We start from the raw sequence: 57,671 nt of genomic DNA on the forward strand, positions 1-57,671 counted from the left end.
TTTTTCGCGAGCAAGCCCGCTCCCACAGAAAAGCAGATCTGTTTTCGCTCTGGTCTTTGCTTTTAACACTCAAGCCGGCCGGGAGGCCGCTGTGCTTTTGCTTTTGATTTTGATCTGACTGCCCCAATAAGCCCGAGGCCGAACGCAGGTATTGCGGAGCGGCGGCCCGCGGAGCAATGCCGTTTGGTGGACTTTGCCGCTTTTGCAAAGTGACTCGCTGTAAGAGCGAAACCATACGCCGCCGTTACCCAAATAACGGATATGTACCCAATCACTGAGCTGGCTTGCAGGCCATAGCATCAGGTTTTTGCAGCCAACTCCCGCAGCACCTTGAGCAATGTGGTCTCACCCTTAACCACGTCCGCCTGCTCAAAGCAGATCCAACCTTCGTTAAACCCATCAATCATGCGCATGCGCGGCATTGGATTCTGCGCGCCTTGCTCACGAAACATCGGCTCCCACGCATCGCGAGGCACCACCTGTGCTGTCACACCACGACCAAGCACTTCGGTCAACGTGCGAGCGATGTCGTTCGGGCTGACCCATTGGCCTTCCAGCTCAACTACCCGACGCCCGCTCCAGTGTTGCTGCAACAATTGCGCAGCGAGGCGGCCGACGTCGGCGGTGGCGATCATCGGTACGGTCTTATCCAGCGGTTGCAGGAAGCTGTGGATCACTCCGTGTTCACGGGCCGTGATTACGTCGTAGGCGGTGTTTTCCATAAACCAGCCCGGACGCAAAAAGGTCACCGGCACGTTCAACGCGCTCAGCGCCTGTTCCATCAAGGTGCGTTGGGTCAGCAGATTCAGGTGCTCGGCCTGGGCGCCGATGGTCGACAGGCAAACAACTTTCTGCGGGGCCGCCGCTTCAATGGCCTGAGCGACGGCGGCAATCACCTTGCGCGCCTCGGGAAAACCCGGCTCCGGGTCGAAATCCGAAGGCGGCAGGATGAACACGCCGGTGGCACCCTTGAATGCTTCAGTGAGGGCCGCAGCGTCGTCCATATTGGCGATGGCGACCTCGCAACCAAGGGCGGCCCATACGGCGCCTTTGCCGGCATCGCGAATGACTGCGCGCACGGGTTGACGATCGTTGAGGAGAAAGCGCGCGAGGGCGCCGCCAACTTTGCCTGTGATTCCGGTGATGACATACATGGTGTTTACGCCTGTTGTTCCAATGTGTGGATCAAGCATAAACACCGCCCTGGATTGACAGAATAGCGATCCCGTCACTGCATCAGTGACTCAGAATCATGAATCACTCAGTGGTGGCAATCGGCGTTTTACCGGGGTTTTCTTGACGATGGCGGTGTTGGTTTCGGCGTAAGCGTTGAGCTTATCCAGCAGTGTGTCGAGTTGGTCCATGGTGCGCACATGCAGGCGTGCGATGAAGCAGTCATCGCCGGTCACCTTGTCGCACTCGGTGAACTCGGGGATCGCCTGGATCTGGCGCTCCACCTCCTGCAGTTTCCCGGGCAAAGGGCGAATGCGCACGATGGCTTGCAGCAGATAGCCAAAATGCTTGGGGTCAATGTCCACGGTGTAGTTCTTCAACACGCCACGCTCTTCCAGGCGCCGCAGCCGCTCGCCGACGCTGGGGGAGGACAGGCCGGTGATACCCGCCAAGGCCTTGAGGGACAGGCGCGAATCGTCCATCAGCGCGGCGATCAGTTGCTGGTCAATGCTGTCAATCATGGTCGCTCCGAAAGCGATTGCTCAGGTTTGCCTAATAAGAATAGGCGAAATGAAAGGTTCGCCTTATTTAGAATATGGAGTCGCTACAGGCCAGATTGCCATAATTGAGCCTCACTTGAGGAGCTCAATCATGGACAAATCCATACGTCGCGGTTCATGGGAAATGGTCGCCGCCATGCTCATATCCGGCACCATCGGCTGGTTCGTGCTGGTATCGGGGGTGCCGGTAGTCGAAGTGGTGTTCTGGCGCTGCGTGATCGGCGCGCTGACGTTGCTGGTGGTGTGCTGGCTGCTCGGCTATCTGCGCCTGGACTTGCTGGACTACCGCAAACTCGGGCTGGCGATGCTCAGCGGCGTGGCGATCGTGGGCAATTGGTTGCTGCTGTTCGAGTCCTACGCCAGGGCATCCATTTCCATCAGTACAGCGGTGTATAACGTGCAGCCGTTCATGCTGGTGATGCTGGCAGCAGTGTTCCTGGGCGAGAAAATCACCGTGCAGAAGCTCGCCTGGCTGAGCGTGGCGTTCGTGGGAATGCTGGCGATTGTCACTGCCCATGGCGATCAGTCAAATACCGGGGATGACTATCTGGTGGGCGTGGCATTGGCGCTGTGTGCGGCGTTTTTGTACGCGATTGCCGCGCTGATCATCAAGCGCTTGAAGGAGGTGCCGCCGCATTTGATGGCGTTGATCCAGGTGACCACGGGCGCCTTGCTGCTGGCACCGCTGATGCAGTGGCACAGCCTTTCGGCGTCGATGGATGCCTGGGCCGCATTGCTGACCCTGGGCGTGGTGCATACCGGCTTGATGTACGTATTGCTGTATGGCGCGATCCAGAAGTTACCGACGGCAATCACCGGCGCGCTGTCGTTTATCTACCCGATCGCAGCAATCTTCGTCGACTGGATTGCCTTTGGGCATCGGCTGGGCTGGATGCAATGGCTGGGCGTGGCGGCGATTTTGCTAGCGGCGGCGGGATTGCAGCGGGGTTGGTGGTGGCGTTCGAAAACAGTGATGAGCGTCACGCCGTAGCATGACGCTCACCGGCGACTCAATGTGCGCCGCGCGGGATGGTCTTGAGCAGGTCATCCGGGCTGATATAACCCACCACGCTGCCCGGTTGCGGCAGGCCGAGGATGTGGCCCTTGATCTTGCCGATCACGTGCATCTCGCAAGGCTTGCAGTCGAACTTCAGCGTCAGTACTTCGTCGCCGTGGATCAACTGCATCGGCGCGACCTTGGTCTTCACCCCCGTCACCCCCTTGGCCTGTTTGGGGCACAGGTTGAACGAGAACCGCAGGCAGTGCTTGGTGATCATCACCGGCACTTCGCCGGTTTCTTCGTGGGCTTCATACGCCGCATCGATCAGTTGCACACCGTGACGGTGATAGAAGTCGCGGGCCTTCTGGTTGTAGACGTTGGCCAGGAACGACAGGTGCGATTCCGGGTACACCGGCGGCGGCGTGGTTTCCGCCTTGCGGCCGCCCCGAGGATGGGCCTGGATACGCGCCTCGGTCAGCGCCTCGATCACTTCACGGCGCAGGGCCTTGAGCTGCGAATTCGGGATGAAGAAAGCCTGCGGCGCATCCAGCTCGATCGCGGTGGCGTGGTACTGGGTGGTGCCCAGTTGGCCCAGCAGGTCGCGCAGGGTTTCCAGGGCCTGTTCCGGCTTGTTGGCCACGCCAAACGGGCCGGGCAGGGCAACGCGGGCGCTGATGCCTTCTTCGCTGGTGACGGTCAGTTCCAGGCGATCTTCCTGCAGGCGAGCCGCCCACGACACGCCGATACGGCGCTCGGCGGAAGTCTTCAGCAAAGCCTGCTGCCAGTTATGGTCCAGGTTGCGGTTCAGCGGATGATTCGGGCGCAACTGATGCAGGCCAGCCGGCATCTCATTGGGCTCGACGCGGTAGCGGTAGCGCTTCTCGCCGTCTTCTTCGAACTCGCCTTTTGGCTCGGCGATGTTCGCGCGGAAACCCACCACTTCACGCTTGATCAGCACATTGAGACCGTCGCCGTTGGACAGCGGCTCATGGGTGATCACTTGCAAGTCACGCTTGCCGGCTTTTTCCACCACCCCCACCGGCAGGCCGGTAAAGGTCGGGGTGTCGAAGGCGCCGATGTCAACCTTGCGGTCGGTGACAAAGTAATCGGTGCTGCCACGGTGGAAGGTCTTTTCCGGGTCCGGCAGGAAGAAATGCGCAGTGCGACCGCTGGACGCGCGAGCCAGGTCCGGACGGTCTTCGAGGATCTCGTCGAGGCGCTGACGGTAATAGGCAGTGATGTTCTTCACATAACCCATGTCCTTGTAGCGGCCTTCGATCTTGAACGAACGCACGCCGGCATCCACCAGGGCGCGCAGGTTGGCGCTCTGGTTGTTGTCTTTCATCGACAACAGGTGCTTTTCAAAGGCAACCACACGGCCCTGGTCATCTTTCAAGGTGTAGGGCAGGCGGCAGGCCTGGGAGCAATCGCCGCGGTTGGCGCTGCGGCCATTCTGGGCGTGGGAGATGTTGCACTGGCCGGAGAAGGCCACGCACAAGGCACCGTGGATGAAGAACTCGATGGCGGCATCGGTTTCATCGGCAATCGCACGGATTTCCTGCAGGTTCAGCTCACGGGCCAACACCAGCTGCGAAAAACCGGCCTGGTCGAGGAACTTGGCCCGGCCCAGGGTGCGGATGTCGGTCTGGGTGCTGGCGTGCAGCTCGATGGGCGGGATATCCAGCTCCATCACCCCCAGGTCCTGGACGATCAGCGCGTCGACGCCGGCATCGTAGAGCTGGTGGATCAGCTTGCGCGCCGGCTCCAGCTCGTTGTCGTGCAGGATCGTGTTGATGGTGGTGAACACCCGCGCGTGGTAGCGCCGGGCGAACTCCACCAACTGCGCGATATCGCTCACGTCGTTGCAGGCGTTATGGCGCGCGCCGAAACTCGGGCCGCCGATGTACACGGCGTCGGCGCCATGCAGGATGGCCTCGCGGGCGATGGCAACATCGCGCGCAGGGCTGAGCAATTCCAGGTGATGCTTGGGCAAGGACATAGTTTTTTTAGTCAGGCTTGTCACGGAGGCGGGCATTGTAGCTGCGAAATGCCCGACCGGCACCCGCGAGTTGCCCGGTGGCAGATGCTTTGCGTGGGAAATTTCCTACATATTGGCAGGCGACTTCCTTCGCTGAAGGTTACGCCACCTCGCCATTATTAAGGCCTTCGAGTCTGCAAAACGGTTGATGACGATGGCCCCACCACGTGTCCTGGTTATGGAAAACCACAGTTCCCAGCGCAGCGCCCTGGTCAATATGTTGCGACGGCTCGGGGTGCGGGAGGTGTTGCAAGCCAGCAATAGCGAACAGGCAATAATCCAGATGCAGCGCACGGGCGGCGTGGATATCGTGCTTTGCAACCTGGGGGACAAGGGCTCCGAGCAGGTGGAATTTCTGCGCTATGCCAGCCAGATCGGCCTGGTGCAGGCCGTTGGATTGTCCAATGAGCTGCGCCCGGAGTTGCGCCGGGCCCTGGGGCATCTGGAGTTTTTATCGGGTGTGCAGCTGTTGGGTATCTTGAGCACGCCGTTGCAACTGCCGGCACTGGATCACTTGCTTAAACGCTATCGCGCGGCACCGCCGCCCGTACTCAACCCCGCGAGCCGGGTCCCATTGCCCAGCGAAGAAGAGATCCAACTGGGACTGGCCCTGGGCGAGTTCCGCGGCTGGTTCCAGCCCAAGCGGATGATGAACGATGGCAGCCTCGCAGGCGTCGAGGCGCTGGTACGCTGGGAACATCCGGCCCGGGGCTTGCTGCTGCCCAAGGATTTCCTCGCGGCAGTGCTGGCCTATGACCTGATTGATGAAATGTTCAAGCAACTGCTGGAGCAAGGTCTGAAATTGCTCGCCGTGCTGCATCGCCAGGGCGCCGTGCTGGAAATGTCGTTCAACCTGCATGCATCCCAACTGGCCCGCCACGGCCTGATCGAGCATATCCAGGGTGCCCTGCAACGCCACGGCCTGTGCGCTTCGGTGCTGGTGTTCGAGCTGGCCGAAAACGGCTTGCTGGACCTGCAGCCGCCGACCCAGGAAAACCTGCTGCGCCTGCGCTTGATGGGCTGCGGCTTGTCGATTGATGATTTCGGCGTGGGGTTTTCGTCACTCAAGCTGCTGTGCCAGTTGCCGTTCAACCAGATCAAGCTCGATGGCGACCTTATCCGCACCCTCAACGAACCACGCAGCCAGGCCATGGTCGGCAGCACCCTGGCGCTGGCCCGCTCGCTGGACATGAGCCTGGTGATCGAAGGCGTCAGCAACCGGCATATTCGCGACGCGCTGATCAGCCTGGGCTGCGAGGTGGGGCAGGGTTTTTTCCTGGCCCGGCCGATGACCGGCCACGACCTGCTGCATTGGCTGGCGCGGGAAGATGTGCAGCCGTTAAGTTCGCCGGTGGGCTAGGCGGCAAAACTTCAGAATTTTCCTACACTTCAGTCGTGTTCGTGTAACTTGAGCGAGGCGTCGGCTGGTCGCTTATCCATCGTTTTGCGTCACAGGTGCTTCTGTCACCGGAGCTTTCCGGCGCGCCTTACAGGAGGTTACATGTATACCGCTTTGGTTGTGGACGACCATCCCTTCATTCGCTCTTCCGTCAAAATGCTGCTCAGCCAGGTTCAGTTCGAAGTAGTCGCCGAGGCCGATAATGGCGCCGATGCGGTGCAACTGGCCCGGGAGCATGTGCCCGACCTGATCATTCTCGACATCGGCATGCCCAAGCTCGATGGCCTTGAAGTGCTCAACCGCATCGCATCCCTGCGCCTGCCGAGCAAAATCCTCGTGTTCACCTCTCAGTCGGCACTGTTCTATTCCATGCGCTGCATGAAAGCCGGTGCGGCCGGGTTCATTTCCAAGACGAACGACATGGAGGAGGTGACCAAGGCGATCAAGGCGGTGATGGACGGCTACACCTTCTTCCCCAACCTGGCCCACAGCTCGGTACGGCGCAGTGATCTGGAAGCCACTGATCATGATCTGATCCAGAACCTCTCTGACCGCGAATTGACCATCCTGCAACAACTGTCCCAGGGCTTGACCAACAAGGAAATTGGCGACGCCATGCTGATCAGCAACAAGACGGTCAGTACCTACAAGACGCGCCTGATCGAAAAACTCAACGTCAAATCGGTGGTGTATCTGGCCGATTTTGCCAAGCGCAACAACCTCATCTGAATGAACACACTTCTTCGACACGGCCTGCTGGGTTTCCTGTTGCTCTGCGGCCTGGGCAACGCCCTGGCGGCGCCGCAAATGCTCAAGCTGCACGGGCGTTCCGACGTCAGCGACTACAGTGTAGGCCTCGACGAGGCCGACTGGAGTTGGCTGCGCGGCAAAGGCACGCTGGTGCTCGGCTCGTCGGCGCCGGACTACTCGCCGTTCAGCATCACCAGCAATCGCCATGACTACGAAGGCATCACGGCCGACTACGCGCAGTTGATGGAGCAGTTACTGCACGTGAAAGTGCGGGTGCAACGGTATGCCTCACGCAATGGGGTGTTGGCTGCGCTCAAGGCGGGTGATGTCGATATGCTGGGCAGCTCCAACGGTTTTGAGGCAGCCGACCCGCAGCTTCAACTTTCCGACGCCTATGCCGAGGATCAGCCGACCCTGGTCAGCCGGGTCGGTGACAGCCAGAACCTCGACCCGGAACTGGCCGGCAAGCGTGTGGCGATGCTCTATCACTATCTGCCGCCCAAAGCGGTCGAAGACTTCTACCCCAAGGCCAGCTTGCAGCTTTACCCGTCCACCCTCAGCGCCATCGGCGCCGTGGCATTCGGCCAGGCCGACGTATACCTGGGCGATGCGATCAGCGCCAATTATCTGATCAACCGCAACTACCTGAACAACGTGCAACTGGCCGACTTCTCGCGCATGGAGGTCAGCAATTTTTCCTTTTCGGTCAAGCGCGACAACACGCGCCTGCTGCGGATTATCAATGCGTCACTGGCGGCGATCCCGGTCACCGAGCGCCAGACCATCCTGCGCCGCTGGAGCGCCGGGGGTGCAAGCATGCCAGGCCAGCATCCCCTGCATTTCAGTGTCAGTGAACAGCGCTGGCTGGACAAGAATCCCCGATTGCGCGTGGCGATTGATGAAGACTTCCTACCGATGTCGTTCTACAGCGCCGAAGGCGAATTCCGCGGCATCAGTGCCGACGTCCTGGCCAAGGTGGCCCTGCGCACGGGCTTGAAGTTCGATATCCAGCGGGTGAGTTCGGTGCGCGAGATGATCGACGCAATCACCAGCAACAAGGCCGACCTGCTCATCACCATCACCCCCAGCGAGGAGCGCGAAGCGGTCCTGCGCTTTACCCGTCCGTACCTGGCCACGCCCTTTGTCCTGGTCACTCGTACTGCACCGAGCAGCCCCAATACCTTGGACGATATGCACGGCAAGCGCCTGGCGGTGATCAGCGGTGATTCCAGCCGCGACATGCTGACCGAGCAATACCCGGACATCCGCCTGGTAGATGCCGACAGCGCCCATGACGCCATGGAGAAAGTCGCCAATGGCGAGGCCGATGCGGCAGTCAATTCGCTGATTACCGCGCGCTATATGATTTCCCGGCAATACCGTGACCGCTTGCGTATCACCAGCACCGTGGGTGTAACCAACTCGCGCATGGCCTTTGCCACGGCCCGCGGCTCGCTGGAATTGTTCTCGATCCTGGACAAGGCGCTGCTCAGCATCGCCCCCGAGGAAATGGACGAGTTGACCAATCGCTGGCGCAGCGAAGTGGTGGTAGGCGACAGCTACTGGCTGCGCAACCGCAGCGCAATTATCCAGGGCTTTGGGGTTGCCGCCGTGTTGCTGGTGACTGCCCTGGGCTGGATCGCCTACCTGCGGATGTTGATGCGCAAGCGCAAGCAGGCCGAGCAGGCGTTGAGCGATCAGGTTGAGTTCATGCGAGTCTTGATCAACGGCACGCCGCACCCGATCTATGTGCGTGATCGCCAGGGCAAGTTGCTGATCTGCAACAGTGGTTACCTGGAAGTGTTCCAGGTGGAACGCGAGCAGGTGATCGGCAAGACCGTACTGGACGGTGTGCTGGGCGACCCGGATGAGGCCGCCGCATATCACCGGGATTACCTGCAAGTGATGGAAAGCGGTGAGGCGCAGTTGCAGGATCGCAGCCTGATCATGCCCGATGGCCGCGTACTGACCATTTACCACTGGATGCTGCCATACCGTAGCAGCACCGGCGAAGTCAGCGGCATGATCGCCGGCTGGATTGATATCAGCGAGCGCCAGCGCCTGCTGGAGGACGTTCACGCCGCCAATCGCGCCAAGACCACCTTCCTGGCGACCATGAGCCATGAGATCCGCACACCGATGAACGCGGTGATCGGCATGCTCGAGCTGGCGACGAAAAAGGCTGACCAGGGCGTGATGGATCGCTTCGCGATTGATGTCGCATCCGGCGCAGCACGCGGCTTGCTGGACCTGATCGGCGACATCCTCGACATTGCCCGCATCGAGTCCGGGCGTCTGTCCCTGAACCCCGAGCGCGCTAACCTGCGGGAGCTGCTGGAGTCGGTGGTGCGCATTTTCGAAGGCCTGGCACGGCAGAAACAGCTGCAACTGCAACTCGACCTGGATGCCGGCGTCAACCGTGATGTGTTGATCGACCCGCTGCGCTTCAAGCAGATCGTGTCCAACCTGTTGAGCAACGCCATCAAGTTCACCGCCCAGGGCCATGTGCGCTTGAGCGTGCGAACGGAGGCGGGCAAGGAACAGCTGGGCGTAAGGCTGCAGGTGGAGGACTCGGGCATGGGCATTGGCGAAGAGGACCAGAAACGCCTGTTCAGCCCCTTTACCCAGGCCAGCAACAATGACCAGTCCGCACGTAGCGGCTCCGGCCTGGGTTTGGTCATCAGCCGCACACTCTGCGAAATGATGGGCGGGCGCCTGACCCTCAACAGCACCTTGGGCCAGGGCACGCGCATCGACGTGAGGCTGGACCTGACCACCCTTGAGCCGTTGGCAGACATTGCTCCGGTCGAGGACGAGCCGACAGTAATGAGCCACGCGTTGAACATTTTGGTGATCGATGATTACCCGGCCAACCGTCAGTTACTGACCCAGCAACTCAACTACCTGGGCCACCGGATCGAGGATGCCGAGGACGGTGCCCATGGCTTGCGGGCCTGGCGCAACGGGCAATTCGACGTGGTGATCACTGACTGCAATATGCCTCTGATGAACGGCTACGAACTGGCCCGGGCCATTCGTGCCGACGAGGCGGCCCGTGGATTGCCACCGAGCCTGATCCTTGGTTTTACCGCCAATGCACAGCCGGAAGAGAAGGGCCGGTGCCTGGCCGCCGGCATGGATGACTGCCTGTTCAAGCCCATCAGCCTCAAGGATTTGAGCGCGCGCCTGGCAGGCCTGGCAACGGAGCCGGGGAGTGGACACCCTGGATTTGCTGCAGATGACGATATTGACCTGACCAGCGTCGAGCACCTGGCCGGCGGCAACATTGCTTCGATCAAAAGCTTGTTGGGTGACCTTGCCGCCAGCAATGAGCAGGACATGGCGCGCCTGATGCAACTGTTCACCCGCCACGACCTGCAAGGCCTGGCGGACATCGCGCATCGGGTCAAAGGGGGCGCGCGGATCATCAAGGCCCGAGTACTGATCCGCTGCTGCGAAGACCTGGAAGCCGCCACCCGACAAGCAGACTCCATGCGACTGACCGAGACAGTGGATGCATTGCATCAACAGATGGAGCAACTCGGCGAACGGCTGGAGCGCTACCTCGCCTGAACCTCAGGCGAGTTGGCAATCTCTTTGCGTGGGAATTTTCCTACAAGTCTCAGGGCTAGATACTACGTCCCCAATCCCTGAAGCCTCCGATCATGGACCCGTCGCTCAACGCCGCTGGTTTGTTCCATTACTGGACGCATTCCGCACCAGGCAAACCATTCAGGCATTCGCGACGGCTTTTATCCTTTGATTTGGAGCTGTTCCATGAATCGCAAAGTCTTGGCGATCGCTGCACTGATTTCCACGGGTGCCGTCCAATTCGCTCACGCCTCTGATGGCACCATCAACTTCAACGGTGAACTGCGCAACCAGACCTGCACCATCGCCGTTGACGGCGTTGTCACCCCGGCCGTGGCCACAGTTACATTGCCAACCATTTCCACCGGTCTGCTGACCACCGTTGGCGAAGTCGCTGGCCAAACGGGTTTCAATATCCAGTTGACCAACTGTGTCGGCACCGCAACCACCGCAGCGGCATTCTTCGAAGCCGGTACCAGCGTCGATCCCGTCAGCTTCAACCTGCGCAATATGACCGGCACTGCCACCAACGTTCAACTGCAACTGGTGGACAACTCCAACGGTTCGGTGATCCGGGCCGGCAACACCAACCAGCGCACCAACACCTCCCGCAACACCATCGATGCCAGCGGCGCCGCCAACATGCCGTATGCCGTGCAGTACATCGCCCAGGGTGCCACCACCCCGGGCACGGTGATCGGCTCGGTCACGTACTCCATCGACTACCAATAAGCCTGGCCCTGACGCGCACCCGCGATACGACGCGGTGCGCGTCAGAACCACCGTAGAGGTGCGTGATGTCCTATTTGAAACTTCGCCGTCTCGGTGCCTTGGCACTGCTGGCAAGCCTGGCCTGTTCCCAGGCCACCGCTGGTGTGGTGATCACCGGTACTCGTCTGGTTTACCCCGCGAGCCAGAAGGAAATCACCGTTAAATTGAACAACAACGGCACCCGCCCGGTGCTGGTGCAGTCGTGGGTCGACAGTGGCGACCTGGAGTCCAGCCCGAGCCGCGCACGTGCGCCGTTTGTGCTGTCGCCACCGGTGTCGCGTATCGACCCGAGCAAGGGCCAGAGTCTGCGTCTGATGTATACCGGTACGGCGTTGCCCACCAACCAAGAGTCGGTGTTCTGGCTCAACGTTCTAGAGATCCCGCCGAAAGCCGAAGGCCCGGTGGACCTGAACGTATTGCAGATGGCCTTCCGTTCGCGGATCAAGATTTTTTATCGGCCAGACAACTTGCCAGGCAGCGCCGCCGAGGCCATCAGCCAGGTGCAATGGTCGCTGGAACAGCAAGGCAAGGGCTTTGCGCTGAAAGCCTACAACCCCAGCGCATTCCACGTCTCCCAGGTGGAGTTGAGCCTGGTGGCGGGCGGGCAACGCTACACCAGTGAAAACGGCATGGTCGGTCCAGGGGAGACCCGGATGTTCCCGCTACCGAACTTGAAGGCGCGGCCCGGGAGTGGGGCGGCGGTAGAGTTCAACGCCATCAACGACTACGGCGCGTTACTGCCAACCCGCCAGGCACTCAAACCCTGATCCCGATGTGAGCCTTTCTGCCCACGAGTGACTTATGACGACGTTCTCCAGCCCTGGTACTGACCTGCGGGCACGGCAGCGCTTTGCCTTGAATCCGTTGACAGTGCTTATTCTAAATGCCTTCGTTCTGGGGCCCGGCGCATTGCTGGCCCAGGATGCACATGCCGATGAAGAGGTACAGTTCAACGACGTATTCCTGCCCCAAGACTCCCGCAGTCTCGACCTGAGCCCTTACCAGAAAGGCAATCCGGTGCTGCCGGGCGAATACCGCGCTGACGTTGCAGTCAACGGTCGCCTGGTGACCCGTCAAGACATCCGTATTGAAGCCGAAACCGATGGCAGCAGCCCGGTGGTGTGTGTCAATAAAGCAGTATTGGAGATGATCGGCGTCGACCTGCGCCGCCTGACACCAGAGGCCACTGTTGAGCTGGAAAGCGGTAAGCAGTGCCTGGAACTGGCGCGGCTGATCGACGGCGCAACCGCTGCATTCTCGCCGTCTACCCAGTTGCTCGACATCAGCATTCCGCAGATTGCCCTGCGCCGTGATGCGCGCAATGCCGTCAGTCCGGAGTTGTGGGACCGGGGCGTTACCGCCGCGATGTTGAGCTACACCCTGAACGCCAACCACAACCAGACCCGCACCGGTAACTACGACACGGCGTATTTGGGCCTGAATGCCGGGTTTAACCTGGGCGATTGGCGTTTGCGCCATAACGGTTCGCTGAACTGGCAGAAAGACAGTGGCCAGACTTATCAGACGCTCAATACCTATGCCCAGCGCGACATTACGTCGCTGAAAAGCCAGCTGACCGTGGGCGAGGCCAACACCAGCGGCGAAATTTTTGACACCCTGGCTTATCGCGGGGTGCAACTGGGCACCGACGATCGCATGTTGCCCGAATCCCAGCGCGGCTATGCGCCAGTGATTCGCGGTATCGCCCGCACCAGCGCACGTGTTGCGGTGCGCCAGGCGGGAAACCTGCTGTACGAAACCACGGTGGCGCCGGGCGCGTTTGTGATCGACGACTTGTATTCCACTGGTTATGGCGGTGACCTGGACGTCACTGTGTACGAGGCTGACGGCAGCGAGCAACGCTTTATCGTGCCGTTCGCCGCGACCGCTCAACTGCTGCGACCCGGTACCTCGCGCTTCAACCTGACGGCAGGGCAAACCCGCAACAATTACATCTCGCGCCAGGCCAAGGTGGTGCAGGGCACCTACCAACGAGGGTTGAGCAACCTGTTTACCGGCTACGGCGGTGTCCAGGCCAGCGACGACTACCGTGCAACCCTGGGCGGCCTGGCCTTGAGTACACCGATCGGCGCATTGGCGGCCGACGTCACACACGCACAGACCCAACTGCGCAGCGGCAGCTCAAGCGGCCAGAGCCTGCGCCTGACGTACAGCAAAAACATTCTCAGTACCGGCAGTAACTTCGCCCTGGCGGCTACGCGGTTCTCTACCGAGGGCTACCTGGACTTCAGCAACGCCGTACAACTGCTCGCAGCCGAGCGTGATGGCCTGGACACCAGCCTGTACGGCCGGCCTCGCAGCCGCTTGACGCTGTCCGCCAACCAGAGCCTGGGCGGTTGGGGCCAGGTGGCATTCAGCGGGTTTACCCAGAATTACTGGAACCTGCCAGGCAGCGATGTGCAGTACCAGCTCAGCTACAACAAGCAAGTCAACCAAGTGAGCTACGGCATCAGCGCCAACCGCAGTCGCGCAGGGCTGGGCGGCATGCAGAACTCGATGCTGTTCACCGTCAGCCTGCCGCTGGGCTTTGGCGACTCGATCAATCGTCCGCAACTGTCGGCGCGGGTCATGCGCGACACCGGCGGCAGTGTCAGCCAGCAAGCCACTGTGAGCGGCACCGCCGGGCAAGACCGCCAGTACAGTTACAGCGCGACTGCCGGTCACGACGGTGCCAGTGCCAGTAACAGCACAGCCCTCAACGGCCAATACACCGGTTCCAAGGCCATCGTCGGTGGCACTCTGAACAATGGCCAGGGCTACAACAGCCTATCGCTGAACGCCAGTGGCAGCGTGGTAGCTCACCCGAGCGGGGTGACGTTCACACCGTACCGGGGCGACACCATGGCAGTGGTCAGCGCTCCCGGTGCAGCGGGCGCAAAAGTGGTGGGTTACCCCGGCCTGAAACTCGATGGGCGCGGCAATGCCGTCGTGCCGTACCTGCGGCCCTATGAACTCAACGAAGTGGCGATCGACCCAGTCGGTACCTCACTGGACGTGGAATTGAGCGAAACCAGCCAGCAAGTCGCTCCCCGTGCCGGTGCCGTGGTGGCGTTGAAATACGGCACCCGCACTGGTGAAGCCTTGCTGCTCAACGTCAGCCTGGCCGATGGCAGCACGTTGCCGTTCGGCGCCTCGGTTGTGGATGACCGTGGCGTGTCGGTGGGCATGGTCGGGCAGGGCGGGCAGCTTTATGCCCGAATCAAGGAAAACGCGCACCGGCTGTTGATCAGTTGGGGCACCCAGGCCAACCAGCAATGTGCCTTGACGCTGCCTGCGGGCAAACGTGATGGCCAGCAACTGCGCCAGGTGGATGCGGTGTGCACCCCCGATCCCGTGGCGGCGGTTGCGGCCCGATAATGCTCTGAAGGAGAAACTGACATGATTCAGAAGAAACCCTGGGCCTTGCGCCTGCTGGCGCTATCTGGCCTGCTGGCCGGTGTCGCCTTTTGCAGTGCCAAGGCTGTTGCCGGCACCTGCGAACTCAATCCGGCAACAAACCCACTGGGCAGCCAGCCGATCATTGCCACCATGCCGCTGTTGGGCGCAAACCTGACCGTGGGGCGCGACCTGCCGGTTGGCAGTGAAATCTATCGCCAGACGTTCATGCCTACTACCACCACCAATTTACATTGCCTCAACCTGACAGCTCAGCCGCTGGAACGGGATTACTTCACCGCCACGCCATTGCCGTTGTCCGCCTGGATGGGCTCTCCCTACGGAGGCAAGACCTACGAGACTGGGGTCGCCGGAGTCGGCGTGGTGATCTGGTTTCGCAGTGACGTGCTGCCCTACACCTGGAGTATGCCCAACTGCGACACGATGATGGCCAACTGCGGGATCAACTCCGCACCTGGAAACATGGCATTGGTTGTGTCGCTGATCAAGACCGGCAATGTGGCGGCCGGCGTGATCAACGGAGCAAACTTTCCTTCGGTCGTTCGTGACATCGTCACCGACAACATCCTGCCCGTGCTGCGGCTGAACTTCTCCGGCACGATCAACATCGTCTCGCGTACCTGCACCACACCGGACGTGCCGGTGCCGCTGGGCAGTTATCGGGTCAGTGAACTGGGCGGCGTCGGGAATGGCACGCCATGGAAGGAGTTTGACATCCAGTTGCTCAATTGCCCGGCGTTCCACGGCTACTTTTCAACGACTGGCCCGCAATGGAGTAACGACGGCAGCACGTTGCCCGGTACTCGCACCAACAACGCAGTGAACTTCCGACTGGACCCGGTCAACGGCGTGATCGACGCGGCGAATGGCGTGATGAGCCTGACCAACAGCGCACCCGGCGAGGCGCCGGCGGCGACAGGTGTCGGCATCCAGATCGCTCGCCGCACAGCAGTGCCCGTACCTTTGGGCACCATGGTGGCGGGGTTCCAGGCCAGCCTGACGTCCTTGGAAGGCGCCAGCTTTGCCATCCCGCTGCAAGCGCGCTACCTGCAAACTCAAGGCACCGTAACCCCCGGGCCGGCAAACGGTGCCGCGGTGTTCACACTGGATTATCAGTGAACTATCCACTAGGAAATTTCCTACAAGAGCGCGGCACCATTCATACGTAGTCAACCCACCCCACACCCGATACTGAGCCTCGTTGAACGGCCCCACCGACCAAGCGGACCGGGCCTTGCAACCTGATTGAAGCCCTCACCGGGCTTCAGACTTTCCTCACTCTCTGGATTACGTTATGAACAAGTTTGCGCTTAAAGGTCTGTTTGCCGCTGTCATCCTCGCCGCTGGTTCCCAGGCTGCCATGGCTGCTGACGGTGAAATCAACTTCGTCGGTTCCGTAACCGACAACACCTGCCCGGTGGTCGTGACTGACCTGAACGGTTCGGCCGGTGCTGGCGATGTGGGCCTGGGCGACGTGCCCGCCACTTCCCTGGCTACCGTTGGTGCTGTTGCCGGTGGCGGCGCGTTCTCCCTGACTATCGACACCAACGCCCCAGGTTGCAGCGTCACCGGCAAGAGCGCCGTGGTCAAATTCCTGTCCCTGAGCGGCACTGCCGGCGCCAGCGGCCAGTGGATCGGCATCACCCCGGACGCCGGTCACGCCACCAACGTTGCAGTACAGATCAAGGACGCCACCGACAAGGACGTGCAACTGGGCCTGGAATCGGCTCCGTACCTGGACCTGGCCCAGCCGCTGCGCTTCACCGCCAACTACATCGCTACCGGCATTGCGACCTCCGGCCCGGCCAACGCCAAGGCTGCGTTCACCGTCGAGTACCAGTAAGCCCTGTTGATGCGCCGCTGCAGCGCTGAAGCGCGCAGCGGCCATCCCCTCGCTCACGGCAAGAGGATGATCGAAATGAACGTTTCCCCCTTCAAGAAGGCATCGGCCCTGGCGCTGTTGCTCAGTACTGCACTGCTCAGCACGGCCAGCCAGGCCGGTGTGATGCTCGGCGGCACGCGGATCGTGTTCGACGGCAACAAACGCGACGCGTCGATCACCGTCAGCAACACCACGGCGCAGCCGTACATGGTGCAGACCTGGGTCAACACCGAAGCCGATGACATGACCACCGCCACGCCCTTTGTGTCGACGCCGCCGCTGTTCCGACTGGACCCGCGCAAAGAGCAAATGGTGCGCATCCAGAAAGTCGCCGGCAACCTGCCGAGCGACCGTGAATCGGTGTTCTATTTCAACGCCCAGGAAATCCCGGTGGCCAGCGAAGGCAACGCCAATACGCTGAAGATTGCCATGCGCACCCGCGTCAAATTGTTCTATCGCCCGGCCGGTCTCAAGGGCAATGCGATGGAAGCACCGTCGCAGCTGACCTGGAGCCTCGCGCAGGAACAGGGCAGGGCCGTGCTGGTGGTCAATAACCCGTCGCCGTTCCATATCTCGTTCATTGGCGTGACCGCCAAGTCTGCCGGCCAGAGCGTCGAGGTCAACGAGCCGACGATGGTCGCGCCGATGAGCAGCCAGCGTTATCCCCTGTCGGGCTTCAAAGGCACAACCGGCGAAGTGGTGTTCTCGGCCATCAATGATTACGGCGGCTACAGCGAGCCGCAGACCGTGCCACTGAACCGCTGATTCCTTTTCTTCCTGTAGACGTTTGCGCGTGCCGCGACTGTGGCGCGGCGGCCGGGTATTGCCATGCGAATCGATAACTCCTTCAGCTTTAGTCGTTTGCCTTTGTGGGTCGCCGTGGCGGCCGCCTGTGCCGGTGAATTGGCCGTGGCCGGTGAGCCTGCCAAGTTCGATGCCGGCTTCATGCAGTCGTTTGGCGGCGCCGGGGCCGGGCCCAATCTCGACCTGGATGCGGTGGCCAACAGCGGCAGCATCGGTCCTGGTACCTACCCGGTGCTGGTTCGCCTGAACCAGAGCTTTTTCGACCGGCGTGACATGACCTTCATCAAGGATGAGCAGGGCAATGACGTACGTGTATGCCTGTCCGAGGCCTTTCTGAAGGAACTCGGGGTGAAGCTGGATGCGTTCAAGGTGCCCGGCGAAACACTGCCCGCGTGCATCGACCTGGCAGCTCTGATCGAAGGCGCCTCGGTGACCTTCAACGCCAACTACCTGGCCCTGGATATCAGCGTGCCGCAGATCGCCCTGAGCCGGGATGCGGCCGGCTACGTGGCACCGTCGGAATGGGACCGCGGCATCAACGCCGCGATGCTCAACTACCAGTTTTCCGCTGCGCAAACCAACAGCGACGCCCGGGGCACCGGCAATCAGTACAACCTGTATGCCACCGGTGGTTTCAACCTCGGCGACTGGCGTTTTCGCTCCAGCTCCTCGTTCCGCCAGGGCGATGAAGGTGGCCGCCAGTGGCAGCGCAGCAATACCTACGCGCAACGGGACATCACACCGCTGAAGGCTACGCTGACGATGGGCGAGAGCTTCACCCCTGGCGATGTGTTCGACAGCGTGCCGTTTCGCGGTGTGCAACTGGCCTCGGACATGGGCATGTTGCCGGACTCGATGCAGGGCTACGCCCCGGTGATCCGTGGCATCGCCGAAACCCAGGCCAAGGTCGAAGTGCGCCAGAACGGCTACTCGCTGTACACCACTTACGTGGCGCCGGGTGCGTTTGAAATCAACGACCTCAACGCCGCCTCGGGCAGCGGCGACCTGGAAGTGATCATCACCGAAGCCGACGGCCGTGAACGACGTTTCACCCAGCCGTACGCAACCCTGGCCAACATGCTGCGGGAAAACACCTGGCGCTATAGCGCGACTGTGGGCGAATACAACTCGGCCAACGGCGGCGAGCGGCCGATGTTTACCCAGGCGTCCCTGGCCTATGGCTTGCCGTTCGACCTGACCCTGTACGGCGGCTTTCTGGGGGCTGATTTTTACCGTGCCGGTGTGGTTGGCGTGGGCAAGAGCCTGGGCAGCATCGGCGCCGTCTCGGTCGACGTCACCCAGGCGCAGACCGACGTGCCCAAGGCCGTCACCACCCAAGGCGACAGCAAAAAAGGCCAGAGCATCGGCCTGCGCTACGGGAAGGCATTTGAAAGCGGCACCTCGGTGCGCTTCGCCGGTTACCGCTATTCCACCGAAGGCTATCGCGACTTCAGCGAAGCCGTGGATTTGCAGCAACCCAACGACTACAGCCAGTTCTCCAAGCGCAGCAAGGTCGAGGCCAGCGTCAACCAGGCCCTGGACAACTACGGCTCGCTGTACTTGAACCTGAGCAAGCAGAACTACTGGGGCACGTCCCGTGAAGACAAGCAGATGCAGCTGGGTTTCAACACCCAGTACAAGGGCGTGACCTATGGCGTGTACGCCAGCAAGACCCTGACAGACGACTTCGGCTCCAACAACCAGGTGGTCTTCACTGTGTCCATGCCCCTGGGACAAACCCGCAGCACCGGTACGTTCAGCGTCACCCGCAACAATGACGGCAGCCTGGATCAACGGGCCGGCCTCAGTGGTCGCGATGGCAACCTGAACTACAACGTCAACGCCAACCGCGTGGAAAACACCGGTAACAACGGTTCGGCACTGCTGGGCTACCGTGCACCGTTTGCCCAGTTGGGCGCCGGTGTGAGCGTCGGCTCGGGCTACCGGCAGACCTCGGTAAGCGCGGCGGGCTCGGTGCTGGCCCATGCCGATGGCGTGGAATTCGGCCAAACCCTGGGTGAAACCGTGGCGCTGGTGGAGGTCAAGGACACGCCGAAGGTCGGCCTGCTGAATGCCCCGGGCACCCTGACCAATGACCGCGGATACGCCCTGGTGCCGTACGTCACGCCGTATCGCAAGAACCGCGTGGCCGTGGACACCAGCGAACTGGACACCAGCGTCGACATCGCCGAAGGCGTGACCAACGTGGTGCCGCGTCGCGGTGCGGTGGTCAAGGCGGTATTCGCCGCCGGCCGATCGGAAAAAATACTGCTCAACGTCCGCTTGCAGGACGGCTCGCTCTTGCCTTTCGGCACCACCGTGCAGGACGACCAGGGCGCCAGTGTCGGCGTGGTCGGCCAGGCCGGACAAGTGCTGCTGTCGGCGGGCAAAGGTGTCACCTACACCATGAAATGGGGTGGCAACGCCGCGCAGCAGTGTGAAATCAATTTGGATATCAGCAGCACGCCAGCCACCGACGGTTATCGGGTGATGGACGCTGTGTGCGTAGGAGTTCGTCCATGAAACAGATAAACAAGTGGAAAAAACGCGTGCTGTTGAGCGCGCTGGCGGTGGCACCGTTTGCCCTGTCAGAGATGGCGTTGGCCGACTGTGCGTCTACCAGCGCGACCCAGAGCGTACACCCCATCGGGGATGTGTACATTCCTCAGGATGCGCCGGTGGGGTCAACCATCGGGCTGGTCAAGTACACCCGCTTCCCGATCATCAACTGCACGACGACGGTACCGTTTTCAATCCAGGCCAACATGCTCGGTGCCAAGTTACCCGCGGTCACCGCCGCCATTGGCGCGGTGCAAGGCAGCCAACTGTACGCGACGAACATACCGGGAATCGGGGTAGGCGTGGTCAACGAAAGCCGCCCCAGCTTTCTGTGCCGGACCTCCGGCAACTGGTACTTCCCGCTGACGTACGCCAGCTGTAATACCGGTGGTTTCGCCTCCAATACCAATAACAGCTTGATCCTGATCAAAACCGGACCGATCCCGGCAGGCGTCAATGATTTCGGCAACCTGCAGGTGTACACCGTCACGATCAACAACAACGGTACGCCGTTCGACTGGATCGACGGTCGCCTGACCGGCAGCGTGACCGTGGCCGGCTGCAGCATGCCCGAAGGCGTGGGCAGCATCATCGACGTTCCGTTGAACAACTGGGAAAAGCGCGTGTTCAACGGTCCCGGCAGCGTCACGCCAACCGAAAGTTTCAATATCCCGCTGAATAACTGCATTGCCGGGACGTACGCGGGGAATCCGACCTGGAACTACTTCCAGGGCAACACCGCCAACATCCGCCTGGATGGCGCCAAGGGGTCGGTGATTGTCGATGCCGGCCAGGGAGTCCTGGGGCTCAACTCTGAAGCCACCGCCAGCGGCGTGGCGGTACAGGTGCTCAAGCAGGACGGAACCGTGCTGCCGCTGGGCGTCGACGTACCGATCATGCCGGTCCAGGACGGCACCACCAACCTGCAGTTCGGTGCCCGCTACATCCAGACCGCCGGCGACGCCTCCGGGCCGCAGCCCGGTATTGCCAACGCCACCGCGAACTTCACCATCACCTACAAATAGGAAAAACCCCATGCAACGTTTTACCCGTCGCTTCATGGCCGCTTGCGTGCTCTCCACCGTGGTTGCCAGCGGTGCTGCTATTGCCAACGATCACCCGACCATCCGCGCCATGTCGGGTGCCGAGCAGATCAAGCAATTGCCGGCCGCCAAGACCGCGCTGATCGTGATCGACTTCCAGAACGAATACTTCACCGGGCGCATGCCAATCCCGGATGGCGCCAGTGCCCTGGCGAAAACCCGCGAGCTGATCAACTACGCCGACAGCCACAAGATCCCGGTCTACCACGTGCAGCACGTGTCGCCGGCCGGCGCTGCGGTATTCGCCATTGATGGCGAGACCGTAAAGTTCCACAAGGACATGCAGCCACGCCCTCAGGACCACGTGGTGCAGAAGAACACCGTAAGCGTGTTCGCCAGCACCGACCTGGCCACACAACTGAGCAAGGCCGGGATCAACACGCTGATCATCAGCGGCCTGATGACCCACGCCTGTGTCGCCGGTGCCGCCCGTGATGCAGCGCCACTGGGTTTCAACGTGATCGTTGCTTCCGATGCTTCCGCCACCCGTGCGATCACCCGTCTCAATGGCCAAAGCGTCGACAAGGACGCCTTGCATCAATCGGCACTGGCCGAAGTCGAGGACACCTTCGGCGATGTGATGACCACCGAGCAAATCGTCAAGTTGCCCGTGCTCTAAACCGCTGCGACACGCCCGGCGTCATACCCGGGCGACCTTATTCCTTTCAGATGAGCCGACTTCAATGACGAGTTTTCCCATACGCGTGCTGGTACTCGAGGATCATCCTTTTCAACGTGCCGTCGCAGTGAGCCTGCTGCGCCAACTGGGTTGCCACGAGGTATTCGAGGCCGCAGACGGTGTGCAGGCGCTGACGGTGCTGCAACAGGTGGGCGGGGTGGATATTGCCCTGTGCGACCTGTGCATGGACGGCATGGATGGCCTGGAGTTTCTTCAGCAGGTGGGGCACTCGGGACTGGTCGGCTCGGTGATTATCAGCAGCTCACTGTCGGCCGATGTGCGCCGCACGGTGCAGCAGATCGTTTCGTTGCTGGGCCTGGAAATGCTCGGTGACGTCGGCAAGCCGTTGCAGGCCCACGCCCTGGAGACCCTGCTAAAAAAGCGCTCCAGTGGCCCTGGTGTCGCGCCACCCAAGGCTGCACCGGTACGCCTGGCCAGCGATGAAGAAGTGCGGTGGGCCCTCAACGAACAGCAACTGCAGGCCTGGTACCAGCCCAAGGTCGACCTGCATACCGATGACGTCTGCGGCGTAGAGGTGCTGACCCGCTGGGTGCACCCGTTGCGCGGCATCCTGTCGCCGGCCGTGTTCATGCCGGTGCTGGAGCGCTGCGGCTTGCTGGATACGCTGTTGTTCATGCAGATGAACCAGGCCCTGAGCCTGCAGCGACTGGCGAAAAACGCCGGGCTGGCGCTTGACCTGTCGTTCAACCTGAATGCCAGCCAGTTGACCAACAGCAACCTGACCGCAGTGATCAAGGGCATCCTCTCGCTGCACCAGACGGCACCTGCCAGCGTGACCTTCGAACTCACCGAAAGTGGCCTGCTGGAAGCCCCGGCCACCAGCCTGGAAACCCTGGTGCGCCTGCGCATGATGGGCTGCAAGTTGTCCATCGACGACTTTGGTGCAGGCTTCTCGTCGTTGCAGCGCCTGTGCCAGTTGCCGTTCAACGAGATCAAGCTCGACGGGGAGTTTATCCGCACCTTGCTCCACGAACCGCGCTGCCAGGCAATCGTCAGCAGTACCCTGGCATTGGGGGAAACCCTGGGGATGTCCGTGGTAGTGGAAGGCATCGAGACGGAGGAGCAGCGCGAGTCGTTGCTCGCGATGGGATGCACTCAAGGGCAGGGCTACCTGTTCGCCCGGCCCATGAATGATGTGGATCTGCTGCGCTGGCTACCGGCGGCGTCGAATATTGAACGACGCTCCTGATCAGCCCTTGGCGGCCATCGCAGTGACTTCAACCCGCATGCCTTCGACGGCCAGGGCGGCAACACCAACCGCCGCACGCACAGGCCAGGGCTTGGCGAAGTAGCGCTTGTAGACTTCGTTGAACGCGGCGCGGTCGGCCATGTCGGTCAGGTAGATGGTCAAGTGCATGACCCGGTCAATCGAACTGCCGGCACGTTCCAGGGCCACCTTGAGGGCTTGCAGGGTGCATTCGCTTTGCAGGGTGATGTCGCCAAGCTCCAGGCTGCCGTCGGCGCGGGTAGGGATTTGCGTGGAGACGAGGATGCCGTTGAAGCCGATGACGTCGGAAGAGATGGAGTCCGGATCGAGGTCGGGGGTGAACGCGAGGTCGTGGTTGGCCATGAAGGTCTCGTTTTGCTGCAGAGTGAGGCCGCGCAGTTTAACGCCTCCCGCAGAACTGCCAACCCAAATAGCTGTTCAGCGTGCCAGCGACCTGTGTCGCTGGCACGTCCCGGGAAGGGCTTACAGGATGTTGAACGGGTAGTTGACGATCAGGCGCGTATCGTTGACGTCGCCGCCACTGCCCGACTCGGAACTGCCGGTGTGGTAGGCCTGGCGCAGGCGGAACGCGAGGTTTTTCGCCGGCCCGCTCTGCACCACGTACTTCACTTCCACGTCGGTTTCGTGCTCCTTGGCGCCGTTGCCGTAGGCGCCGAGGTAGGCACTGTTGGCCGGGGTGTGGCTGCCGTCAATGTCGGAACCGTTGATGTAGCGGCTCATAAAGCTAAGCCCCGGCACACCGTAGGTCGCCATGTTCAAGTCGTACCGCAGGGCCCAGGAGGCTTCGCCAGGGCCGTTGAAGTCGGACCATTGCACCGAGTTGGCCAGCAGGATCGAGTCGCCGGCCGCGGCGGCACCGTTGTCACCCGCGCCGATGTAGTCGAACGGCTCGTTGCCATCGATCTTCTGGAACGACAGCGTCAGCGTGTGGGCCTGCAGGAACGAATAGGCCGCCGCCAGCGAGTACGCCGTGGTGTTGATCGTGCCTGCGTTGGCACTCCCGGTATCCAGTGTGCGGTACAGGTTGCCGTCCAGGGTCACGGATTGGCCATTGCTCAGCGGCATCACGTAATTGAGGTTGGTGTAGTACTGGCACCACACGTCCTGCAACTCGCCGGCATACACCGTGGTGCTCAAGTCCGGGGTGAAGGTGTATTTGCCACCGACAAAACTGGCACTTTTGGTCGCCACGTTGGCGTAGGTGGCAAAGATATCGTGCTCATGGTTGGTGGTATCGCCGCTGTTGGTCGCGGTGAAGTGGCCGGCTTCAAGGTTCAGGCCGGCAATTTCGTTGCTGGTCAGGTCAAAGCCGGTGGCGGTCTGGTCAAGCAGCCCGACACCCCCGACGGCAAACACTGGCGCGGTGGGCTGCATTTCACCGTACTTGAGCTGCGTCTTGGAGATCCGCAGCTTTATCGCTCCCCCCAACGAGCCGTAGGCGTCCTGAGGGTCGCCGTTGCGATCAAGGGGCAGGTTGCCGGTGTTCGCGTATTTGCGCTGGGAGTCGAGTTTCAGCCCGCCGTAGGCATAGGCGTCGACGCCAAACCCGATGGTGCCCTGAGTGAAGCCGGAGATGTAATTGGCCATGACCCCTTGGGTCCAGTCGCGCTGGTCGGCCCGGCCTTCTTCCCGGTTACGGTTCAAGTAATAGTTGCGCGCGACCCCGGTGAGGCTACTGCCATCGACAAACCCCGTGGCGGCGGCCTGATCCGTTACTGTGTCTGCCAAGGCTACTTGGCTCAGGCTGGTAGATATGACCAGCGCTAATAGGTTCCACTGTTTAACCATGGTAATGACTTCCCCGGATTAATTAATCGCTAAAAGTTGCGTGCACAGGTGCACGACCTTATTTTTTATGGCGTATATAACTTTTCGGCAGGCGTTATTAAGGCTGGCGTTGAAGCCGGGTTTCGCGTCTTGTAGTTTTAGCCGGGCACCACCCTGGCGGGCATTGCTGGCCTGTGTGCGACGGGCGATTTTTAACCGAATTGTGTTAAAGAACCAGTGAAGGGATCTTAAACTCGATTAATTAATATTCACTTTTTCAGGCGGCAGGCTGGTGTAACTTTGAGCCTGTCTTAGCCGCTCTGCTTCGACAAAAACCTTTGGTTTGCCGCCGCAGGCTCTGCGGCGGATTTTTTATAAATACCCCATGTAAATTTATTTAGTGTTGGGTTTATAAAAAGTACGGCGAGTACTTTGTTTTCTATTAACTTTCACAACTAATTGCCGGCGCTTTTATTGGCGCGACAGCACGTGAACCGATCAACTCCCTCCGTTTTAATACTTTCTTAAAAAAATCGGTCTATGGTTCTGGCCCTTGCTCATCATCCCGTATGTGTGGATTGTGTTGCCCCATTCCAAGCAGCACACGAGGGCCTGCTGTGTATTTATTGTTGGTGGAAGACGACGCCATGCTGGCCGAAGCCATTTGCGATGGCGCACGGCAAAACAGCTGGAACATTGACCATGTCAAGGACGCCTCCCACGCGCGCCTGGCCTTGGTCGAACATACCTATAACGCGGTCCTGCTTGACCTGGGCCTGCCGGGTGAGTCCGGTTTGAGCGTGCTCAAGGCCCTGCGCAAACAACACGACCCCACACCGGTGGTGATCCTCACGGCCAGCGGGCAACTGAGTGCGCGCATCGTCGGCCTGGATGCGGGGGCTGATGATTATCTGGTCAAGCCGTTCCAGCTCGACGAACTGTGGGCGCGCTTGCGGGCCGTGAGCCGGCGCAGTGAAGGGCGGGTGATCTCACTGCTGACCCTGGGGGATATCGTGCTGGACCGCAGCCGTCACGTGGTCACACGAGGCGGCCAGCGGGTGGCATTGAGCGCGTATGAATACCGCACGTTGCTCGCGCTGCTGGAGCGCCCCGGTCACGTGCTTGCGCGTGATCATTTGCAAGCGGTGGTTTATGGCCACGCCAGCAACATCGAGAGCAATACCATTGCCGTGTATATCCACCAATTGCGGCGCAAATTGGGCGATGAGCTGATCACCACGGTCCATGGCCAGGGCTATATGATCGCCGGGGCCCGTCAATGAAATCCCTGCGCCAACGCATGATGCGTGTGCTGTTCCTGACCATCGGTATCTGCTGGGCGCTGGCCTTGACGGCATTGCTGATTTACACCCAGGTCAGCTCCAGCAGCATCTGGGACAGCAAGCTGCAAGCCATCGCCACCCAGCTGTTGCTGGCTGTCCCGCAGAACAATGAGCAGCTCCCGGGCAAGGACGCCAGCCCGCAACTACGCAGCGCCGGGCTGGCCGAAGCCGGGTTGTTGACGTACCAGGTGTGGGGGCGCCACGACCGTTTGCTGGCCGGTGCGCCGGGCGCTCCGTCGACGGCGTTGCAGGGGAGTTTCCTGGACGGCTTTTCGAGCCCGATGATCGATGGGCGCAAGTGGCGGGTCTATTCAATTTCCGACAGCAACCGGCAACTGACGGTCCAGGTCGGCTACCTGCACAGTGTGATCAGCGCGGACATGCGTCGAAAAGCCTTCGTGGCGCTATGTATCGCCTCATCGCTGCTGGCGCTGGTAGGGCTGTTGATGTGGCAGGTGTTGCGGCGTGCGCTACGGCCGGTAATGGTGATCGAAAATGCCCTGCGGGGCAGGCATCGTTTTGACCTTACGCCGTTGTGGGTGGGCGCGCTGCCCGTCGAGCTGCGCCCGCTGGTGGAGGGGTTCAATCACTTGCTGCGCCAACTCGACCAGGCACTGGAAGGTGAACGGCGTTTTATCGCCAATGCGGCCCATGAGTTACGCACGCCGCTCTCGGCCTTGCAGGCCCATGCGCAAATTGCCCTGCGGGCCACGACCCTGGCTGAAAAGGACGCGACCTTGCACAAGCTGCTGGCCGTGGTGGCGCGCAGCTCGCGTTTGTCTGAGCAATTGCTGGACCTGGCGAGCCTGGAGGCGGTGCACAAACCCCATCGCACCCAGGTCGATTTGAGCGAACTCATCGGCTATGTCACCGATGAATTTGAGGTGCAGGCCGCGCAGGCGCAGCGCACGCTGCTGGTGGAGACCCAACCGTGCCTGATCGACTGCGATGTCGACGCCATGGGCATTTTGCTGCGCAACCTGATCGACAATGCCCTGCGCTACACCGCGCCAGGCGACCACGTAAAAATCAGTTGTGGCCCATCGCCCCAGGGGCCTTGCCTGCAAGTCGCCGATGACGGGCCGGGGGTGGCGGCCGCCGAGAGGGAGTCGATCTTCGAGCGCTTTTACCGCGTTCCCGGCAATGGCGGGCAGGGCAGCGGGATCGGCCTGTCGCTGGTGAAAAATATCGTTCAAGGGCACCACGCAAGCCTCATCACCAGCAGCGGCCTGGCCGGCAAGGGATTGTCCATCAGCGTGTATTTTCCTGGGGTTGTGCCGCCTCCAGCACCTGCGCCATAACCTGGGCCTGCCATTCAAAATAAGGGTTGTACGTGAGGCGGGCATGCACCTTGCCTGCTTCCCGATAGCCCCAATCGGAACACCACACAGCGGCCCCCGCCAGGCATTGGCGGTAGCCGTCGGCGTTCTGCCCGTTGGAACACATCGGCTGTTTGCCTTGTCGACCGTACTGGGGGTTGTCCGGCGAGAACAGCACACTCATATGGGAAAACTGGCTGATGTGTTCGGCGGGAAACTGATCACTGCGCACCAGCATCCTAGGGTGGCGCTGCCCGGCAACCAGGTCGCCATACCAGATCATCCGGGATGCCGGGTTCGGAAAGCGCTGACTGAACGTCTCCCGCACAAACCCCACATCCACCACCGAATCATGGGCGGCGCTGACGATCAGCACTGGCCGGTCATAGGTCTGCATCGCCAGCCTGCTGCGCACGACGGTACTGGTGAGGTAGAACTGGGCAAAGCCGTTGGTGGGTACGTTCTGGTAGCGCAACGGCGTCTGCTGGGGGGCAGGGCCGTCGGGCTGGCGCAACCAGGGCTTGACCCTGGACAGCCACGGTAACAACCAATCGAAGGGCAGGCGGGCCTTGAACGCGGGCGAAAACAGCAGCAGGCCAGCGATGGCCGGGTCGTCCATGGCGTATTCCAGCACCAGGTTGGCCCCGGTGGAGAAACCGCCCAGGTACACCTCGTCGGCGTCCTGGCGCAGCAACGCCACTTGCCGCGCCACGCTGTGTTGCCAGTCGGTGATATCGACGCCCAGCATGTCGGCGGGTTGAGTCCCCTGCCCGGGCAGCAACAGCGTGCGCACCCGATAACCCTGGCCGGCGAGTTGTGGTGCGATATCAATGAACGAGCCCGGTGAGTCCCCCAGGCCGTGAACCAGCAGAATCCCCTTGCCGTTGGGGTGTTCAGGCAGCCATTCGCGAGGGGCGTTCCAGGCCAGTTCCAGGGCATGGTCCGTGCCCTGGAAGCGTCGGTCACGTTCAAGCAGCAAGAGGGTTTGCTGGCGGTAGTTGGCAAAACTCGCCGGCACCGGCGATACAGGGCTGGCCGGCAGCTCGGCGCAGCCGGCGATGCAGGACAACAACAGCGTCCCGAGTGATTTCATGGGGCCTCCGTGGGCGTGAGCAAGCACCGTAAAGCCGCCGCAGGCAGGGCCCGCGACGGCCATGTCAGTCAAAAACGGTACATGTACCAAAGCCGTGCCGAACCGAGGGTGGATCGGTCCACGATCGGGCTGTCTTCAATCTCACTGCCCAGGCGTGTGGCGCTCAGGTCCAGATAGACGTGCTGGTTGGCCTCCAGCTGATAACCAACGCGTACCCCTGCCTCGATATTGACGCTGGCGTCACCGGTGTAGGCCCGACGCGTCGCCGTGGCTTCGCGGGCGCGTACACCGTAGTAGTAAGCGACGTAATCTTCATCTAGGTGCACCGCTGCCAGGCGCGGGGTGAAGTCGAAGCTTCCCGCGGTAAAGCGTCGCTCGACGGCCAGCCGGATGATTTGCCCGTCACTGTTGCCTGACGCATCGCCTGCCCATTGCGCGGAAAACTGCGCGACCGGGCTCTGCCAGATGGCCTTGCCCCCCAGCCAGATGCCGGGATCACGGTCACGCATGCCGTCCAGGTCCTCGGAATCGGAGGCGTCATAGCCTTCACCCAGCCCGTACCGGGCCTGCAAACGAAAGGACAGCGCGCTGTCGCTGGGAATCTTGAAGTCGATACCAGGGCCCATCACGCTGATCCAGCGATTTTCATAGGACACCGCCGGCAAGAGTTGGCTGTCGTTGTCATGGCCGCGGTAGGGGGAATTTGTCACGGCGGCCCCCAGGCCCAGTCCCCAGCCAAATGCCTTGTCGCTTTCTGGCGCCGCGAGGGTGATGCCGGGCAGCAGCGACAGGCTGGCCAGGCACAGTGTCCCGACAAACGAGGTCAACGCGTTCACGGGCGGCGATTTAGCTTCGATGGGCGACATAGGTGTGTTCTCAGAGGGAGGGCTGAGGCGGAGTATGTCGGGGAGGAATTAAGAAATTTTTAGGCGGATTAATCGCTTGTTAAGAGGTCACTCAAAAGAACAAATCCTTCGGCGACAGCCTCTCGCTGAACCGTGAACCGGGATTCCTGGCGTGTTGCTTGATGACCTGCTTCAACACACCGATGAAGGCAGTTGCAGCTTTGCTGCGCACGTTACCCCGGCGGCTGACCACGCCGAGGATCCTTGATTTGGAGCCTTTGAACGCACTCAACGGCGCAACCGCATCGGCAAAACACGCGGATTTGAGCAATAAGTCAGGCAATACAGTCAGCGAGTCCGTCTGCAACAGCACCGGCAGCAAAATCCCCGCCGAGTGCACGCTCACCACATGACTGGGCGGGGGTGACAGGCGAAACTCCCGGTTCAGATCGCTGATAAACGTGTTGTGCAGCGAAGGCGGGTAGTTCGCCAGCCACTTCATGGCATTCAGTTCATCAATGGAACTGGAGTGCCGTAGCGGATGGTCTTTACGCCCCACCACATGGGCCTGATAAGAAAACAGCGGTTCGATGGAGAACTCGTTTTCGGTAATGAAATTACTGGCCTGGATCACCGCGAAATCCAGATAGCCGTCCCGAAGCTGCGGCACCGAAATGCCGTGCAGCCCCTCGAACACCTCGAGGAATACGTGGGGGTACTCTTGCTGGTAGAGGCTGAGGCATTCCGGCAAAAAGCTGAAGTTGATAAACGGCGAGACGGCAATACGCAGGCGTTCGGCCTGCCCGCTGCGAATCAGGTTCAGGTCGGCCTTGGCCTTTTCAATCTCGCTGAGTATCAGGCGCGCGTGGTGCAGCAGGCTTTTGCCAGCCTCGGTAAAACGCACGCCGGTGTGGGTGCGCTCCAGCAATTCCACCCCTTGTTGCTGCTCCAGATCACGCAAGGTGCGGGTGATTGCGGCCTGGGTCAGGCCGACGGATTTGGCCGCGCTGCGGATGCTCCCGGTTTCGGCGACCGCCACCAAAGCGGTGAACTGGTTGGTTTTCATGCTGCCCCTGATGACAACTAAATGTTGTCATCGAGCCTAAAGGTTGTCTTTTCATTCTGTCAATACGGGTCAGAATCAAGCCCATATCGGGTCTGAGGAGACAACAAAAATGAAGATTCTGGCAGAGATCGAACAGATTCAGGACGAGATGATAGCCATCAGGCGCGCTATCCACGCTCATCCGGAATTGGGCTTCGAGGAGTTTGCAACCAGTGACCTGGTGGCGCAAAAACTTGAGGAATGGGGCTTCGAGGTGCATCGCGGCCTGGCCGGCACCGGCGTAGTAGGGCAATTGCGCAACGGTGACGGCGCGCGCATAGGCTTGCGGGCCGACATGGACGCGCTGCCGATTGCCGAGGAGACGGGCCTGGAATACGCTAGCACCCAGCCCGGCAAAATGCACGCCTGCGGCCATGATGGTCACACCGCCACACTGCTGGCAGCGGCCAAAGTCTTGGCCAACACCCGACGCTTCAGCGGCACCCTGAACGTGATCTTCCAGCCGGCGGAAGAAGGCTTGGGCGGCGCCCGTGAAATGGTCGAACAGGGTTTGTTTGAGCTGTTTCCGTGCGATGCGATCTTCGCCATGCACAATATGCCGGGCTTCCCCCAGGGCAAGCTGGGCTTTCTCGCCGGGCCGTTCATGGCCTCATCCGACACGGCGACGATCACCCTGAACGGCGTGGGAGGGCATGGAGCAGTGCCCCACAAGACAGTGGATCCGGTAGTGATCGCGGCTACTTTGACCTTGTGCCTGCAAAGTGTGGTATCGCGCAATATCGACCCACTGGACACCGCAATCGTCAGCGTTGGCTCTATTCATGCAGGTTCCGCTGCAAATGTGATCCCGGCATCCGCCAAGCTGCTGGTCAGCGTTCGGTCATTGCGAGCCGACACTCGCGACCTGCTGCAAACCCGCATTACTACCCTGGCGCAGCACATCGCACAGAGTTACGGCGGCAACGCAGACGTGCATTACAACCGGCGTTACCCGGTACTGGTCAATGATGAGGCGGAGACGGAACTGGCCCGCAGTGCAGCTCTGGAATGGTGCGGGGAAGACGGCCTGATCGAGAATATGCGCCCGCTCACAGGCAGCGAAGACTTCGCCTTTATGTTGGCGAAATGCCCGGGCTCCTACCTGATCATCGGCAATGGCGACAGTGCGGAGAACGTCATGTGTCACCATCCCAAATTCGACTTCAACGACCAGTGCCTTTTGGTCGGCGCGTCCTACTGGGTCAAGCTGGTGGAAAAAATGCTCAAGCACACTGCTGCTGTCAATTGAGGCCCGGACCCGATCATGGAAACTACTTCAACTGAAGCGTCCGCCGTGTCTGTGCGCACATCGGCACCGGCCCAGCCCGGCAGGAAAAACAACATCGCCGCCGTCACCATCGGCAATGGCCTGGAGTTCTACGACTTCACGGTCTACAGCTTTTTCGCCACGGTGATCGGCAAGCAGTTCTTTCCCATGGAAGGCTCAAACCAGCTGCTGCTGGCGTTCGCCACCTATGGCATCGGTTTTTTCATGCGCCCGTTGGGCAGCATTTTGCTCGGCCAGTATGCCGACCGGGTAGGGCGCAAGGCCGCGATGATATTGACCCTTTGGCTGATGGCCATCTGTTCGCTGATTTTTGTGCTGACGCCCACTTATGGCCAGATAGGTATCGCCGCGCCCTTGCTGATCGTGTTTGCCCGACTGCTGCAAGGCTTCGCGATTGGCGGCGAGGTCGGCGCGTCGACGACTTACCTGATGGAAAAAGCCGACAGCCACGAACGAGGTTACTTCACCAGTTGGCAATTCTTCAGCCAAGGCCTGAGCGTGTTGCTCGGTGCAGTGGTGGGCCTGAGCGTGAACTACACCCTGACCGAGGAACAAGTCATGGCCTGGGGCTGGCGTCTGCCATTTGTGATCGGGCTGCTGGTGATCCCGGTGGGCTCGTATATGCGCCGGCACCTGCAGGAAAGTGACCAGGTGAAGCACGACGTCAGCCATCGCTTGAGCTGGGGCGAGCATAAACGTGCGTTGGCCGCCGGAATCCTGATCGCCATCGGCGGCACTTCGGGCTCCTATGTAATCCTGCATTACCTCTCGAATTTTGCCGTGGCGCAGTTACACCTGCCGCTGTCTGCCGGGATCTGGACCGGCTGCGCAGCGGGTGCCGTGCAAGTGGCGCTGGCGGTGGCTTCCGGCCGAGCCTGTGATCGCTGGGGGCGCAAGCGCATGATTTTCTGGTCGCGGCTGGCCTTGTTGCTGTTGATCTACCCGGCGTTCGTGCTGTTGCAGCATTCGCCTACTTTGCCCGCGCTGGTGATTGTAGCGAGTACCCTGGCGGCGTTGCTGGTGTGCAATACCGTGCCTTCGCTGGTGTTGCTTGCGGAAATTTTCCCCGCTCAGGTCCGGGCGACAGGCCTCTCGGTGACCTACGCCCTGGCCAGCATCATTTTCGGCGGCTTTGCGCAGTTCTTCTGCACGCTGCTGATCTCACTTACCGGCAACCCCAGCGCCCCGGCGTTCTACCTGATTGTGTGCGGGCTGGTTTCCCTGCTGGGCCTGGCGCTTGTCAAAGAACCCACTCAACGTTAACCCAGAAGTAACGGAGCTTTTCATGACTACCTCAATAACGCGGTACGGGCGCGTATGCCCTGGTTTTTTCCGACTGTCGACGCTGGCAGCGGCGGTGTTGTGTTCAACCCTGGCGGGGCCGTCCATGGCCAGGGAAACCGATGAGGCCCGGGTGGATGCCCTGCTGAAAAAGATGACCCTTGACGACAAGTTCAACCTGATCCGCGGCATGACCGAAGCGGATGCTACCAACCAGGGTCAGGCCGGCTACCTGCCGGGCGTACCGCGCCTCGGCGTGCCGGCCCTGCGCATGGCAGACGGGCCACCCGGTATCCTGACCCGCAAGGCCTCGATCATTCCCACCTCGACCATGGGCCTGGCCGCCACCTTCAGCAAACAGGATGCCTTTGATAACGGCACGGTGATTGGCGAGGAAGCAAAGCGCCTGGGCATCGACGTTGCGCTGGAGCCCTTCATCAACATGTTCCGCGACTCGGGCTTTCGGCGCGGCTGGAACACCTATGGCGAAGACCCGCTCCTGACCGGCAGCATGGGCGCTGAATTGATCAAGGGCATCCAGGGCCAGGGCGTGATGGCGCAAGCCAAGCACCTGGTCGGCTACGACATGACCGGCTTTGACGTGAGCATCCCCGAGCAAGCCCTGCACGAGGTGTACCTGGCTCCGTTCCAGGACGCCGTTGACGCCGGCGTAGCGTCAATCATGTGCTCCTACAACAAGCTCAACGGCGAATTCGCCTGCGGCAACGAACAATTGCTGGAACAGGTGCTGCGCAAGCAGATGGGCTTCAAGGGCTTTGTCACCTCTGACTGGGGCGGCGTGCACAGTGCGCAATACATCAAGCGGGGTATGGACATGGAGATGCCCGGGCGCATCGATGAACAGCACCCATTCTGGGACATCATGCGTTCCTACTACGACGACACCGAGCAGCAACAGCCTGCGCTGCACACGTCCATGGGCAGCATGAAAAAGGTCTTCGCTCGGCCCATGCCGGAGGAGTGGATGGTCGGCCAGCGGCCAAACGTGCTGCTGGGGCAATTCCCCAACGACGAGAAGCCGAGCAACCTGTTTGAAGCCCTGCGGGATAAAACCGTCAGGGAACAGGACATCGACACGGCCGCCAGGCGCGTGCTCGGGCAGATGGAGCGTTTCGGCCTGTTGGACAAGGGCAGCCACCAGCCACAGTCGACCCCGATGGTTGCCGGGTTGTCCGCCATCGTGCGCCGCACCAGTGAGCATTCGGCGGTGCTGCTGAAAAACCAGGACAACGTACTGCCGCTATCGAAGGACGACCTCACGGGCATAGCGATGATCGGCCCGGGCGCTGTCCAGCCCGTTGCGCTGGGAGTTTCAGCCGAGCACGCGATCGGCATGCCGCAGCTACAAGTCGGGCCGGCCACTGCACTAAAGGCAATCGAACCGAATGCCGCGATTAGCGTGACGGTGGCCAATGACATGACCGGCGTCGTGATTCCGGCAGACCGGGTTTCGTTCGATGGCAAGCCAGGTTGGGTTAGAGTCGAGGAGGGGCAGAACCAGCGTGACCAACAACTGCAGTTCACTGGCGCGAATGCCCTGGCGGCAAACACCTTGCCAAGCTGGAAAACCCACCTGACCATCGATCAGGAAGGCGACTACAACCTCAACCTGCACATGCTTGGCGCCGGTGCCGTGCTGAAGGTCGACGGGAAAATCATCGGTGAAAGCAGCTCGTTGAAAAACGCCCTGCACGGTGATGTGGTGCATCCGGGGCAGGATGCCCTGATGCCAACCACCGATGGCCTCAACAACGTGCGGCGCATGGTCAAGCTCAGCCGTGGCGAACATCTGATTGAAGTCAGCACCTATAACGACACGTCTGGTGAACCGGTTCAAGTACGCCTGGCGTGGGTCACGCCTGCCATGCGCGAAGCCAACCGGGCGCAGGCGCTGGCTGCTGCCCGCAGCGCGAAGAAGGTCGTATTTTTTGCCTGGGCGCGTACCGACCCACAGTTTGGTTTGCCGGGCGACCAGGACAAACTGATCGAAGAAATCGCCGCGGTCAATCCCAATCTCGTAGTGGTGCTCAACACCAGCAGCCCGGTCGCGATGCCATGGCTGGACAAGGTCAAGGGCCTGGTGCAGATGTGGTGGACAGGTGATGAAGGCGGCCCTGCGACTGCGAACATCCTCACCGGCCGCAGCAACCCTGCAGGCCGCCTGCCGTTTACCTGGGCCCGCAGCCTGCAGGACTATCCCGCCACCGATCCCAAGTACCCCGAGCGTGGCCAGCAACTGGATGGCGTGGTCAGTTACACCGAGGGCGTCAATATCGGCTACCGCTGGTTTGAGTCGCAGCATAAGGCACCGCTGTTCCCATTCGGTTATGGGTTGTCCTATAGCCGCTTCGATTACAGCGCGCTGCAAACCTATCGCCTGGGCAATGGCGACCTCAAGGTTGATTTCAAACTGACCAATAGTGGTGGCGTTGCGGGGGATGAAGTACCGCAGCTGTACCTGAGTGCACCGCAACACAAGGTCGAAGGTGCCGAGTTCGCACCGCAGACCCTGGTCGGGTTTGATCGGGTCAGCCTCAAGGCCGGGGAGACTCGGGCGGTGTCCATCACCGTGCCGCTGCGCAAGCTCCAGTATTGGGCGGTGAAGACCCAATCTTGGGAGCTGCCGCGAGGCCAGCGCACCTTGAAACTCGCCAGTGCGTCGGACAACGAGAGGGCCAGCCACGCCGTCTCGTTCTGACCGTTACACCCCATAAAAATAAAAATATCCAGGCTTTAGCGTCACCTACCTCTTGAACGTCTGCGCCATTGCCTGGTGGCGCAGCGGGAGCTTTCACCGATGAATTTCTCTGTTCGTCCAACTGGACAAGGCTTTTGCGTGCGTCATCGTTTTATCCTGGCGTGCTTCCTGGCGCTGTGCAGCGTGCAGCCAGCCATGGCCATCGATCTGATCAAGACCGACAGCGATCGGTTGGAGCTGCACGCCCAGGGCATTTTCGCGTCAAACGACAAGGTCTACATCCAGGGCCGTCACACCGGCAGCATCGGCCACCGCATCAACATGATCTACACCCACCAGCTCGACTCGCAGTGGGCCGTGGGCATGCGTCAGGAATGGGCCTACGACCCGTTCTACTACGACGGCACCGCCGCCCAGACCAAGCGTTTCCAGTATGTGTTCGTGCGCAATGCGCGCTGGGGGCAACTGAGCTACGGTCAGCAAAAGTCCCTGACCTTCGACATGGTGGGTTCGATCACCGACTGGTATTTGGGCTACGGCACTAAAGGGCAGGGCACGTTCAATGGGTATGGCGGCAACCAGTTGCTGGGCTTCTCCCGGCCGAACAAAACCCTGTATTACCGGGTAAGAAGCGACGATTTCGAATTTGGCGTGATGTATGGCCTGGGCACCGGCCCGGTACACAACTCCGTCAACCCCAGCAGCGTGGGCGCCGGCAAATTCGTCGACAGCTCCCGCAATGCGCTGTACCAGGTGGGTACTGTCTGGCGCCCGGCGGATCATTGGTCATTGCGCCTGGCCTACGGCTACACCGAAATGAGCGAGCGTTCACTGGACGGCCACGCTCAACTCAACACCCGGCACCCGAATGTCGAAGGCTGGTTGTCGGGGGTGACCTACACCAATGCGCCCTGGTATCACGCGGTGGTTTACGGCGAGTACCGCAACCTGAATGCATCAGCGCCCACCGCCAGTGGTTATCGCGAGGCTAAGGCACTGGAGTCTTACAGCAGCTATTCGTTTCCGGAAATGGGCGAGCTGGGATTCTTCAAGGCGTATGGCGGGATCAACCTGTTCTCGGACAAGAACAGCTCAGGGCGCAGCGGCTACTCGGTGGCCGGTTTTGCCCTGATCACCTTGCATGACACTTTGGCGATTGGCCTGGAGAGGAAGTTCGATATGGCCAGGAACAAGCAAGGCGACTATACGGGGCAGGATGAGTATGAGTTGGTCGCCAAGTACTACTTTTAACAATTTACCTGCCCCTGGTCGCACAATTGCTGTGCGACCAGGGGGATTAATCCACTGCCGTACAGTGCCTATAGTTCTCTCACCGTCGCAACGTCCTACGGGCCGTTGCGAAATCCAGTCGTAGATTGAGGTGATCATAATGAATAGCGAATTCAAGCCTGACGTGGCCGATACCCAACCGCAGCACCTGCTCGATGCCGAATACTTTGAATACAGCAAGGCCGCCAATCCCATCAGCGCCAACCTGATCACGCGCATTCCCTATCACAGCTTCCCGGCCTCGCTGTACGACAGTGGGCCCTCTCGGGTAGTGCCGCTGGACCTCAGCGATGCCTTGGGTTGCGAAGGTCCGGCCACCGGTCCGGGGCTGTGTGCGAACTTCATTCGCCTGAACGCCGGCGATACGCTGGAACTGCACCCCAACGCCACCTCACAGGTGTTTTATGTCATCGCCGGGCAGGGCAGTGTGGTTCAGGGCGCGCACCGCATCGACTGGACCAAAGGCTGCTTCATTGCGCTGCCAGGTCTGCAGCAAGCGCGGTTCAGCGCATCAGAGGATGCGCGCCTGTATTACGTCCACGATGAGCCGCTGTTGCGTTACCTGGGCGTGATCCGCAGTGCCGATCGCTTCGTGCCGACGCTGTATCCCGCGGAGCTGGCCAACGCAAAACTGCGCGAAGCGGCCGATGATCCCCGCGCCCAGGACCGTAGCCGTATCAGCATCCTGCTGGGCAATCGCAACTTCCCGCAGACTCGCACCGTGACCCATGTGCTGTGGGCGATGTACGGCATCCTGCCGCCGGGGTCGATTCAGAAGCCCCACCGACACCAGTCGATTGCGCTGGATTTCATCATTGATTGCCCCAAGGGCTGCTATTCGCTGGTGGGCACCGAACTGGACGCCGATGGGCAGATCCGCAACCCGGTGCGGGTCGACTGGTCGCCGGGCCTGGCGTTCGTGACGCCGCCAGGTTACTGGCATGCCCACTTCAATGAGTCCGACACGGAAGCCTTCCTGATTCCGATCCAGGATGCGGGGCTGCAAACCTATCTGCGGTCGCTGGATATCCGCTTCAGTTGAAATGCTTCCAGTGCGGTGTTTCGCCCAGTTGCTCGACGATAAAGTCGATGAAGCACCGCACTTTGGAGGACACGATGCGCTTGGGTGGATAGACGAACCACACCGCCGATTCACGGCCTGCGATGCGGATATCCCGCTCAGGCAACCACACCAGCAACTCGCCGGTTTCAATGGGTTTGGCCACCAGCCAGTCGGGCAGCAAGGCAAATCCCAGCCCTTGTTGTGCGGCGATCAATTGTGCGTCCAGGTCGTTGATCCGGATGCTGTCTTTATGCAGCAGCGGTGACACCTCATGCCCGTTGGCAAATGCGCTGTCAGCCGCCCCCAGAATCGCCGGCATGGCAGCCAGGTCGGCAGGGTTGACCGGCGCCGGATACTCCCGGCAAAACGCCGGGCTGGCCACCAGCCGGTAGCGCTCATCGCAGATCTTGCGTGCCTTCAACGTGGAATCCGCCAGGGTGCCAATGCGGATCGCCAGGTCCGCGCCGGCATGAATCAGGTTGACGTGGCTGTCGTCCAGCACCAGTTCCAGCTTGATCTGCGGGTAGCGGGCCAGGAAGGCATTCAAGGTGGGAAGGACATGGTGACGGGCAAAGGCGGGCGGCAGGTTGAGCTTGAGCACGCCCCGTGGTTGTTCGTTCAGCGCGGAGGTGGCCGCTTTGGCTTGTTCCAGCTCGTCCAGCACCCGGCGTGCGTGCGTCAGGAATGTCTGGCCACCCTCGGTCAGGTGCAGCGTACGGGTAGAGCGGTTGAACAAGGCGATGCCGAGGTCCTGTTCAAGGTCCTTCACGTAGCGTGAAACCGTGGAAGCCTTGATGCCAAGCCGGTCGGCGGCACGGGAGAAGTTATTGCCCTCGGCGGCTTCGACAAAGGCGGTTAACGCAGCGAAGTAATCCAAGGGCGGCCTCGACTTGACGGTGGGTTGCCTGGCGCTACAGCGGCGTCAGCACGTTCATCACGGTGTCCAGCGCCACCCGGGTATCGTCCAGTTGCACCAGGGAGGCATGCCGCGCGCCGAGGGCGTCACGGTTCTTGATCGCGGTGAGGATCGCTTTGTGCCGGGGCAGGCTGAGGCCCTGGATGTCGGGGCGACGATTGGTGATGTTGATGGACTCGCGAAGTGGCAGCGACAGCATGTTGCACATGTAGGCCAGCAAGTCGTTGCGGGTCGCATCGGCAATCGCCCGGTGGAAGTCCAGGTCGGCCTGCAGCAACGTTTCGTGGGTATTGGCGGTTTCCATGCCGAGGTAGGCTTTTTCGATGGTGGCGATGTCGGCGTCGGTGGCGGTGGTCGCAGCCATGGCGGCGATTTCCGGCTCGAGGATCCGGCGCACACCGGCCAGGGTGTTGAAAAACTCGCTGTGGGGTGTCGACTGCATCAGCCAGGTCAGTACGTCCGGGTCCAGCAGGTGCCACTGCACCCGTGGGCGCACCACGGCGCCGACCTTGGGCTTGGAAATCACCAGGCCCTTGGCGCTGAGCACTCGGGTCGCCTCACGCAATACCGAGCGGCTGACCTTGTACTCCTCGCACAAGGTGGCCTCCATGGGCAACCGTTCTTCCGGCTTGAAGCGCCCGGAAACGATGTGCATGCCCAAGTCCTGGACGATTTGGGCGTGCATGCTCTTGCGCGGCTTGGTCGGCTGCTGATCCATAACAGGGAGGCTACTCTGGCGAAATACGCGGCATCATAACATTGCTCCCGTCCCAATTAGTGGGAATGACGCGGCACTTCGGCGCCACGGCAGCCCACCAGGAAGTCGAAGTCGCAGCCCTGGTCTGCCTGTAATACGTGGTCGATGTACAGCTGCCGGTAACCCCCGACAATCAGTTGCTCGGGCGGCGCAAGGTCGGCCATGCGGGCCGCCAGTTCGGCGTCCGGGATGTCCAGGTGCAGGCGGCCATTGGCGCAATCGAGTTCGATCCAGTCGCCTTCCTTGACCGTCGCCAACGGGCCGCCGGCCGCCGCTTCCGGGGCCACGTGCAACACCACGGTGCCGTAGGCCGTGCCGCTCATGCGCGCATCGGAAATCCGCACCATGTCGGTCACGCCCTGGGCCAGCAGTTTGGCCGGCAAGCCCATGTTGCCGACTTCCGCCATGCCCGGATAACCCTTGGGCCCGCAGTTTTTCATCACCAGGATCGAGTTGGCATCCACGTCCAGTTCCGGGTCGTTGATCCGTGCCTTGTACATGTCGAAGTTCTCGAACACCACGGCACGCCCGCGATGCTGCATCAGTTCGGCACTGGCAGCCGAGGGCTTGAGGACTGCACCCAGTGGCGCGAGGTTGCCACGCAGCACACAAATGCCGCCGTCGGCGCGGATCGGGTTGTCGAGGGTGCGGATCACTTCGTCCTGGCCGTAGATCGGCGCTTCCCGGGTGTTTTCGCCGAGGGACTTGCCGTTGACGGTCAAGGCATTCGGGTGCGGGATCAGGTTGGCCTCACCGAGGCGGCGCAGCACCGCCGGCAGGCCGCCAGCGTAGTAGAACTCCTCCATCAGGAAGCGCCCGGACGGCTGCAGGTCGACGATGGTCGGCATGCCACGGCCCATGCGGGTCCAGTCGTCCAGGTCGAGCTCGACGCCGATGCGTCCGGCGATGGCTTTCAGGTGAATCACCGCGTTGGTCGAGCCGCCGATGGCTGCGTTGACGCGAATCGCGTTTTCGAAAGCCTCCTTGGTCAGGATCTTCGACAGCTTCAGGTCTTCACGCACCATCTCCACCGCACGCATGCCGGACATGTGCGCCAGTACATAACGCCGCGCATCCACCGCGGGAATCGCCGCGTTGTGGGGCAGGGAAGTGCCGAGTGCTTCGGCCATGCAGGCCATGGTCGAGGCGGTGCCCATGGTGTTGCAGGTGCCCGCCGAGCGGGACATGCCGCCTTCGGCCGCGAGGAAATCGTCGAGGGTAATGGTGCCCGCCTTGACCTGTTCGCTGAGCTGCCACACCACGGTGCCCGAGCCGATGTCCTGGCCCTTGTGCTTGCCGTTGAGCATCGGCCCGCCGGTGACGACGATCGCCGGCACGTCGCAACTGGCGGCGCCCATCAGCAGCGCCGGGGTGGTCTTGTCACAGCCGGTCAGCAGCACCACGCCGTCGATGGGGTTGCCGCGAATGGCTTCCTCCACGTCCATGCTGGCCAGGTTACGGGTGAGCATCGCTGTGGGGCGCAGGTTCGATTCGCCGTTGGAGAACACCGGAAATTCCACCGGAAAGCCACCGGCTTCGATCACGCCGCGTTTCACATGCTCGGCAATCTGGCGGAAGTGCGCGTTGCAGGGCGTCAGCTCCGACCAGGTATTGCAGATCCCGATGATCGGTTTGCCGTGGAACTGATGATCGGCAATCCCCTGGTTTTTCATCCAGCTGCGGTACATGAAGCCGTTTTTATCGGCGGTACCAAACCAGCTGGCGGAGCGCAGGACGGGCTTTTTCTCGGACATGGCTGACTCTCTTATTGTAAGACTATATAGATCCATTCTCGGCCTAACATAGGCGTAAATTCGGGTGTTTGGAAGTGTTGTTGATTAAATAGTATTACTATATAGTCCGATTCAACGAGGCCTGGCCCTGGCGGTTTTCCGCGAGAGGCAACCCGAAACGCTCTATAAAAATAACAATCGGAGACCGCTCACATGAGCCAGGAACAGCGGCTGATACGTCGCATCACGCTGAAACTGATTCCCTTCCTGATCTTGCTGTACCTGATTGCCTACGTGGATCGCTCGGCCGTGGGCTTCGCCAAATTGCACATGGGCGCGGATGTCGGCATCGGAGATGCGGCGTATGGGCTGGGAGCAGGGCTGTTCTTTATTGGCTACTTCCTGCTGGAAATCCCCAGCAACCTGATGCTCGACCGTTTCGGCGCGCGGCGCTGGTTCGCACGAATCATGGTGACCTGGGGCGCGATTACCATCGGCATGGCATTCGTCCAGGGCCCCCACAGTTTCTATGTGATGCGCTTTCTGCTGGGCGCCGCCGAAGCCGGGTTCTTCCCGGGTGTCCTCTACTACATCACCCAATGGTTCCCGGTGAGGCACCGCGGCAAGATCCTCGGGCTGTTCATCCTGTCCCAACCCATCGCCATGATGATCACCGGCCCCGTGGCGGGCGGCTTGCTCGGCATGGACGGGATACTCGGCCTGCACGGCTGGCAGTGGTTGTTCATCGTCATCGGCACCCCAGCGATCCTGCTGACCTGGCCGGTGCTGCGCTACCTGCCGGATGGGCCGCAACAGGTGAAATGGATGGACCAGGCGGAGAAGGCCTGGCTCACCGGCGAGCTGGCCAAAGACCTGCAAGCCTACGGCCAGACCCGGCACGGCAACCCGCTGCATGCGCTGAAGGACAAACGCGTGCTGCTGCTGGCGCTGTTCTACTTGCCGGTGACCTTGAGCATTTATGGGCTGGGCCTGTGGCTGCCGACCTTGATCAAGCAGTTTGGCGGCAGCGACCTGACCACCGGGTTTGTGTCGGCAGTGCCCTACATCTTCGGGATCATCGGTTTGCTGATCGTCCCGCGCAGTTCCGATCGCCTGAATGATCGCTACGGTCATCTCGCCGTGCTCTACGTGTTAGGCGCCATCGGCCTGTTCCTCAGCGCCTGGCTGACAGTGCCGCTGTGGCAACTGGCAGCGCTGTGCCTGGTGGCGTTTGCGCTGTTTTCTTGCACGGCGGTGTTCTGGACCTTGCCGGGACGTTTCTTTGCCGGCGCGAGTGCAGCGGCGGGCATCGCCTTGATCAACTCGGTGGGCAACCTCGGCGGCTACATCGGGCCGTTCGTGATCGGCGCCCTCAAGGAGTACACCGGAAACCTTGCGTCGGGCTTGTACTTCCTGGCGTGCGTGATGCTGTTCGGGGTGGTGTTGACCGGGGTGGTCTATCGGTTGCTGGAGCGCAGGCACGTGCTGCCGCCCGACCAGTTCGCCGCCAGCGCCCGTGGCGCCACGCGTACTTAATTGGCAATCAGGAGAACACTCATGGGGTTAGTGCAGTTTGAATTGAACAACGGCGAACGCCGAGTGGGCGTGGTCGACGGCGATCAGGTACGCGAGGTGCGGGCCGCCCGCACGGTACGCGACCTGGCACTCGCCGCCATCGAGGCTGGCGTCACCTTGCAACAGCACATAGACCACCTCGGCCTGGCCGAGAGCCACGACTACGCCAGACTGCTGGCCGCGCAGAAGATCTTGCCACCGCTGGATCACCCGGACCCGGCCCACACGCTGGTCAGCGGTACCGGCCTGACCCACCTGGGCAGTGCGTCGGCGCGGGACAAGATGCACCAGAACGCCAGTGACGAAAGCGCGATGACCGACAGCATGCGCATCTTCAAATGGGGCGTGGAGGGCGGCAAACCGGCTTCTGGCCAGGCCGGTGTGCAGCCGGAATGGTTCTACAAGGGCGACGGCAGCATCGTGGTGCGTCCGGGCCAGCCATTCCCGTGGCCAGCGTTTGCCGAAGACGCCGGCGAAGAGCCGGAAATCGCCGGGCTGTATGTGATTGGTCACGACGGCAAGCCGTATCGCCTGGGCTACGCGGTGGGCAACGAGTTTTCCGACCACGTGATGGAGCGCAAGAATTACCTGTACCTGGCCCACTCCAAGCTGCGCAGTTGCAGCTACGGTCCCGAGTTGCGCCTAGGTGAACTGCCCCGGCACCTGGCGGGCACCAGCCGTATCGTGCGCAATGGCGAGGTGTTGTGGCAGCACGAATTCCTCAGTGGCGAAGCCAACATGTGCCACAGCCTCGAAAACCTTGAATACCACCATTTCAAATACACCCAGTTCCTGCGCCCAGGTGACGTGCATATCCATTTCTTCGGCACCGCCACCTTGTCGTTTGCCGACGGCATTCGTACCCAGCCAGGCGATGTGTTCGAAATCAGCCAGGCCGAATTCGGCGCGCCATTGATCAACGGCATTGCCGTGGCCAACAGCGGCGTGGCACCTGGCGGCATAGGCACCCTTTGAAGGAGACAGGCATGACCCGGATTTGTGGCCACAACTACATCGGCGGCCAGCGCAGCGCTGCCGGCAGCATCACCCTGCAGAGCATCGACGCCACCAGTGGCGAGGCATTGCCCTTTGATTTCTACCAGGCCACCGCGCAGGAGGTCGACGCCGCGGCCAACGCCGCCGCTCAGGCTTACCCGGCTTATCGCAGCCTGAGCGCGCAGCATCGTGCGTCGTTCCTGGAGGCGATAGCCGATGAACTGGACGCCCTGGGCGATGACTTTGTCGCCCTGGTCTGCCGCGAAACGGCGTTGCCCGCCGGGCGTATCCAGGGTGAGCGCGGTCGTACCAGCGGCCAGATGCGGTTGTTCGCCAAGGTACTGCGGCGCGGTGATTTCTACGGCGCGCGGATCGACCAGGCGCTGCCGGATCGTCAGCCCTTGCCGCGCCCGGATCTGCGCCAATACCGCATCGGCCTGGGGCCGGTCGCGGTGTTTGGGGCGAGCAATTTCCCCCTGGCCTTTTCCACTGCCGGTGGCGACACCGCCGCCGCGCTGGCGGCCGGTTGCCCGGTGGTGTTCAAGGCCCACAGCGGCCACATGGCCACCGCCGAGCGGGTCGCCGATGCGATCATGCGGGCGGCCGAGCGCACAGGTATGCCCGGCGGCGTGTTCAACATGATCTTCGGCGGCGGTGTGGGGGAAGCGCTGGTCAAGCACCCGGCGATCCAGGCCGTGGGTTTCACCGGCTCGCTCAAGGGCGGCCGGGCCTTGTGCGATATGGCGGCGGCACGCCCGCAACCGATCCCGGTGTTCGCCGAGATGTCCAGCATCAACCCGGTGATCGTCTTGCCCCAGGCCCTGCAAACCCGGGCAGACACCATCGCCCGCGACCTGGTCGCCTCGGTGGTGCAGGGGTGCGGCCAGTTCTGCACGAACCCGGGGCTGGTGATCGGGATTGCCTCGCCAGCGTTCACAGGCTTCACCCAACAGGTCGCCCAACTGATCGGCGGCCAGCCCGCGCAAACCATGCTCAATGCCGGCACCTTGAACAGCTACGGCAAAGGCCTGCACACGCTGCTGGCCCATCCTGGCATCGAGCACCTGGCGGGCCAGACGCAAACCGGCAATCAGGCGCAGCCACAGCTGTTCAAAGCGGACGCCAGCCTGCTGATCAACGGCGATGAAGTGTTGCAGGAGGAAGTGTTCGGCCCCACCACGGTGTTCGTGGAAGTCGCCGACCAGGCCCAACTCGCTGCGGCGTTGCACGGCCTGCACGGCCAATTGACCGCGACGATCATTGGCGAGCCGGCGGATTTCACCCAGTTCGGCGAGTTGACGCCGCTGCTGGAGCAAAAGGTTGGCCGCATCCTGCTCAACGGCTACCCCACGGGCGTCGAGGTGTGTGACGCGATGGTCCACGGCGGGCCGTATCCGGCGACTTCGGATGCCCGTGGCACTTCCGTGGGCACCCTGGCGATCGAGCGTTTCCTGCGACCTGTGTGCTTTCAGAATTACCCTGATAGCCTGCTCCCCGACGCGCTGAAGAATGCCAACCCGTTGCGCATTCAGCGTCTGGTAGATGGGCAGCCGTCGCGCGACGCGCTGTAACCGGTACCACCTGAAAACAACAAGAAAGCAGGAGGTTTCATGTCGTGGACCGCAGTCACACCGCACCGGGCTCGGCTGGGCGAAGGGCCGTTCTGGGATGTACCGGGCCAGGCCTTGTATTGGGTGGACATCATCGGCCAGCAGGCCTTGCGCCTGCAGGGCGGGCAATTGCACACCTGGCAATTGCCTGAGCCGGCCTCGGCGTTTATCCCGTGCGCCAGCGGCGATGCACTGGTGACCCTGAGCAGCGGCGTGTATCGCCTCGACCTCGATTCGGCGCCAAGCGATCCGCGCCTGACCTTGCTCTGCGTCGCCGATCCGCAACCGGGCAACCGTGCCAACGAAGCCCGCTGCGATGCCCAGGGCCGGCTGTGGCTGGGCACCATGCAGAACAACATCGGCGAGCACGGTGAAGACTTGCCGGTGCTGCGACGTTCCGGCGGCCTGTTCCGGGTCGATACCGACGGGCAGGTCACGCCGTTGCTGCAAGGCCTAGGGATTCCCAACACCTTGCTGTGGAACGACGCCGCCACCCACGTGCATTTCGGCGACAGCCTGGACGGCACGCTCTATCGATACCCGATGACTGAACAGGGCCAGCTCGCACCTGCGCAAGTCTGGTTCGGGCCTCACTCCCGGGGTGGCCCGGACGGCTCCGCCATGGACGCCGAAGGCTATATCTGGAACGCGCGCTGGGACGGCAGCTGCCTGCTGCGGCTGACGCCGGACGGTGAAGTTGACCGGGTCATCGAATTGCCGGTCAGCCGTCCCACCAGTTGCGTGTTCGCAGGCCCCGACCTCAAGACCTTGTACATCACCAGTGCCGCCAGCCCGCTGGATCACCCGCTGGACGGTGCGGTGCTGGCCATTGAGGTCGATGTGCCGGGGAAAGTCTGCCACCGCTTTGCAGGATAACCAACAGGCTGTTTAACGCACTCAAAAACAACAACAAGGAGTCACCCTATGAATCGTCGTCGTGGTATCCGTTCCCTGTGCTGCGCCGCTGTGGCGGTGTCCGCCGTCGGCCTGAGCAGCCTGTTGCTGGCGGCCGAGCCGGTGAAGATCGGCTTTCTGGTCAAGCAGGCGGAAGAGCCCTGGTTCCAGACCGAATGGGCCTTCGCCGAAAAGGCCGGCAAGGACAAGGGCTTCGAGGTGATCAAGATCGCCGTGCCCGACGGCGAGAAAACCCTCTCGGCCATCGACAGCCTGGCCGCTAATGGTGCCAAGGGTTTTGTGATTTGCCCGCCGGACGTGTCCCTCGGCCCGGCGATCATGGCCAAGGCCAAAGCCAACGGCTTGAAAGTGATCGCCGTGGATGACCGTTTTGTGGACGCCAAGGGCAACTTCATGGAAGACGTGCCTTACCTGGGCATGGCCGCGTTTGAAGTGGGCGAGAAGCAGGGCAGTGCCATGGCCACTGAAGCGAAAAAACGTGGCTGGGACTGGAAGGACACCTATGCGGTGATCAATACCTACAACGAACTCGATACCGGTAAAAAGCGCACTGATGGCTCGGTCAAATCCCTGAAGGCTGCGGGTATTCCGGATGACCACATCCTGTACGCAGCCCTCAAGACCCTCGACGTCCCCGGCAGCATGGACGCCACCAACTCGGCGCTGGTCAAGCTTCCCGGCGGCGCGAAAAACCTGATCATCGGCGGCATGAATGACAACACCGTGCTTGGCGGCGTGCGCGCCACCGAAAGCGCCGGGTTTGCGGCGGCGAATGTCATCGGCATCGGCATCAACGGCACCGATGCCATTGGCGAATTGAAGAAAGCCAACAGCGGCTTCTTCGGCTCGATGCTGCCCAGCCCGCATATCGAGGGCTACAACACCGCGAGCATGATGTTCGAGTGGGTCACTACGGGTAAGGAGCCGCCGAAGTACACGGCGATGGATGAGGTGACGCTGATCACCCGCGAGAACTTCAAGCAGGAGCTGGAAAAGATCGGTTTGTGGAACTGATGGCCGCTGACGTTTCCCGGCAGCCCTGCTAACGCCGGTACTGTGGGAGCTGTCGAGCTTCAGCGAGGCTGTGATAGCGGTGGGTCAGGCACCTTGGATATTGATAGTGCCGACGTCATCGCAGCCTCGCCAAAGCTCGACAGCTCCCACAGGTTTAGTCAGCAGAGAATTTCAGCACGGTATTCTGCGTGTAGGTCTGGCCAGGATCGAGACGGGTAGAGGGGAAGCTCGGCTGGTTGGGGCCGTCGGGAAAATGCTGGGTTTCCAGGGTGAACGCACTCCAGTGGGCGTAAGGCGCGCCACCCTTGCCCTTGATCGTCCCGTCGAGGAAGTTGCCGGTATAGAACTGCACGCCAGGCTCGCTGGTATACAGCTGCAAGCGGCGACCGGACTGCGGGTCACGAACGTCGGCGGCCAGTTTGCCGATATCACCCTTGGCATCCAGCACCCAGTTGAAGTCAAAGCCACCTTGTTTAGGTTCGGCGAATTTCAGCTGGGGATGATCGTCCTTGATGTGCTGGCCGATGGCAGTGGGCTTGAGAAAGTCCATCGGCGTACCGGCGACCGGGGCCAGTTCGCCGGTGGGAATCAGGGTGCTGTTGACCGGGGTGTAATGGCTGGCATGCAGGGTGGCGACCTGCTTGAGCACATCACCGCTGCCGGCGCCGGCGAGGTTGAAGTAACTGTGGTTGGTGAGGTTGAGCACCGTGGGTTTGTCGGTGGTGGCTTTGTAGTCGATGTGCAGTTCGTTCTTGTCGTTGAGGCTATAGGTGACATCGACTTTCAGGTTGCCGGGAAAACCCATCTCGCCGTCCTTGGACAGGTAGCTCAGGGTCACGCCCACCGAATCGTCCTGCTTGACCGGCTCGGCTTTCCACACATGCTTGTCGAAACCTTGCGGGCCGCCGTGCAGCGAGTTCGGCCCGTCGTTGAGGGGCACTTGATAGCGTTTGCCGTCCAGTTCAAAGCTGCCCTTGTCCAGGCGGTTGCCAAAACGGCCGATGGTCGCGCCGAAGAACGCAGTACCGGCCTGGTAGCCCTGGACGTCATCGAAGCCCAGCACCACGTCGGCGAACTGGCCGTGTTTGTCGGGTACTTTCAGCGACTGCAAGACCGCGCCATAGGTGATGACCGTGGCTTGTACGCCATGGCTGTTACGCAATACATACTGCTCGACGGCGGTGCCGTCATTGGTTTTGCCGAAGGGTTTGTGTTCGCTGGACAAGCCAGCCGCCTGAGCGCCCAGGCTGGCCACCGCCAGGGAGAGGCCAAGGCCGGTAAGCAGGAATCGGGATTGCCGCATGACTGAGCTACCTTTATTGTTGTTAATTAAATAGTTCTACTATTTATTCAGATGCAGGGCTGATTTATAGCCAATATCGCAAAACATGCAATATAAAATAAGACTAAATACAGCGGAGTGACTGCCCCATGAACACTGAAAAACAGCCCGGCGCGCAGGCGATGTACCCGGACCTGCGGGATAAAACCGTGCTGATCTCCGGCGGTGCTTCCGGGATAGGCGAGGCCATGGTGCGTGCCTTCGCACGCCAGGGGGCCAAGGTAGCCTTCGTGGACCGGGCGCAAGGGCAGGGCGACCGATTGGCGGCGATATTGTCGGCCGAGGGCCATGCCGTCGAATTCGCCCATTGCGATATCACCGACGAGATCGCGTACAAGGCCGCGATAGCGTGCCTGGCGCAGAGCCTTGGGCCGATCGACGTGCTGGTGAACAATGCCGCCAATGACGTTCGGCACACCCTGGATGAAATCGACTCGGAGCGGTTCGACCAACTGATTTCGGTCAACCTGAAGCACGGGTTTTTCGCGGCCCGGGCGGTGGTGCCGATGATGAAGGCCGCCGGCGGCGGGTCGATCATCAACCTGGGCTCCATCGGCTGGATGATGGCTTCCAGCGGCTACCCGGTATACGCCGCCAGCAAAGCGGCCGCCCACGGCATGACCCGGGCCCTGGCGCGGGAGCTTGGGCCCAGCCGTATCAGGGTCAATACGCTGGTGCCGGGCTGGGTGATGACAGAGAAACAACTGGCGATGTGGGTGGATGACGCGGCCCGGGAGTTGATCGCCCGCAGCCAGTGCCTGCCGGGCAGTGTGGAGCCGGAACATATCGCCAATATGGCGCTGTTCCTGGCTTCTGATGTGTCGGCGATGTGTACCGCACAGAACTTCATTGTGGACGGCGGCTGGGTCTAGGCCGGGAAAGCGTCGCCATCCCGGATGCAACGAATCGCCGCCCGGGGCCTCATACAGTAACGAACGGTGGTTCATATGCAGCCACCGCAACCGACTACTTCATGGGTGCAGGTGATTGATTTATGACGGACGCCGATAAGAAACATGTGGCCTGGCTGGTGGAACAATCGATGCTGCATGCCGCCAAGCAGCGCGCCAGGCTTTATTCGGGGCAAGGCCGGTTGTGGCAACAGCCATATGCCCATACCCGGCCCCGTGATGCTTCAGCCCTGGCATCGGTGTGGTTCACGGCCTATCCGGCGTCCATCGTCACCCGCGAGAACGGCAGCGTACTGGAGGCCCTGGGCGATGAAACCTTGTGGCACGCGCTGTCGAAAATCGGCATCCAGGGCATCCATAACGGCCCGTTGAAACGCTCGGGCGGTCTATCCGGTACCGAGCACACTCCCACCATTGACGGCAATTTTGACCGCATCAGCTTCGACATCGACCCGCAACTGGGCACCGAAGCCCAGCTTCAGGCGCTGGCTCGCATGGCCGCCGCGCACAACGCGGTGATCATTGACGATGTGATCCCGTCCCACACCGGCAAGGGCGCAGACTTCCGCCTGGCCGAGATGGCCTACGAAGACTATCCCGGGCTCTACCACATGGTGGAGATCCGCGAAGAAGACTGGCCGCTGCTACCCGATATCAGCGAGGGCCGCGATGCGCAGAACCTCAGCCCGCAGCAGGTCGACGTGCTCAGGGACAAGCACTACATCGTCGGCCAGTTGCAACGGGTGATCTTCTTCGAGCCCGGGGTCAAGGAAACCGACTGGAGCGCGACCGATATGGTCATCGGCGTGGACGGCAAGCCCCGCCGCTGGGTGTACCTGCATTACTTCAAGGAAGGGCAGCCGTCGCTGAACTGGCTGGACCCGACCTTCGCCGCGCAGCAGATGATCATTGGCGACGCCTTGCACGCCATCGACGTGATGGGGGCGAAAATCCTGCGCCTGGATGCCAACGGTTTCCTCGGCGTGGAACGAAAACTGGAAGGTAACGCCTGGTCTGAGAGCCATCCGCTGTCCATCACCGGCAACCAGATCCTGGGCGGCGCGATTCGCAAGGCGGGCGGTTTCAGCTTCCAGGAACTGAACCTGACGGTGGACGACATCGCCGCCATGTCCCACGGCGGCGCAGACCTGTCCTACGACTTCATCACGCGCCCGGCTTACCAGCACGCGTTATTGATGGGCGACACCGAATTCCTGCGCCTGATGCTGCGGGAGATGCACACCCTGGGCATCGACCCCGGCTCGCTGATCCACGCCTTGCAGAACCATGACGAGCTGACCCTGGAACTGGTGCACTTCTGGACGTTGCACGCCCATGACACCTACCTCTATCAGGGGCAGACCTTTCCCGGCGGCATCCTGCGCGAGCATATCCGTGAGCAGATGTACGAACGCCTGGCTGGCGAACACGCGCCGTATAACCTGAAGTTCGTGACCAACGGCGTGTCCTGCACCACCGCCAGCATCATCACGGCGGCGCTGGGCATTCGCGACCTTGAGGCGATTACCCCGGCGGATATCCAGCAGATCCGCCAGATTCACCTGCTGCTGGTGATGTACAACGCGATGCAACCGGGGGTGTTTGCACTGTCCGGCTGGGACCTGGTGGGCGCATTGCCGTTACCGGCGCAGGAGGTGGCCCACTTGATGCTGGATGGCGACACACGCTGGATCCATCGCGGCGCCTATGACCTGGTGGACCTGAATCCGGATGCGGAGCAATCCGCCGGGCAGATGCCGCGTCCGAAAACCTTGTATGGCAGCCTGATCAGCCAGTTGGCCGACCCGGATTCGTTTGCCTCGCAACTGCAAAGAATCCTCGCGGTGCGCCGAGCCTACGACATCGCCGCCAGCCGCCAGATCCTGGTGCCGGATGTGCAGCACCCGGGGCTGTTGATCATGGTGCACGAGCTGCCGGCGGGCAAAGGTACCCAGATCACGGCGCTGAACTTCGGCTCGACGCCGATTACTGAAACCCTGCACCTGCCCGATATTGCGCCCGGGCCGGTGGTGGACATCATCAATGAGCGGGTGGAGGGCGATCTGACACCCGAGGGTGATTTCACCATCACCCTGGATGCGTATGAAGGCTTGGCGCTGCGGGTAGTCAGTAGTTCGCCGATGATTTGAGAGGCGCCATCGACAAGTACCGTTCGATGATTTCCAGCAGCAAGCGGTTGTCCACGGTTTGCAAAACGCTGACCAGGCCGCTGGTGGGCGGCGTGATAGCGACGTCCAGCCGCAGGGGCTGTTTATAACGCCAGGTTTTGCCGCGCGTGCGGCCGGCGCGCAGTTCTACCTCCGTGTAGTACTGCGTGGCGTTAGCCACGCGCGGATCCAGCAACCAGGCAATCACCAAAGCGTCATGGATCCAGCAACCGGCGAGGCTGCGGGTGGCCATTGAATAATCGATCCAGGGCCTGAACGTCTCACAGATAAAATTGGCGAGGGGCGTATCGAGTTGCTGGATACGGTCCAGGTCCTGGTGAGTCATCAAGGTTTGCGTGGTGACATCCAGGGGCACCAGGGTGATATTCGCACCGCAACTGAGGACAAGGTCTGCCGCTTCCGGATCGAAGCCGAAGTTGGTGTCCTTGATGAAGTCATCCAGGGCAAAAACACCGCCCATGATCACGATTTGCCTGGCTGCCTTGATCATGTCCGGGTAGCGTTCAATCGCCAGCGCCACGTTGGTCAGCGGCCCAATCGCCACCAGGGTGATATCCCCGGGGTTTGCGCAAATCAACTGGCCTATGGCGTCGGCCGCTTCCTGGGCCGGAGCCTCGAAATCAAGGGGAGGGCGCACGCCATTCCATAAATGCGCGAGTTGGCGCTTGTGGACGGTGTTGTCCAGAGCATCGCGCCAGGGGCCGCCGGGTTCCTGCAGTGCCTGGTTGCTGCCCCTGACCACGGGTAGCGAGCGGCCGGTTCTGGCCATCAGGTCTTTAGCGACGTTGTACCCCACGGCGCTGGGCGTGTTGCCTGCCACAGTGGTGACCAGTTCAAGCGACAGCTCGGGTGCCGCCAGTGCCAGCGCCAATGCCAGACCGTCGTCAACGTTGGCGCCTGCAATCCCGTTTCCGGGATCGCAATCAATAATTAAACGTTTCATTTCACCTTCTTTTTTAGACTCGCGGTGTTTGCACAGCGCCGCATCCGCAGGACTCGCCAATGACCAGGCGGTGAGAAAACTCTTGCAGCTTCACCTCGCCATTCCAGGCCAGCAGCATCGCAATGGCGGCCTTGGCCATGTCTCCGACCGGCTGACACACGGTGGTCAGTGACGGTGCATAAAACGCCGACTCCTCGGTACCGTTGAAGCACACCAGCGCGACCTGTTCGGGGACTTTTATGCCGTGTTCCGCCAGGGCCCGAATGCAGCCGATGGCTTGCGCTTCATTGGAGCAGAACAGCGCGCGGGCGGGGGGGCCGTCGGCCAACATGCGCTGTGTTGCGTCATACCCACCTTGCCGCGTGTAGCTGGCGGGCAATATCCATTCGGCGCATTCTTCAATGCCGTGGTCAGCCAGTGCGTCACGCCAGCCGTTCAAGCGGTCCTGGGCGTTGAGCATTTCCAGGGGGCCACAAATGATGCCTACTTCGCGGTAACCATGGCTCAACAAATGGGTGGTAACTTGACGTGCTGCGCCGCGCTCGTCGACCCGCAGCATATTGACGGCCAGGCTGGGGCTGACCCGGTCGAGCATCACGAAAGGCGTGCCGCTGGCCTGGATCAGCTCGATATGCGGGTGGCGGTCGACACTGGTGTAGAACAGGCCATCGACCCGCTGGCTCAGGAGGTTGTTGATCAGGTTCAGTTCACGCTTGCGGCAGTCACCGGAATCGCCCAGCAGGATGACCAGGCCGTTGTCCAATGCTTCCTGTTGCAGTGCATGGGCGAAGGAGGCGATGAAGGTATTCGAGATATTCGGCACAACCAGCCCATAGGTGCGGGTTTTGCCCGAGGCCAGTGCCTGGGCGACGCCATTGGGCCGGTAACCGGTGTGTTTTATGGCATCCAGGACACGCTGGCGCGTCGCCTTGGCGACGGGCCTTGGGCCGTCGTTGATCACATAGCTGACGACCGCGACCGAGGTTCCTGCTTCGCGGGCCACATCATCGCGTGTGGCCCGGGTGGGATACTGTTTTGTCAAAGCGACCTGCCATTTCCTGTGAGTCGATGGACACGCGGGCGGTACCCGGTAACAGGTCTACCCGCGTAGATGTTTACGGCAAGAGAAGGGGCTGAGATGGGCGGCATTATCACTGCTGGTGTATTTCAGTTTGATGACCTGTGTACGGCTTCGCTTAGACACCCGCAGCCCCTTCAGGGTCAGAAGATCGCGTAGGTGTAGCTGAAGATCACACGCGCCTGGTCCACCGCACCCACGTTGGGAATGCCGCTGCGGAAACTGCCTTCGCGCAACGAGGTGCCAAACCCTTTCAACGGACCGCTCTGCACCACGTAGTCGATCCGCATGTCACGTTCCCACTCCGAGTAGCGGCTGGCGCCGTCCACCGAGCGGATGTTGTCGCCATGCAGGTACAACGCCGAGGCCGAGAGGCCGGGCACGCCCAGCGCCGCGAAGTCATAGGAGTACTGGGCAAAGTTGGTGTTTTCACCTGCGCGGATAAACGAGTTATCCATCACGTCAGTAATCAGGTAGACGCTTGCGCCGCCGTTGCCTTCATTGTTGCCGGCGCCGCTCACTACGTTGCCCTGGTTCAGGTAAACAGTGCCGCCCGAGTCGGAAACCTGCTGGCGACCGAGCATGAAGGCGTTGCCTCCCAGGTAGTAGGTGAACGCTGCGCTCCAGGTGGTGTTATCCACTTTGCCCGGCTCGCTGGCGTAGCCGCCGTTGTTATTGAAGAGGTAGCCCGTGGTGCCGTTTTTACCCTGGGACTTGCTGTTGAAGTAGCGCAGGTCGGTTTTAAAGCGGGAGTTTTCACCCAACGGCGTGGTGTTCAACAGGCCAAAAAAATCCTGGGTGTAATAGTCCTTCAGGTCGGCGCGGTAGTACTGCAGGGTGGTGGTGGGGGTGATTTTCCAGTCGGCGCCGGCGTAGGTGAATGAGTTGCTGTCCTGGGTGCCACCGGCAATGGCCAACCCTGTGGAGTTGGACGACGCACGCCCCGTGGAGCGGTTGAGTTGCCCGGCATTGATCGTCAGGTTATCGATGTCTTTGGACGTTACCGTCACGCCTTCAAAGGTTTGCGGCAGCAACCGGCCGTCGTTGGCCACCAGGATCGGCAGGTTAGGCTGCAGCGCGCTGCCGGCATGGAACTCGGTCTTGGACACGCGAAGCTTGGCGTTGGCCCCGAGGCGGCTCCAGCTGTCCACCGGCGTGCCGTCCGAATCGACCGGTGCGAGTGAGTTCGAGGTGCTGGCGCTAGGGTGTTGGGTACCCCCGGAAAGGTTGAACGCCTGCATGGCTTGAACGTCGAGGCCGAGACCGACAGTGCCCTGGGTAAACCCGGAGAGATAGTCGAGTTTGAAACCCTGGGTCAGTTCGTTCTGATCAACGCCCGGGGTGTTGGGGTTATCACTGCGAAGGTAAAAAGTACGCGCGCTGACCGACGCCGTGCTGTCGTCGATAAAGCCTGCGGCCAGTGCTTGTTGCGCAACGATACTGGTAGTCACTGCCAGTGCGAGGGTGGACCGTTTCATGTCAATGCTCCTATGGATTGCCGATTTACAGGCATGGCTTCGCCCGACTGGTGGTTGAACCGTCGTGCGGGTTTGCGCCTTTCTGCGAGGCGTCAGTGGTTATTCAGGGGGATGAAACTAGATCGCATCTTCCAGCGCGTTAAGGTCGCGGCCACGGGTTTCCGGGGCGACAAAGGTCGTCACGAAACCGATCCCGGCCATGGCGACAAAGTACCCGGCAATCGCCCACCAGTGACCGGTCCAGGTCAGCAGCGCGGCAGCCACCAGAGGCGCGGTACCGCCCGAGAGGATCGAGCCCAGCTCCTTGGCCAGGGCCAGTTTGGTATAGCGATTTTTGACGCCGAATATTTCTACGCTCCAGGCTGCCTGTACGCCAAAGATACCGAGTGAAGCGAGGCCCATGCCGACCACGATGGTAGCCATGACAATGGCCGGGTCGCGGGAATCCAGCAGCATGAACGCCGGGAAGGCGTAGAGCATCAACAGCAGGCAGAAACAGCGGTACACGATGCGTCGACCAAACCGGTCAGACAGCCAGCCCGCCAGGGGGATGATCAAAAAGCCGAGGATCGAGGCGATCAACACGGACTGGGTTGCGACGGATTTATCCACCGCAAGCACCTTCACCACGTAGCCGACGATAAAACCCTGGGCAAGGTAAGACGGGCCGTTCTCGCCAATGCGCAAGCCGACCATGGTGAGAAATGCCCGGCTGCCTTTCCAGAAGCCAATGGGCTGTACAGGGGCAGTGAGGGCGTTATCGCGCTGCGCTTGCAATTGGGCCTTTCGAAGCTCGAACACCGGCGTTTCCCGCAGGTTGCGACGCAGCCACAGCGCGGCCAGGGCAATCAGCGAACTGCACAGGAACGGAATGCGCCATCCCCACTCCTGCAGTTGCTGTTGATCCATTTGCACCACGGCAAGCCACACCAATGAAGCCAGCAAGGTCCCACTGTTGGAGCCCATGGCAATCACCGACGACACCAGGCCGCGTTGTTTGGCAGGTGCGAATTCGCCCAGCATCACCGTGCCTGCGGCCAATTCGGCGCCTGCACCAAAGCCCTGGGTAAAACGCAGCAGTACCAGGCATGCCGGCGCCCAGATACCGATGGATGCGTAGCTGGGGATCAAGCCGATCAACGTGGTGGAAGCGCCCATCAACACGACGGTAGAGACCATGACCACCTTGCGGCCCTTGCGATCACCCAGCCACCCGAAGAACAGCGCACCGATCGGCCGCGCCACAAACCCCACCGACCAGGTCGCGAAGGTGGAAAGCAACGCCATGGCGGGCGACACATTGGGGAAAAACACATCCCCGAAGATAAGCCCCGCAGCCAAGCCATACAGGGCGAAGTCCGCGTACTCCATGGCCGTGCCAAGCCAACAGGCGAGGGTGGCGCGATACAACTCCCGGCGTCCTTGCGGGGTTATCAAGCTTTCATCCGCTGCGCCCCATGGGATAGGCGCACCGGACGGAGTAGCACTTGCAACTGTCGACATCAAAAAACTCCTGATCCAAGGAAGGCCCGGACATGACCATTAGGTGTGTTTGCTCTGCTTCTACAGTTATCTACGCGCGTAGATAACTGACTTTGAAAATCGGCCCGGGGATAAACCTCAAAGGCCGATAGTGGAGATCCATGGCCGGATCTTAGGCAGGGTTTTATTGCATTCGAATGACAGATTTATCGGCGGACGCGTGCAAGGTAGCGCTGATTAGCAGCGGCGGGGGCGACAACGGTTGCGTTGCAAAAGGGCCCGGCCGTGTCCGACTGAAGGGTGGCGCTGCGGGCAGTGAGTCGTTCGCCGATGAAGTACTGAACGTGCGTGGCTAGTTGTAATAAGATCTTCCCGGCACGTGTACGGAAATTTCTCCTGCGTGCCGAATTATCGCTTTAAACCCAAGAGGTTTCATAAATACTGGCGGGATCTCTCTCCATTCTTATTCCCGGACTATCTAATTATAGTTCGTGTGCTTGAGTTGCCTTATACCAAGTACTGGAATCCCCAAAGATATGGAGTTTAGATTTATGCGGAAAATCAATCTGATTAACAGTGTAATAGCTGTCTCACTGCTTGCCGTGGGTGTGGCTCACGCCGACGATGTAACCGTTAATGGTGGC

General features: G+C 61.2%; 45 protein-coding genes (1 of these 45 running past the window's edge). 29 read left to right on the forward strand and 16 right to left on the reverse strand.

Annotated elements, in window-relative coordinates; all coding sequences use genetic code 11:
* Window positions 1-299: 299 nt before the first annotated feature.
* Window positions 300-1,154 (reverse strand): NmrA family NAD(P)-binding protein, encoded by an 855-nt coding sequence (locus ACW9I6_RS00740; protein ID WP_003217807.1) that lies wholly within the window; start codon window positions 1,152-1,154, stop codon window positions 300-302.
* A 96-nt stretch (window positions 1,155-1,250) separates the two neighbouring features.
* Window positions 1,251-1,694, reverse strand: coding sequence for an Lrp/AsnC family transcriptional regulator (locus tag ACW9I6_RS00745; RefSeq protein WP_003217805.1), 444 nt, complete (start codon window positions 1,692-1,694; stop codon window positions 1,251-1,253).
* A 130-nt stretch (window positions 1,695-1,824) separates the two neighbouring features.
* Between ACW9I6_RS00745 and ACW9I6_RS00750 the strand changes: the two genes are divergently transcribed.
* Window positions 1,825-2,724 carry a DMT family transporter gene (locus ACW9I6_RS00750; RefSeq protein WP_457338695.1) on the forward strand — a complete coding sequence of 300 codons (900 nt, stop codon included), beginning with the start codon at window positions 1,825-1,827 and terminating at the stop codon, window positions 2,722-2,724.
* Between the two features lie 19 nt (window positions 2,725-2,743).
* Here ACW9I6_RS00750 and ACW9I6_RS00755 read toward each other — a convergent pair whose 3' ends face one another.
* Window positions 2,744-4,732 carry a peptidase U32 family protein gene (locus ACW9I6_RS00755; protein WP_457338696.1) on the reverse strand — a complete coding sequence of 663 codons (1,989 nt, stop codon included), beginning with the start codon at window positions 4,730-4,732 and terminating at the stop codon, window positions 2,744-2,746.
* Between the two features lie 217 nt (window positions 4,733-4,949).
* Here ACW9I6_RS00755 and ACW9I6_RS00760 point away from each other — a divergent pair, with 217 nt between their 5' ends.
* The 13 genes from ACW9I6_RS00760 (at window position 4,950) to ACW9I6_RS00820 (ending at window position 22,936) form a co-directional block, all read left to right on the forward strand.
* Window positions 4,950-6,131 carry an EAL domain-containing response regulator gene (locus tag ACW9I6_RS00760; protein ID WP_235616461.1) on the forward strand — a complete coding sequence of 394 codons (1,182 nt, stop codon included), beginning with the start codon at window positions 4,950-4,952 and terminating at the stop codon, window positions 6,129-6,131.
* Window positions 6,132-6,272: 141 nt separating this feature from the next.
* Entirely contained in the window at window positions 6,273-6,899 is a 627-nt protein-coding gene (locus ACW9I6_RS00765) for a response regulator transcription factor (protein ID WP_087693805.1), read from the forward strand.
* Window positions 6,900-10,493 (forward strand): transporter substrate-binding domain-containing protein, encoded by a 3,594-nt coding sequence (locus ACW9I6_RS00770; protein ID WP_457338697.1) that lies wholly within the window; start codon window positions 6,900-6,902, stop codon window positions 10,491-10,493.
* 204 nt (window positions 10,494-10,697) lie between these two features.
* Window positions 10,698-11,243 (forward strand): fimbrial protein, encoded by a 546-nt coding sequence (locus tag ACW9I6_RS00775; protein ID WP_457338698.1) that lies wholly within the window; start codon window positions 10,698-10,700, stop codon window positions 11,241-11,243.
* Between the two features lie 65 nt (window positions 11,244-11,308).
* Window positions 11,309-12,049 carry a fimbria/pilus periplasmic chaperone gene (locus ACW9I6_RS00780; protein WP_087693808.1) on the forward strand — a complete coding sequence of 247 codons (741 nt, stop codon included), beginning with the start codon at window positions 11,309-11,311 and terminating at the stop codon, window positions 12,047-12,049.
* Between the two features lie 34 nt (window positions 12,050-12,083).
* On the forward strand, window positions 12,084-14,660 hold the full coding sequence (locus ACW9I6_RS00785) for a fimbria/pilus outer membrane usher protein (protein ID WP_177123397.1): 2,577 nt from the start codon (window positions 12,084-12,086) through the stop codon (window positions 14,658-14,660).
* Window positions 14,661-14,681: 21 nt separating this feature from the next.
* The gene (locus ACW9I6_RS00790; RefSeq protein ID WP_087693810.1) at window positions 14,682-15,818 is read left to right on the forward strand and encodes a fimbrial protein; all 1,137 of its coding nucleotides are present in this window, start codon (window positions 14,682-14,684) and stop codon (window positions 15,816-15,818) included.
* A 175-nt stretch (window positions 15,819-15,993) separates the two neighbouring features.
* Window positions 15,994-16,542 carry a fimbrial protein gene (locus ACW9I6_RS00795; RefSeq protein WP_457338699.1) on the forward strand — a complete coding sequence of 183 codons (549 nt, stop codon included), beginning with the start codon at window positions 15,994-15,996 and terminating at the stop codon, window positions 16,540-16,542.
* A 75-nt stretch (window positions 16,543-16,617) separates the two neighbouring features.
* Window positions 16,618-17,346 (forward strand): fimbrial biogenesis chaperone, encoded by a 729-nt coding sequence (locus tag ACW9I6_RS00800; protein ID WP_457338700.1) that lies wholly within the window; start codon window positions 16,618-16,620, stop codon window positions 17,344-17,346.
* Window positions 17,347-17,409: 63 nt separating this feature from the next.
* Window positions 17,410-19,908: a fimbria/pilus outer membrane usher protein gene (locus ACW9I6_RS00805; RefSeq protein ID WP_457338701.1), complete on the forward strand. Its 2,499-nt coding sequence runs from the start codon at window positions 17,410-17,412 to the stop codon at window positions 19,906-19,908.
* On the forward strand, window positions 19,905-20,969 hold the full coding sequence (locus ACW9I6_RS00810) for a fimbrial protein (RefSeq protein WP_087693813.1): 1,065 nt from the start codon (window positions 19,905-19,907) through the stop codon (window positions 20,967-20,969). The genes ACW9I6_RS00805 and ACW9I6_RS00810 overlap by 4 nt, the downstream gene beginning before the upstream one ends.
* Window positions 20,970-20,979: 10 nt before the next feature.
* Window positions 20,980-21,666 carry a cysteine hydrolase family protein gene (locus tag ACW9I6_RS00815; protein ID WP_063030246.1) on the forward strand — a complete coding sequence of 229 codons (687 nt, stop codon included), beginning with the start codon at window positions 20,980-20,982 and terminating at the stop codon, window positions 21,664-21,666.
* Window positions 21,667-21,730: 64 nt separating this feature from the next.
* On the forward strand, window positions 21,731-22,936 hold the full coding sequence (locus ACW9I6_RS00820) for an EAL domain-containing response regulator (RefSeq protein ID WP_093209901.1): 1,206 nt from the start codon (window positions 21,731-21,733) through the stop codon (window positions 22,934-22,936).
* Here the strand turns inward: ACW9I6_RS00820 and ACW9I6_RS00825 are convergent, their stop codons facing one another.
* Both ACW9I6_RS00825 and ACW9I6_RS00830 read right to left on the reverse strand, forming a co-directional pair.
* Window positions 22,937-23,317, reverse strand: coding sequence for a RidA family protein (locus ACW9I6_RS00825; RefSeq protein WP_003217799.1), 381 nt, complete (start codon window positions 23,315-23,317; stop codon window positions 22,937-22,939).
* Window positions 23,318-23,437: 120 nt separating this feature from the next.
* Window positions 23,438-24,763 carry an OprD family porin gene (locus tag ACW9I6_RS00830; protein ID WP_457338702.1) on the reverse strand — a complete coding sequence of 442 codons (1,326 nt, stop codon included), beginning with the start codon at window positions 24,761-24,763 and terminating at the stop codon, window positions 23,438-23,440.
* A gap of 596 nt (window positions 24,764-25,359) precedes the next feature.
* Between ACW9I6_RS00830 and ACW9I6_RS00835 the strand changes: the two genes are divergently transcribed.
* Both ACW9I6_RS00835 and ACW9I6_RS00840 read left to right on the forward strand, forming a co-directional pair.
* Window positions 25,360-26,025, forward strand: coding sequence for a response regulator transcription factor (locus ACW9I6_RS00835; RefSeq protein ID WP_003217793.1), 666 nt, complete (start codon window positions 25,360-25,362; stop codon window positions 26,023-26,025).
* Entirely contained in the window at window positions 26,022-27,386 is a 1,365-nt protein-coding gene (locus tag ACW9I6_RS00840) for an ATP-binding protein (RefSeq protein WP_457338703.1), read from the forward strand. Before ACW9I6_RS00835 ends, ACW9I6_RS00840 begins: the two co-directional genes overlap by 4 nt.
* On the opposite strand, the gene ACW9I6_RS00845 is transcribed toward ACW9I6_RS00840, so the two are convergent.
* The 3 genes from ACW9I6_RS00845 to ACW9I6_RS00855 form a co-directional block, all read right to left on the reverse strand.
* Window positions 27,337-28,497 carry an alpha/beta hydrolase gene (locus ACW9I6_RS00845; RefSeq protein WP_457338704.1) on the reverse strand — a complete coding sequence of 387 codons (1,161 nt, stop codon included), beginning with the start codon at window positions 28,495-28,497 and terminating at the stop codon, window positions 27,337-27,339. The genes ACW9I6_RS00840 and ACW9I6_RS00845 overlap by 50 nt on opposite strands.
* Before the next feature lie 68 nt (window positions 28,498-28,565).
* The gene (locus ACW9I6_RS00850; protein ID WP_457338705.1) at window positions 28,566-29,363 is read right to left on the reverse strand and encodes a MipA/OmpV family protein; all 798 of its coding nucleotides are present in this window, start codon (window positions 29,361-29,363) and stop codon (window positions 28,566-28,568) included.
* 91 nt (window positions 29,364-29,454) lie between these two features.
* Window positions 29,455-30,408 carry a LysR family transcriptional regulator gene (locus ACW9I6_RS00855; RefSeq protein WP_003217786.1) on the reverse strand — a complete coding sequence of 318 codons (954 nt, stop codon included), beginning with the start codon at window positions 30,406-30,408 and terminating at the stop codon, window positions 29,455-29,457.
* A gap of 109 nt (window positions 30,409-30,517) precedes the next feature.
* Between ACW9I6_RS00855 and ACW9I6_RS00860 the strand changes: the two genes are divergently transcribed.
* The 5 genes from ACW9I6_RS00860 to ACW9I6_RS00880 all read left to right on the forward strand — a co-directional run bounded on the left by ACW9I6_RS00860 (window position 30,518) and on the right by ACW9I6_RS00880 (window position 38,067).
* Window positions 30,518-31,696, forward strand: coding sequence for a M20 aminoacylase family protein (locus tag ACW9I6_RS00860; RefSeq protein WP_003217783.1), 1,179 nt, complete (start codon window positions 30,518-30,520; stop codon window positions 31,694-31,696).
* A 15-nt stretch (window positions 31,697-31,711) separates the two neighbouring features.
* Complete coding sequence (locus tag ACW9I6_RS00865; RefSeq protein WP_457338706.1) at window positions 31,712-32,998, forward strand: MFS transporter; 1,287 nt, start codon at window positions 31,712-31,714, stop codon at window positions 32,996-32,998.
* 22 nt (window positions 32,999-33,020) lie between these two features.
* A complete protein-coding gene (locus ACW9I6_RS00870; protein ID WP_457338707.1) occupies window positions 33,021-35,735 on the forward strand; it encodes a beta-glucosidase in 2,715 nt (904 codons plus the stop codon).
* A gap of 138 nt (window positions 35,736-35,873) precedes the next feature.
* Window positions 35,874-36,986 (forward strand): porin, encoded by a 1,113-nt coding sequence (locus ACW9I6_RS00875; RefSeq protein WP_102369092.1) that lies wholly within the window; start codon window positions 35,874-35,876, stop codon window positions 36,984-36,986.
* 139 nt (window positions 36,987-37,125) lie between these two features.
* Window positions 37,126-38,067, forward strand: a complete 942-nt coding sequence (locus ACW9I6_RS00880; RefSeq protein WP_008433330.1) for a cupin domain-containing protein — start codon at window positions 37,126-37,128, stop codon at window positions 38,065-38,067.
* Here the strand turns inward: ACW9I6_RS00880 and ACW9I6_RS00885 are convergent.
* From ACW9I6_RS00885 to ACW9I6_RS00895, 3 genes are read right to left on the reverse strand one after another with little or no spacing between them, the layout of a single operon-like run.
* Window positions 38,060-38,965, reverse strand: a complete 906-nt coding sequence (locus ACW9I6_RS00885) for a LysR family transcriptional regulator (RefSeq protein WP_457338708.1) — start codon at window positions 38,963-38,965, stop codon at window positions 38,060-38,062. The two genes, ACW9I6_RS00880 and ACW9I6_RS00885, sit on opposite strands and share 8 nt — an antisense overlap.
* Window positions 38,966-38,999: 34 nt before the next feature.
* On the reverse strand, window positions 39,000-39,722 hold the full coding sequence (locus tag ACW9I6_RS00890) for a FadR/GntR family transcriptional regulator (protein ID WP_003217775.1): 723 nt from the start codon (window positions 39,720-39,722) through the stop codon (window positions 39,000-39,002).
* Between the two features lie 56 nt (window positions 39,723-39,778).
* Complete coding sequence (locus ACW9I6_RS00895) at window positions 39,779-41,515, reverse strand: IlvD/Edd family dehydratase (protein ID WP_008433338.1); 1,737 nt, start codon at window positions 41,513-41,515, stop codon at window positions 39,779-39,781.
* Between the two features lie 192 nt (window positions 41,516-41,707).
* Here ACW9I6_RS00895 and ACW9I6_RS00900 point away from each other — a divergent pair, with 192 nt between their 5' ends.
* From ACW9I6_RS00900 to ACW9I6_RS00920, 5 genes are read left to right on the forward strand one after another with little or no spacing between them, the layout of a single operon-like run.
* Window positions 41,708-43,030 (forward strand): MFS transporter, encoded by a 1,323-nt coding sequence (locus tag ACW9I6_RS00900; RefSeq protein WP_087693837.1) that lies wholly within the window; start codon window positions 41,708-41,710, stop codon window positions 43,028-43,030.
* Window positions 43,031-43,051: 21 nt separating this feature from the next.
* Window positions 43,052-44,044 carry an AraD1 family protein gene (gene araD1 / locus ACW9I6_RS00905; RefSeq protein WP_177022803.1) on the forward strand — a complete coding sequence of 331 codons (993 nt, stop codon included), beginning with the start codon at window positions 43,052-43,054 and terminating at the stop codon, window positions 44,042-44,044.
* An 11-nt stretch (window positions 44,045-44,055) separates the two neighbouring features.
* Window positions 44,056-45,636, forward strand: a complete 1,581-nt coding sequence (locus ACW9I6_RS00910) for an aldehyde dehydrogenase (NADP(+)) (protein WP_177069324.1) — start codon at window positions 44,056-44,058, stop codon at window positions 45,634-45,636.
* Window positions 45,637-45,675: 39 nt separating this feature from the next.
* A complete protein-coding gene (locus ACW9I6_RS00915; protein WP_457338709.1) occupies window positions 45,676-46,551 on the forward strand; it encodes an SMP-30/gluconolactonase/LRE family protein in 876 nt (291 codons plus the stop codon).
* Between the two features lie 48 nt (window positions 46,552-46,599).
* Window positions 46,600-47,604 carry a substrate-binding domain-containing protein gene (locus ACW9I6_RS00920; RefSeq protein WP_003217769.1) on the forward strand — a complete coding sequence of 335 codons (1,005 nt, stop codon included), beginning with the start codon at window positions 46,600-46,602 and terminating at the stop codon, window positions 47,602-47,604.
* 154 nt (window positions 47,605-47,758) lie between these two features.
* On the opposite strand, the gene ACW9I6_RS00925 is transcribed toward ACW9I6_RS00920, so the two are convergent.
* Window positions 47,759-48,907, reverse strand: a complete 1,149-nt coding sequence (locus ACW9I6_RS00925) for an aldose epimerase family protein (RefSeq protein ID WP_457338710.1) — start codon at window positions 48,905-48,907, stop codon at window positions 47,759-47,761.
* A 128-nt stretch (window positions 48,908-49,035) separates the two neighbouring features.
* Here ACW9I6_RS00925 and ACW9I6_RS00930 point away from each other — a divergent pair, with 128 nt between their 5' ends.
* The gene (locus ACW9I6_RS00930; protein WP_003217767.1) at window positions 49,036-49,818 is read left to right on the forward strand and encodes an SDR family NAD(P)-dependent oxidoreductase; all 783 of its coding nucleotides are present in this window, start codon (window positions 49,036-49,038) and stop codon (window positions 49,816-49,818) included.
* Window positions 49,819-49,940: 122 nt separating this feature from the next.
* Window positions 49,941-52,007 (forward strand): maltose alpha-D-glucosyltransferase, encoded by a 2,067-nt coding sequence (gene treS / locus ACW9I6_RS00935; RefSeq protein WP_457338711.1) that lies wholly within the window; start codon window positions 49,941-49,943, stop codon window positions 52,005-52,007.
* On the opposite strand, the gene ACW9I6_RS00940 is transcribed toward treS, so the two are convergent.
* The 4 genes from ACW9I6_RS00940 to ACW9I6_RS00955 all read right to left on the reverse strand — a co-directional run bounded on the left by ACW9I6_RS00940 (window position 51,985) and on the right by ACW9I6_RS00955 (window position 57,048).
* Window positions 51,985-52,989 carry a nucleoside hydrolase gene (locus ACW9I6_RS00940; protein WP_457338712.1) on the reverse strand — a complete coding sequence of 335 codons (1,005 nt, stop codon included), beginning with the start codon at window positions 52,987-52,989 and terminating at the stop codon, window positions 51,985-51,987. The genes treS and ACW9I6_RS00940 overlap by 23 nt on opposite strands.
* A gap of 13 nt (window positions 52,990-53,002) precedes the next feature.
* Window positions 53,003-54,031: a LacI family DNA-binding transcriptional regulator gene (locus tag ACW9I6_RS00945; RefSeq protein WP_457338713.1), complete on the reverse strand. Its 1,029-nt coding sequence runs from the start codon at window positions 54,029-54,031 to the stop codon at window positions 53,003-53,005.
* Between the two features lie 179 nt (window positions 54,032-54,210).
* Window positions 54,211-55,545, reverse strand: a complete 1,335-nt coding sequence (locus ACW9I6_RS00950) for an OprD family outer membrane porin (protein WP_457338714.1) — start codon at window positions 55,543-55,545, stop codon at window positions 54,211-54,213.
* A 117-nt stretch (window positions 55,546-55,662) separates the two neighbouring features.
* Window positions 55,663-57,048 (reverse strand): MFS transporter, encoded by a 1,386-nt coding sequence (locus ACW9I6_RS00955; RefSeq protein WP_457338715.1) that lies wholly within the window; start codon window positions 57,046-57,048, stop codon window positions 55,663-55,665.
* A 530-nt stretch (window positions 57,049-57,578) separates the two neighbouring features.
* Here ACW9I6_RS00955 and fimA point away from each other — a divergent pair.
* On the forward strand, window positions 57,579-57,671 hold the 5' end (the start) of the coding sequence (fimA, locus tag ACW9I6_RS00960; RefSeq protein WP_023658841.1) for a type 1 fimbrial major subunit FimA. The gene runs 453 nt beyond the window's last position; the window shows 93 of its 546 coding nt (coding positions 1-93); it begins with the start codon at window positions 57,579-57,581; its stop codon lies beyond the right edge, outside the window.

The organism is Pseudomonas sp. SDO5522_S412, from assembly GCF_054071215.1.

Bases quoted from the DNA above. Each gene is read 5' to 3' on its own strand.
- ACW9I6_RS00740 (WP_003217807.1), bottom strand. From the start codon at position 1,154: ATGTATGTCATCACCGGAATCACAGGCAAAGTTGGCGGCGCCCTCGCG.
- ACW9I6_RS00745 (WP_003217805.1), bottom strand. From the start codon at position 1,694: ATGATTGACAGCATTGACCAGCAACTGATCGCCGCGCTGATGGACGAT.
- ACW9I6_RS00750 (WP_457338695.1), top strand. From the start codon at position 1,825: ATGGACAAATCCATACGTCGCGGTTCATGGGAAATGGTCGCCGCCATG.
- ACW9I6_RS00755 (WP_457338696.1), bottom strand. From the start codon at position 4,732: ATGTCCTTGCCCAAGCATCACCTGGAATTGCTCAGCCCTGCGCGCGAT.
- ACW9I6_RS00760 (WP_235616461.1), top strand. From the start codon at position 4,950: ATGGAAAACCACAGTTCCCAGCGCAGCGCCCTGGTCAATATGTTGCGA.
- ACW9I6_RS00765 (WP_087693805.1), top strand. From the start codon at position 6,273: ATGTATACCGCTTTGGTTGTGGACGACCATCCCTTCATTCGCTCTTCC.
- ACW9I6_RS00770 (WP_457338697.1), top strand. From the start codon at position 6,900: ATGAACACACTTCTTCGACACGGCCTGCTGGGTTTCCTGTTGCTCTGC.
- ACW9I6_RS00775 (WP_457338698.1), top strand. From the start codon at position 10,698: ATGAATCGCAAAGTCTTGGCGATCGCTGCACTGATTTCCACGGGTGCC.
- ACW9I6_RS00780 (WP_087693808.1), top strand. From the start codon at position 11,309: ATGTCCTATTTGAAACTTCGCCGTCTCGGTGCCTTGGCACTGCTGGCA.
- ACW9I6_RS00785 (WP_177123397.1), top strand. From the start codon at position 12,084: ATGACGACGTTCTCCAGCCCTGGTACTGACCTGCGGGCACGGCAGCGC.
- ACW9I6_RS00790 (WP_087693810.1), top strand. From the start codon at position 14,682: ATGATTCAGAAGAAACCCTGGGCCTTGCGCCTGCTGGCGCTATCTGGC.
- ACW9I6_RS00795 (WP_457338699.1), top strand. From the start codon at position 15,994: ATGAACAAGTTTGCGCTTAAAGGTCTGTTTGCCGCTGTCATCCTCGCC.
- ACW9I6_RS00800 (WP_457338700.1), top strand. From the start codon at position 16,618: ATGAACGTTTCCCCCTTCAAGAAGGCATCGGCCCTGGCGCTGTTGCTC.
- ACW9I6_RS00805 (WP_457338701.1), top strand. From the start codon at position 17,410: ATGCGAATCGATAACTCCTTCAGCTTTAGTCGTTTGCCTTTGTGGGTC.
- ACW9I6_RS00810 (WP_087693813.1), top strand. From the start codon at position 19,905: ATGAAACAGATAAACAAGTGGAAAAAACGCGTGCTGTTGAGCGCGCTG.
- ACW9I6_RS00815 (WP_063030246.1), top strand. From the start codon at position 20,980: ATGCAACGTTTTACCCGTCGCTTCATGGCCGCTTGCGTGCTCTCCACC.
- ACW9I6_RS00820 (WP_093209901.1), top strand. From the start codon at position 21,731: ATGACGAGTTTTCCCATACGCGTGCTGGTACTCGAGGATCATCCTTTT.
- ACW9I6_RS00825 (WP_003217799.1), bottom strand. From the start codon at position 23,317: ATGGCCAACCACGACCTCGCGTTCACCCCCGACCTCGATCCGGACTCC.
- ACW9I6_RS00830 (WP_457338702.1), bottom strand. From the start codon at position 24,763: ATGGTTAAACAGTGGAACCTATTAGCGCTGGTCATATCTACCAGCCTG.
- ACW9I6_RS00840 (WP_457338703.1), top strand. From the start codon at position 26,022: ATGAAATCCCTGCGCCAACGCATGATGCGTGTGCTGTTCCTGACCATC.
- ACW9I6_RS00845 (WP_457338704.1), bottom strand. From the start codon at position 28,497: ATGAAATCACTCGGGACGCTGTTGTTGTCCTGCATCGCCGGCTGCGCC.
- ACW9I6_RS00850 (WP_457338705.1), bottom strand. From the start codon at position 29,363: ATGTCGCCCATCGAAGCTAAATCGCCGCCCGTGAACGCGTTGACCTCG.
- ACW9I6_RS00855 (WP_003217786.1), bottom strand. From the start codon at position 30,408: ATGAAAACCAACCAGTTCACCGCTTTGGTGGCGGTCGCCGAAACCGGG.
- ACW9I6_RS00860 (WP_003217783.1), top strand. From the start codon at position 30,518: ATGAAGATTCTGGCAGAGATCGAACAGATTCAGGACGAGATGATAGCC.
- ACW9I6_RS00865 (WP_457338706.1), top strand. From the start codon at position 31,712: ATGGAAACTACTTCAACTGAAGCGTCCGCCGTGTCTGTGCGCACATCG.
- ACW9I6_RS00870 (WP_457338707.1), top strand. From the start codon at position 33,021: ATGACTACCTCAATAACGCGGTACGGGCGCGTATGCCCTGGTTTTTTC.
- ACW9I6_RS00880 (WP_008433330.1), top strand. From the start codon at position 37,126: ATGAATAGCGAATTCAAGCCTGACGTGGCCGATACCCAACCGCAGCAC.
- ACW9I6_RS00890 (WP_003217775.1), bottom strand. From the start codon at position 39,722: ATGGATCAGCAGCCGACCAAGCCGCGCAAGAGCATGCACGCCCAAATC.
- ACW9I6_RS00895 (WP_008433338.1), bottom strand. From the start codon at position 41,515: ATGTCCGAGAAAAAGCCCGTCCTGCGCTCCGCCAGCTGGTTTGGTACC.
- ACW9I6_RS00900 (WP_087693837.1), top strand. From the start codon at position 41,708: ATGAGCCAGGAACAGCGGCTGATACGTCGCATCACGCTGAAACTGATT.
- araD1 (WP_177022803.1), top strand. From the start codon at position 43,052: ATGGGGTTAGTGCAGTTTGAATTGAACAACGGCGAACGCCGAGTGGGC.
- ACW9I6_RS00910 (WP_177069324.1), top strand. From the start codon at position 44,056: ATGACCCGGATTTGTGGCCACAACTACATCGGCGGCCAGCGCAGCGCT.
- ACW9I6_RS00915 (WP_457338709.1), top strand. From the start codon at position 45,676: ATGTCGTGGACCGCAGTCACACCGCACCGGGCTCGGCTGGGCGAAGGG.
- ACW9I6_RS00920 (WP_003217769.1), top strand. From the start codon at position 46,600: ATGAATCGTCGTCGTGGTATCCGTTCCCTGTGCTGCGCCGCTGTGGCG.
- ACW9I6_RS00925 (WP_457338710.1), bottom strand. From the start codon at position 48,907: ATGCGGCAATCCCGATTCCTGCTTACCGGCCTTGGCCTCTCCCTGGCG.
- ACW9I6_RS00930 (WP_003217767.1), top strand. From the start codon at position 49,036: ATGAACACTGAAAAACAGCCCGGCGCGCAGGCGATGTACCCGGACCTG.
- treS (WP_457338711.1), top strand. From the start codon at position 49,941: ATGACGGACGCCGATAAGAAACATGTGGCCTGGCTGGTGGAACAATCG.
- ACW9I6_RS00940 (WP_457338712.1), bottom strand. From the start codon at position 52,989: ATGAAACGTTTAATTATTGATTGCGATCCCGGAAACGGGATTGCAGGC.
- ACW9I6_RS00950 (WP_457338714.1), bottom strand. From the start codon at position 55,545: ATGAAACGGTCCACCCTCGCACTGGCAGTGACTACCAGTATCGTTGCG.
- ACW9I6_RS00955 (WP_457338715.1), bottom strand. From the start codon at position 57,048: ATGTCGACAGTTGCAAGTGCTACTCCGTCCGGTGCGCCTATCCCATGG.